Annotated in this window: 46 protein-coding genes (1 of these 46 only partly in view); 35 read left to right on the top strand and 11 right to left on the bottom strand. The window is 65.5% G+C overall.

What is annotated here, in order from left to right; genetic code table 11:
• A protein-coding gene (locus tag B5F79_RS06435) for a BMP family ABC transporter substrate-binding protein (protein ID WP_087219046.1) crosses the window boundary here: on the bottom strand, positions 1-704 show its start. It extends 1,258 nt beyond the left edge of the window; only the first 704 of its 1,962 coding nucleotides appear in the window; its start codon is at positions 702-704; its stop codon lies off the left edge, out of view.
• A gap of 290 nt (positions 705-994) precedes the next feature.
• On the opposite strand from B5F79_RS06435, the gene B5F79_RS06430 reads away from it, so the two are divergent.
• Positions 995-1,708 (top strand): response regulator transcription factor, encoded by a 714-nt coding sequence (locus B5F79_RS06430; RefSeq protein WP_087219042.1) that lies wholly within the window; start codon positions 995-997, stop codon positions 1,706-1,708.
• Positions 1,698-2,888 (top strand): sensor histidine kinase, encoded by a 1,191-nt coding sequence (locus B5F79_RS06425; RefSeq protein WP_206391058.1) that lies wholly within the window; start codon positions 1,698-1,700, stop codon positions 2,886-2,888. Before B5F79_RS06430 ends, B5F79_RS06425 begins: the two co-directional genes overlap by 11 nt.
• A 109-nt stretch (positions 2,889-2,997) precedes the next feature.
• On the opposite strand, the gene B5F79_RS06420 is transcribed toward B5F79_RS06425, so the two are convergent.
• Positions 2,998-3,669 carry a C39 family peptidase gene (locus tag B5F79_RS06420; RefSeq protein WP_241147265.1) on the bottom strand — a complete coding sequence of 224 codons (672 nt, stop codon included), beginning with the start codon at positions 3,667-3,669 and terminating at the stop codon, positions 2,998-3,000.
• Between the two features lie 195 nt (positions 3,670-3,864).
• On the opposite strand from B5F79_RS06420, the gene B5F79_RS06415 reads away from it, so the two are divergent.
• Entirely contained in the window at positions 3,865-4,092 is a 228-nt protein-coding gene (locus B5F79_RS06415) for a hypothetical protein (RefSeq protein WP_087219039.1), read from the top strand.
• Positions 4,093-4,223: 131 nt separating this feature from the next.
• On the opposite strand, the gene B5F79_RS06410 is transcribed toward B5F79_RS06415, so the two are convergent.
• Positions 4,224-5,387 carry a M20/M25/M40 family metallo-hydrolase gene (locus B5F79_RS06410; protein ID WP_087219037.1) on the bottom strand — a complete coding sequence of 388 codons (1,164 nt, stop codon included), beginning with the start codon at positions 5,385-5,387 and terminating at the stop codon, positions 4,224-4,226.
• 571 nt (positions 5,388-5,958) lie between these two features.
• On the opposite strand from B5F79_RS06410, the gene fucO reads away from it, so the two are divergent.
• Together fucO and B5F79_RS06400 are read left to right on the top strand one after the other, a co-directional pair.
• Positions 5,959-7,122: a lactaldehyde reductase gene (fucO, locus tag B5F79_RS06405; protein WP_087219033.1), complete on the top strand. Its 1,164-nt coding sequence runs from the start codon at positions 5,959-5,961 to the stop codon at positions 7,120-7,122.
• 80 nt (positions 7,123-7,202) lie between these two features.
• Positions 7,203-8,384 carry an Mbeg1-like protein gene (locus B5F79_RS06400; RefSeq protein WP_087219028.1) on the top strand — a complete coding sequence of 394 codons (1,182 nt, stop codon included), beginning with the start codon at positions 7,203-7,205 and terminating at the stop codon, positions 8,382-8,384.
• Here B5F79_RS06400 and B5F79_RS06395 read toward each other — a convergent pair.
• Positions 8,381-8,746 carry a phage holin family protein gene (locus B5F79_RS06395; RefSeq protein WP_087219024.1) on the bottom strand — a complete coding sequence of 122 codons (366 nt, stop codon included), beginning with the start codon at positions 8,744-8,746 and terminating at the stop codon, positions 8,381-8,383. The genes B5F79_RS06400 and B5F79_RS06395 overlap by 4 nt on opposite strands.
• 110 nt (positions 8,747-8,856) lie before the next feature.
• Here B5F79_RS06395 and B5F79_RS06390 point away from each other — a divergent pair, with 110 nt between their 5' ends.
• The 11 genes from B5F79_RS06390 to B5F79_RS06340 all read left to right on the top strand — a co-directional run bounded on the left by B5F79_RS06390 (position 8,857) and on the right by B5F79_RS06340 (position 17,297).
• Positions 8,857-9,144 carry a YerC/YecD family TrpR-related protein gene (locus B5F79_RS06390; protein ID WP_087219021.1) on the top strand — a complete coding sequence of 96 codons (288 nt, stop codon included), beginning with the start codon at positions 8,857-8,859 and terminating at the stop codon, positions 9,142-9,144.
• Between the two features lie 123 nt (positions 9,145-9,267).
• A complete protein-coding gene (locus tag B5F79_RS06385) occupies positions 9,268-10,380 on the top strand; it encodes a glycosyltransferase (protein ID WP_158094858.1) in 1,113 nt (370 codons plus the stop codon).
• Between the two features lie 169 nt (positions 10,381-10,549).
• Entirely contained in the window at positions 10,550-10,753 is a 204-nt protein-coding gene (locus B5F79_RS06380; protein ID WP_072371401.1) for a cold-shock protein, read from the top strand.
• Between the two features lie 73 nt (positions 10,754-10,826).
• Complete coding sequence (locus B5F79_RS06375) at positions 10,827-11,225, top strand: GtrA family protein (RefSeq protein ID WP_087219014.1); 399 nt, start codon at positions 10,827-10,829, stop codon at positions 11,223-11,225.
• Between the two features lie 121 nt (positions 11,226-11,346).
• A complete protein-coding gene (rfbA, locus tag B5F79_RS06370; protein ID WP_087219011.1) occupies positions 11,347-12,249 on the top strand; it encodes a glucose-1-phosphate thymidylyltransferase RfbA in 903 nt (300 codons plus the stop codon).
• 164 nt (positions 12,250-12,413) lie between these two features.
• Positions 12,414-13,550: an acyltransferase family protein gene (locus tag B5F79_RS06365; RefSeq protein WP_342632979.1), complete on the top strand. Its 1,137-nt coding sequence runs from the start codon at positions 12,414-12,416 to the stop codon at positions 13,548-13,550.
• A 96-nt stretch (positions 13,551-13,646) separates the two neighbouring features.
• Positions 13,647-14,666 carry a dTDP-glucose 4,6-dehydratase gene (gene rfbB, locus B5F79_RS06360; protein WP_087219004.1) on the top strand — a complete coding sequence of 340 codons (1,020 nt, stop codon included), beginning with the start codon at positions 13,647-13,649 and terminating at the stop codon, positions 14,664-14,666.
• Between the two features lie 14 nt (positions 14,667-14,680).
• A complete protein-coding gene (locus B5F79_RS06355; protein WP_087219001.1) occupies positions 14,681-15,583 on the top strand; it encodes an SDR family oxidoreductase in 903 nt (300 codons plus the stop codon).
• Entirely contained in the window at positions 15,583-15,990 is a 408-nt protein-coding gene (locus B5F79_RS06350; RefSeq protein ID WP_087218998.1) for a transporter, read from the top strand. Before B5F79_RS06355 ends, B5F79_RS06350 begins: the two co-directional genes overlap by 1 nt.
• Positions 15,983-16,336: a multidrug ABC transporter gene (locus B5F79_RS06345; RefSeq protein WP_164484274.1), complete on the top strand. Its 354-nt coding sequence runs from the start codon at positions 15,983-15,985 to the stop codon at positions 16,334-16,336. The genes B5F79_RS06350 and B5F79_RS06345 overlap by 8 nt, the downstream gene beginning before the upstream one ends.
• A 31-nt stretch (positions 16,337-16,367) precedes the next feature.
• Complete coding sequence (locus B5F79_RS06340) at positions 16,368-17,297, top strand: glycosyltransferase family 2 protein (protein WP_087218995.1); 930 nt, start codon at positions 16,368-16,370, stop codon at positions 17,295-17,297.
• 88 nt (positions 17,298-17,385) lie between these two features.
• Here the strand turns inward: B5F79_RS06340 and B5F79_RS06335 are convergent, their stop codons facing one another.
• Positions 17,386-18,495 (bottom strand): acyltransferase family protein, encoded by a 1,110-nt coding sequence (locus B5F79_RS06335; RefSeq protein WP_087218992.1) that lies wholly within the window; start codon positions 18,493-18,495, stop codon positions 17,386-17,388.
• 17 nt (positions 18,496-18,512) lie between these two features.
• Positions 18,513-19,664 carry a sugar-transfer associated ATP-grasp domain-containing protein gene (locus B5F79_RS06330; RefSeq protein WP_087218989.1) on the bottom strand — a complete coding sequence of 384 codons (1,152 nt, stop codon included), beginning with the start codon at positions 19,662-19,664 and terminating at the stop codon, positions 18,513-18,515.
• A gap of 120 nt (positions 19,665-19,784) precedes the next feature.
• Between B5F79_RS06330 and B5F79_RS06325 the strand changes: the two genes are divergently transcribed.
• The 3 genes from B5F79_RS06325 to B5F79_RS06315 are packed head-to-tail and all read left to right on the top strand — an operon-like array spanning position 19,785 to position 23,365.
• A complete protein-coding gene (locus B5F79_RS06325; RefSeq protein ID WP_158094857.1) occupies positions 19,785-21,239 on the top strand; it encodes a lipopolysaccharide biosynthesis protein in 1,455 nt (484 codons plus the stop codon).
• 44 nt (positions 21,240-21,283) lie between these two features.
• Positions 21,284-22,399, top strand: coding sequence for a DegT/DnrJ/EryC1/StrS family aminotransferase (locus B5F79_RS06320; RefSeq protein ID WP_164484273.1), 1,116 nt, complete (start codon positions 21,284-21,286; stop codon positions 22,397-22,399).
• 3 nt (positions 22,400-22,402) lie between these two features.
• On the top strand, positions 22,403-23,365 hold the full coding sequence (locus tag B5F79_RS06315; protein ID WP_087218983.1) for a glycosyltransferase family 2 protein: 963 nt from the start codon (positions 22,403-22,405) through the stop codon (positions 23,363-23,365).
• Here B5F79_RS06315 and B5F79_RS06310 read toward each other — a convergent pair.
• From B5F79_RS06310 to B5F79_RS06300, 3 genes are read right to left on the bottom strand one after another with little or no spacing between them, the layout of a single operon-like run.
• A complete protein-coding gene (locus B5F79_RS06310; RefSeq protein ID WP_087219080.1) occupies positions 23,362-24,153 on the bottom strand; it encodes a glycosyltransferase family A protein in 792 nt (263 codons plus the stop codon). The two genes, B5F79_RS06315 and B5F79_RS06310, sit on opposite strands and share 4 nt — an antisense overlap.
• 8 nt (positions 24,154-24,161) lie before the next feature.
• Entirely contained in the window at positions 24,162-24,527 is a 366-nt protein-coding gene (locus B5F79_RS06305; RefSeq protein WP_241147264.1) for a DUF2304 domain-containing protein, read from the bottom strand.
• A 9-nt stretch (positions 24,528-24,536) separates the two neighbouring features.
• On the bottom strand, positions 24,537-25,220 hold the full coding sequence (locus tag B5F79_RS06300; protein WP_087218980.1) for a glycosyltransferase: 684 nt from the start codon (positions 25,218-25,220) through the stop codon (positions 24,537-24,539).
• Between the two features lie 127 nt (positions 25,221-25,347).
• Here B5F79_RS06300 and B5F79_RS06295 point away from each other — a divergent pair, with 127 nt between their 5' ends.
• Positions 25,348-27,819: a YfhO family protein gene (locus B5F79_RS06295; protein WP_158094856.1), complete on the top strand. Its 2,472-nt coding sequence runs from the start codon at positions 25,348-25,350 to the stop codon at positions 27,817-27,819.
• On the opposite strand, the gene B5F79_RS06290 is transcribed toward B5F79_RS06295, so the two are convergent.
• Entirely contained in the window at positions 27,761-29,857 is a 2,097-nt protein-coding gene (locus tag B5F79_RS06290; RefSeq protein ID WP_087218974.1) for a DUF6541 family protein, read from the bottom strand. The two genes, B5F79_RS06295 and B5F79_RS06290, sit on opposite strands and share 59 nt — an antisense overlap.
• Positions 29,858-29,995: 138 nt before the next feature.
• Here B5F79_RS06290 and B5F79_RS06285 point away from each other — a divergent pair, with 138 nt between their 5' ends.
• From B5F79_RS06285 to B5F79_RS06220, 14 genes are all read left to right on the top strand, one after another.
• Positions 29,996-31,807 (top strand): L,D-transpeptidase family protein, encoded by a 1,812-nt coding sequence (locus B5F79_RS06285; protein ID WP_158094855.1) that lies wholly within the window; start codon positions 29,996-29,998, stop codon positions 31,805-31,807.
• Positions 31,808-31,821: 14 nt separating this feature from the next.
• Positions 31,822-34,605, top strand: a complete 2,784-nt coding sequence (locus B5F79_RS06280; RefSeq protein WP_087218968.1) for a L,D-transpeptidase family protein — start codon at positions 31,822-31,824, stop codon at positions 34,603-34,605.
• A gap of 111 nt (positions 34,606-34,716) precedes the next feature.
• Entirely contained in the window at positions 34,717-34,950 is a 234-nt protein-coding gene (locus B5F79_RS06275; protein WP_087218965.1) for an acyl carrier protein, read from the top strand.
• Positions 34,943-36,421: a class I adenylate-forming enzyme family protein gene (locus B5F79_RS06270; protein ID WP_087218962.1), complete on the top strand. Its 1,479-nt coding sequence runs from the start codon at positions 34,943-34,945 to the stop codon at positions 36,419-36,421. The genes B5F79_RS06275 and B5F79_RS06270 overlap by 8 nt, the downstream gene beginning before the upstream one ends.
• Before the next feature lie 9 nt (positions 36,422-36,430).
• On the top strand, positions 36,431-37,090 hold the full coding sequence (locus B5F79_RS06265; protein WP_087218959.1) for a NeuD/PglB/VioB family sugar acetyltransferase: 660 nt from the start codon (positions 36,431-36,433) through the stop codon (positions 37,088-37,090).
• Between the two features lie 15 nt (positions 37,091-37,105).
• Positions 37,106-38,014 (top strand): malate dehydrogenase, encoded by a 909-nt coding sequence (locus tag B5F79_RS06260; RefSeq protein ID WP_087218956.1) that lies wholly within the window; start codon positions 37,106-37,108, stop codon positions 38,012-38,014.
• Between the two features lie 10 nt (positions 38,015-38,024).
• A complete protein-coding gene (locus B5F79_RS06255; protein WP_087218954.1) occupies positions 38,025-39,323 on the top strand; it encodes an ATP-grasp domain-containing protein in 1,299 nt (432 codons plus the stop codon).
• Positions 39,320-40,462 (top strand): dTDP-4-amino-4,6-dideoxygalactose transaminase, encoded by a 1,143-nt coding sequence (rffA, locus tag B5F79_RS06250; RefSeq protein WP_087218950.1) that lies wholly within the window; start codon positions 39,320-39,322, stop codon positions 40,460-40,462. The genes B5F79_RS06255 and rffA overlap by 4 nt, the downstream gene beginning before the upstream one ends.
• 91 nt (positions 40,463-40,553) lie before the next feature.
• Complete coding sequence (locus tag B5F79_RS06245; RefSeq protein WP_158094854.1) at positions 40,554-42,011, top strand: DUF2142 domain-containing protein; 1,458 nt, start codon at positions 40,554-40,556, stop codon at positions 42,009-42,011.
• Positions 42,012-42,086: 75 nt separating this feature from the next.
• Positions 42,087-43,016: a glycosyltransferase family 2 protein gene (locus B5F79_RS06240; protein ID WP_241147263.1), complete on the top strand. Its 930-nt coding sequence runs from the start codon at positions 42,087-42,089 to the stop codon at positions 43,014-43,016.
• 118 nt (positions 43,017-43,134) lie between these two features.
• Entirely contained in the window at positions 43,135-45,438 is a 2,304-nt protein-coding gene (locus B5F79_RS06235) for an S-layer homology domain-containing protein (RefSeq protein WP_087218942.1), read from the top strand.
• Between the two features lie 336 nt (positions 45,439-45,774).
• On the top strand, positions 45,775-46,359 hold the full coding sequence (rfbC, locus tag B5F79_RS06230) for a dTDP-4-dehydrorhamnose 3,5-epimerase (RefSeq protein WP_087218939.1): 585 nt from the start codon (positions 45,775-45,777) through the stop codon (positions 46,357-46,359).
• 21 nt (positions 46,360-46,380) lie between these two features.
• Entirely contained in the window at positions 46,381-48,351 is a 1,971-nt protein-coding gene (locus tag B5F79_RS06225; RefSeq protein WP_087218936.1) for a glycosyltransferase, read from the top strand.
• 47 nt (positions 48,352-48,398) lie between these two features.
• Positions 48,399-50,666: a glycosyltransferase gene (locus B5F79_RS06220; protein WP_087218933.1), complete on the top strand. Its 2,268-nt coding sequence runs from the start codon at positions 48,399-48,401 to the stop codon at positions 50,664-50,666.
• Positions 50,667-51,000: 334 nt separating this feature from the next.
• Here the strand turns inward: B5F79_RS06220 and B5F79_RS06215 are convergent, their stop codons facing one another.
• On the bottom strand, positions 51,001-55,788 hold the full coding sequence (locus B5F79_RS06215) for a glycosyltransferase (protein ID WP_158094853.1): 4,788 nt from the start codon (positions 55,786-55,788) through the stop codon (positions 51,001-51,003).
• A gap of 187 nt (positions 55,789-55,975) precedes the next feature.
• Here B5F79_RS06215 and B5F79_RS10845 point away from each other — a divergent pair, with 187 nt between their 5' ends.
• Positions 55,976-57,637, top strand: a complete 1,662-nt coding sequence (locus tag B5F79_RS10845; protein WP_143786256.1) for an S-layer homology domain-containing protein — start codon at positions 55,976-55,978, stop codon at positions 57,635-57,637.
• The last annotated feature ends 34 nt before the right edge of the window (positions 57,638-57,671 follow it).

Raw genomic sequence — 57,671 nt, 5'->3', positions numbered from 1 at the left:
TGCTCGAACCCGAAGATCGAGACGTAGTAGAGCAGGGCGTCGCCCACCTGGAGGTCCAGGCCGTCGCCCCCGTGGGCTCGGAAGGAGGCGGAGAAGCTGTCGAAGAGCGCGCGCAGGTCGCGGACCACGACGTCCGGCCAGGGGCTGTCGAGGTCCTGGCCGAGCAGCGCCGCCAGGCGGGCGTAGAACCCCTCCTCCGCGGAGGTGATGCCGTAGATGGGGCACACGCGATAGAAGCGCGTGAACTCGTGGTAGACGCGCAGGCCCTTCTCGTCCGAGGGCATGGGCGTCACGCGCGTGATGCTGGCGAGGATGGTGGGCATGCCCAGGTAGCGCGAGACCGAGACGCGCTTGTTGCCCTCCTGCACGTAGAAGCGCTGGAGGTACTCGTAGACCACGATGGGGTCGCGCAGGCCCTCGGCGCGCTGGGAGTCTATGAGGTCGCTCCACTTCATCGCGAACTCGGAGCCGGCCTCCGCTATGGGCATGAAGCCGCTCGAGAACATGTTCTGGCGGCCGCGCGTCTTGGTGCCGGCTATGAGCGAGAGGTCGATCTCCGCGAGGCCTATGGGGACCTCGCCCTGGTAGCCCTGGTTCTTGAGGATGTCGTCCAGCGCGGGCGGGTAGGGGTAGAGGCCGTGCGAGACGTCGTGGTCGACCTGCTTGAGGCCGAGCTTGCGGGCCTTGGCGTAGTCCTCGAGCATGGGGCAACCCCTCTCTGGTGCGGTCATGCCGCCCGGTGGTGTGGAATCGATTCCCCTCGTGTCAATGGTAGCGAATCGCCGTCGTGCGGCGGGCCTCGTCGGACGCTTCACAAAACCGGGTCACGGCGGGAGCGGGATGACGGGCTCGCGCCCTTCTCGGCTTTCGCACGCGCCCTTCTCGCCGCCCCCCCGTCCGACCGCTCTTCTAAAGGAAATCTTAATCTCTGGCGCGTTCGCGCGGGTATCCTTTGACATGGCAACGTGACGGGCTTGGCGGGGAGGGGCGGCGCATGCGGGAGCGCATTTTGGTCGTGGACGACGAGCGGGAGATTTGTGAGCTCGTTGCCGTCTACCTCGAGGCGGAGGGCTTCGTCGTGGAGTGCCTGGGCGACGGCGCCGCGGCGCTCGCGCGGGTGCGGGACGACGGCGTCCCTGCCATCGACCTCGCCGTTCTCGACGTCATGCTCCCCGGCGCGAGCGGCCTCGAGGTCTGCCGCGCGATCCGCGAGCGCCACGCCTACCCCGTCATCATGCTCACGGCCCGCGGCGAGCAGGCGGACAAGATAGCCGGGCTCTCCCTTGGCGCGGACGACTACGTGACCAAGCCCTTCCTGCCGCTCGAGCTCGTGGCGCGCGTGAAGGCCCAGCTCAGGCGCTACAAGACCTACAACGCCCCGACCGAGGCGCGCGAGGCCTCCAAAGACGTCATCACGTGCCGCGGCCTCGTGCTGGACGTGGCCCGTCATGCGGCCACGCTCAACGAGCGTCCGCTCGCGCTCACGCCCACGGAGTTCTCCCTCCTGCAGATCCTGCTGGAGGCCGAGGGCGCCGTCGTCTCCGCGCGCGAGCTCTACCAGGAGATCTTTGGTGACGCCTACTACGAGAGGGGCTCGGGCTCCATCACCGTGCACGTGCGCCACCTGCGAGAGAAGATGGGGGACTCCTTCGAGGACCCCAAGTACATCCGGACCGTGTGGGGGTGTGGCTACAAGATTGAGCGCTAGCGAGAAGAACGGGCTTCGCGCGGCCCTCGTGGTGGTCGTGGCGGCAGCGGCGATCCTGGTGGGCGCGGGTGCCTTCTACACCGTGTTCGGCTTCGTGGACAAGGCGTGGAACGGCTCGTTCATGGACTGGGTGAGCACGCAGCTCCTGGACCTGGGCAACCTGAACGAGCTGGGGGTCTGGCCGGAGCTCGTCCTGGATGTCACGGGCGTCAAGTTCTTCTTCTTCCAGCTGGGTGTCTGCGTCATCGTGGCGGTGGTGCTCGCCTGCTCCGGCGCCGCGGTGATCGCGGGCAGGCGAGCCGCGCGCGAGGAACGCGCCCGAGCGGCGGAGCTGCTGCGCCGCTACATGGCGCACGACGTCCCGGCGAGCGAGGTCTTCCCCGAGGGCTGGGAGGACCTCGCGCTGGTTGCGTCCGACGTCAGACGGGCAGGGGAGGACCAGGCGCGCAGGCTCGAGGACGAGGCCGCGCGCAGGAGCGACCTCGTGACGTACCTCGCGCACGACCTCAAGACGCCGCTCACCTCGGTGATCGGCTACCTCTCTCTCCTGGACGAGGTGTCCGACATGCCCCCCGAGCAGCGGGCGCGCTACACGGGCGTGGCGCTGGACAAGGCGCTGCGCCTCGAGCGGCTGGTGAACGAGTTCTTTGACATCACGCGCTACAGCCTCACGAACATCGAGCTCGAGCTCGCGCCCGTTGACCTGGCCTTCCTGCTCGTGCAGGTGGCGGACGAGTTCTACCCCGCGCTCTCCGCGCACGGCAACGTCGCGCGCGTGACGGTGGCGGGCGTCGAGCGCACGGCGGAGGACCCCGGCGAGCCCCTCATGGTCACGGCCGACGCCGCTCGGCTCGCCCGCGTCTTTGGGAACCTCGTCCGGAACGCCATCGCGTACAGCGACGAGGGGACGCCCATCGAGGTGCGCGCGGACGTCCGGGACGGCCGCGCGGTAGTTGAGGTGTCGGACACGGGCGTCACCATTCCCAGCCACAAGCTGCGCTCGATCTTCGACAAGTTCTTCCGCCTGGACGAGTCGCGCGCCTCCGCCACGGGCGGGGCGGGCCTCGGCCTTGCCATCGCTCGCGAGATCGTGGAGCTGCACGGCGGCAGCATCTCGGCCTCGAGCGAGGGCGGTCTCACCACGTTCACGGTTGAGCTGCCCGTCGTCGCAGGGGAGTGAGGCCCGTCGTTCTTCTCGGCACGCTTCCTTGGGTCCGGGCGGACGTTCTTCTTGTTCGAATCGTCCGATTGCGCCCAAGACCCGATGCCAGCTCTGAAGCCCCGCCGCGTCAGACCGAGAAGGACCATAGGTTGGCGCACTGCCCGAGCACCCGCCCCAGCTCCCACGTGTGCGCCGAGCGCTCTGCGCTGTTGGGGTCGCGCACGATAACGCTCCCGTCCTCGGCGACGCCGGCAAGCACGATGAAGTGACCGGTGGTGGTGAAGTCTCCCGGTCGCACGCTGCAGATCACGGGGCGGCCGGCCTCGAGCTCGGCGCGCACGGACGCCTCGTTCGCCGCGAGCTCCCGGGAGGAGAGCCCCAGCTGGGAGGCGCCCTCGCTCATGAGCGCCCATGCGGTCATGCCGTCGCTCACGTAGCCCCCGCGCTCGGAGAAGGCGGCCATCTCAACGGGCCCCATGTCCGTGGATCCGGTGAGCGCCACGTAGACCATGGCGAGGCACGTGGGGCCGCACCCGTTCTTCTCTATGGATCCGCCGGCATATGGCTCCTGCGACCATGCCGGATCGGTCTGGTAGAGGCACGGCACCTCGCCGAGGCGCCACTCGGAGCGGGGCGTGGAGGCGGCGGGCCGGGCGGGGGCGGACGTCGCGCCCGCCGCGTGCAGCACCAATGCGAGCGCGCCCATGATCGCGAGCGTGGTGACGAGAAGGACCGCGCGGGCGGACGTCCTTCTCGCTCTTCTGCGGCGGCTGTAGCGCGCTGGTGCCAAACGGCTCATGGGAACCTCCAAGGTGTCGGAAACGTGACGCCCTAAAGGTTCCTCCTGTCCTCCATAACACGTCCTGAACTGGGGACTAACGTTTTCTTAACGGTGTGTGTAGGACTTGTAACGGTTTTGTCAAGGTACTTTCGGCAAAAGGTTGGATTGGGTATAAAAGCGGAGGTCAGATAAACAGGTGAAAGGAGGGAAGGCATGACCAAGATCAAGGAGATGAGCAAGCGAGAGCGCAAGGTTCTCGACGCCTGTCACAACGGCTGGTTCATGAGCGGCGAGTACCGCGCACTCGTGGACGGTCACGAGCGTCACTTCTGGGCAGACAGCAAGGGCATTCTGTTCAGGGACGTTGACGAGTGGTTCTCCTCCCACGAGCAGAACCACGCGGACTCGCACCTGCTCGTCAAGTGCGTGTGCGCGGCGTAACAATGCGCGACACCCCACACGGGGGAGGAGCCTACGGGCTCCTTTTTTATTGCCTTGACAGATTGCTCAGGTCCAGCTGTCAAGCGCTACGCGTACTTGACAGCTGGACCTGAGCAATCTGTCAAGCTGGGCTACGGGCGCGCGTGCTCCAGCATAAGGGCGAGGATGACGGCGAGTCCGCGGCGAAGGCTCTCCTTCTCGATCCACTCCTCGCGCGTGTGGAGGAGGTCCCCCTCCACGGCTCCCACGGTGTGGGCCGGGATCCCCAGCGAGAAGGGGATGTTGGCGTCGGTCGAGGACTCCTGGTGTATGATCCTGTCAACCCCGCCGAGCTCGCGCAGGATCTCGTCCGTGCGGGCGATGAGGCCGGCCTGGCCCTCCGGAACGCGCTCACCCGAGGCGGGGCGCCGCCCGATGAGCCGCACGTCGATGCGCGTCTTCTCCTTGAGGTGCTCCTCAACGAGCACGACGAACTTCCCGTACATCTGCTCGAGGCACTCCTCCGAGGCGGATCGGTACTCCACGAGGACGCTCGCCTCCTCGGCGATGGAGTTCACCGTGGTTCCTCCCACGAAGCGTCCCACGTTGATGGTGGTCTTTGCCTCTTTGGGCAGGTCGAGCGCATAGAGGTCCTCGATGAAGGAGCAGAGCGCCTCGATGGCGTTGTCCCGACCGAAGTCCTCCCAGGAGTGGCCTCCCTGGGTGTGACAGGTGACCTTCCAGCGGTGCGAGCCCACGGCAGAGACCACGTGCATGCCGAGGTAGAGGTCGAACGAGGTGAACTCCTTCACGCGGCCGGCATAGTGGGAGAAGAGCTCCCGCGTTCCGGCGAGGTTGCCGAGGCCCTCCTCGCACGAGTTGGCGACCACGAGCATGGGACGGTCGAGGGGCACGTGGTGCCGCAGCAGGTAGCGGCCGGCGAGCATGACGCCCACGAGGTTGGCGGTGTCGTCTCCCACGCCCGGTGCCAGGAGGCGCGTCTCGCTCTCTGCGAGCGGCAGCGGCTCGGTGTCGGGGAAGACCACGTCCGTGTGGGCGGCAAAGACGACGATGCCGTCGTCAGACTCGGCGTGCGGCCCCGCGGGGAGCGAGAGGATGACGTTCTTGGCGTCGTCCACGCGCACGGCGCCGACGGGCGCCCCCTGCGTGAGCCACCAGTCGCGGATGAACTCGGCGCGCCGCTCCTCGTGTCCGGACGGCGCGGGGATTCGTGCGAGCGTGCGCAGGAGCTCGAGCTCCTCCTCGTAGCACTCTTCGGCGTAGGCGCTGACAAGTGCTCTGGTTTTCTGGTTCACGGACTTCTCCAAGGGGCACGGTCGGGTGACGTGACGAGCTTACCCCATAGACTGCGTGACTAAGGCGCGGTTTCCGGGGCGCGGTGACAAAGAGGCGCCGCGCGGCTTCCGCTGAGCCGCGGCATGATGACGCGCCCTGGTTCAAATGTATCGGTGACGGGTTTCGTCTTCTGCACATAACGGACTCGGGCCGGCACATCCACCCTCTGGATGCAAAACTTCCCTTCGGGTCAGTGGAATTGCGGTGCGGAAGAGGCCCCTCAATTGCGAATGCCCAGTTGACGACATCATGAACTCAATTAAATACGCTCCAAGGCGAGTATTTGAGGAGAAAACCACTGACCCGAAGGCACGTTTTGCATCGAGGGCGGCAAGCTACTGACCCGAAGGCGATTTCTGATGGCCTGAGGGGTCGGCGCCTGACGCCTGGCGCGCTCCCGCTCGTGCCGCCCGTGCTCGCCGAGAAGTACGCGCCGTCCGCGGAGCGGGATGCTCGGAGAACGGTCAAAGGGTGCATACTACCGGGCGGAACGCCGGTATGTCGGCACGCAACGACCCAAGGGGGAATAGCATGGCTGTCAATCGCTTCGTCCTCAACAACATCTCCTACCACGGCTCCGGTGCCATCAAGGAGATCCCCGGCGAGCTCGAGCGCCGCGGCTACAAGAAGGCCTTCGTCTGCTCCGACCCCGACCTCGTGAAGTTCGGCGTCGTGTCCAAGGTGACCGACCTGCTCGACGAGGCGGGCATCGCCTGGGAGCTCTATTCCGAGATCAAGCCCAACCCCACGATCAAGAACGTCCAGGACGGCGTCGAGGCGTACAAGGCCTCCGGGGCAGACTGCATCGTCACCATCGGCGGCGGCTCCTCCATGGACACCGCCAAGGGCATCGGCATCATCGTCGCCAACCCCGAGTTCGCCGACGTTGTGTCCCTCGAGGGCGTGGCCCCCACCAAGAAGCACGCCGTCTTCACCATCGCCGTGCCCACCACCGCCGGCACCGCTGCCGAGGTCACGATTAACTACGTGATCACCGACCCCGAGAAGGTCCGCAAGTTCGTCTGCGTCGACGTCAACGACATCCCTGACGTCGCCGTGGTCGACCCCGACATGATGGCCTCCATGCCCGCAGGCCTCACCGCCGCCACCGGCATGGACGCGCTCACCCACGCCATCGAGGGGTACACCACCCAGGGTGCCTGGGAGCTATCCGACATGTTCCACTACAAGGCCATCCAGCTCATCTCCCAGCACCTGCGCGACGCCGTGGCCGAGGCCAAGAGCGGCGTCCCCGGCTCCGGTCGCGAGGGCATGGCGCTCGCCCAGTACATCGCCGGCATGGGCTTCTCCAACGTGGGCCTGGGCATCGACCACGCCATGGCGCACACGCTCTCCGCGCACTACGACACTCCGCACGGCGTCGCCTGCGCCATGCTGCTGCCGGTTGCCATGGAGTACAACAAGCCCGTCGTGACCAAGCGCCTCGCCGAGGTGGCCGTGGCCATGGGCGTGGACACCACCGGCATGAGCGACGACGAGGCCGCCGACGCCGCGATCGCCGCCGTGCGCCAGCTCTCCGCCGACGTCAACATCAAGCCCACCTGCGACGGCCTCGTTGAGGCAGACCTCGACCAGCTGGCTGACGACGCCATCGCGGACGCCTGCTTCCCGGGCAACCCGCGCGAGGCGGACCATGCCGCCGTCGTGGAGCTGTTCCGCAAGGTGATGGCGTAGCGTCCTCTCCGACGGGGCGCCGTCATATCGGGGCTCCTTGACCGGGATAAGGGCCGGGAGGGCGAGAAGGGCGGTGAGGTATGGCTGACATCAGGGACTACCTGGAGCTGCGCGGGGACATCACGCTCGACGAGCGTCCGTTCAACGACGTTGACAACCTCGTCCTCGCGACGCTTTCCTACCTTGACCTCACGGGCATCGCGGGCGGGCCGGGGGAGCCGGGCGTTCGCGTCACGGACGCGTGCGGCGAGCTCCTCGCCCGCGCCGGCGGGGACCTCGCCTCCCGCGTGCGCTCGCTCGCCACGATCGACGAGCGCTTCGTGGTGGCGCTCGGGGGCTCGGCTCGCCTGGGCGACGCCGTCCTGAGGAGCTACGTCGACGTGCGCGACGACGAGCGCGTCATGCAGTTCTCCACCGTGACCGTTGACCTTACGAACGGGGAGTCGTACGTCGCGTTTCGCGGGACCGACACCACCCTCGTGGGGTGGCGCGAGAACTTCATCCTCAGCTTCGCGGTCACGCAGGCGCAGCGCGCGTCTGCGGAGTACCTTGCGCGCGAGCTCGAGCTCGCGGTCGCCGAGGGCCGCCGCGTCCGCGTGGGCGGTCACTCCAAGGGAGGCAACCTCGCCGCGTACGCCGCCGCGTGCTGCCCGGTGGCGCTGTCGGCCGCGGTCGAGCGGGTCTACAGCAACGACGGTCCGGGCATGGACCGCACCGTCCTGCCGGTGAGCTGCCACGACGTGATGGGGGAGCGCTACGTGCGCATCGTTCCCGCATACAGCGTGGTGGGGAGGCTCTTCTCGGACGACGCCCCGTGCCAGGTCGTGCGGAGCTCTGCCGCCCGCTCCCTCCAGCACGACCCGCTCACCTGGCAGGTGGGTCCCGCGGGGTTCCTGGAGGCGGAAGGGCCCGACCCCGAGTGCCTGGTCGTGGACCGGGCCTTCGCGGCATGGCTCGGCCGGCTCGCGCCGGATGACCGCCGCAAGCTCACGGAGGAGCTCTTCGACGCGCTCGCCGCGGGCGGCGCGGAGACCTTCGAGGACCTCTTCTCCAGCGCGTCTGCCGCGCAGAAGGTGCTCGCCGCGCTGCGCGACGTGGACTCCCGCACGTACGACATGATGTGGGGCCTCGTGGGCGAGCTGCTCGGGGCGGGGGCCGCCGCAACGCGCGAGGCGGTGGTCAGGGGAGCGAGCGCCGCGGCGGCGGACGTCGCCCGGCGCGTGACGGAGAGGTTCGGCGCCCCCGGCCCGGACGCCCCCTAATCCTCTACGCCCACGACTCCGCTCACGAGCGCGCTCACGATCGAGATCACGACGGCGCCCAGGATGGCCGAGAAGAGCGAGTCGATGGCTATCCCCGCATGGAAGATGTTGCGCGAGAGCCAGCTCGCGAGCTCGAGCACGAAGGCGTTCACCACCACGTAGAAGATGCCCAGCGTGGCTATGGTGACCGGTATGGCGAGCGCCTGGAGCACGGGCTTCACCGTCACGTTGAGCAGCGCGAGCACAAGGGCGCAGAACACGGCGCCCACCCACGTTCCCCCTATGGGCACGATGCCCGGAACGAGCCAGATGGCGACGGTGCAGGCGATGGTGGTGACGACCCAGCGGGCGATGAAGCTCATGTGACCTCCTTGATAGCCTGAGGGTAGCGTACCCCATGGTGCGGCCGTCGAGTCTGGCGCCGGGCACTTTAATCGGCTAAAGTATGTCCGGACGCACGCGAGGAGGTGCCATGGAACGAGAAGTCAAGAGGGAAGACGAGCTTGAGCCCCTGCTGAGGGCGTTCTGCTCGCTCGGCACCCCCGAGGAAGCCCGCGCCCTCCTGACGGACCTCTGCACCCCGCGCGAGCTCGAGGACCTCTCGCAGCGCCTGGCGGTGGCGCGTATGCTCGCGGACGGGCACTCCTACGTCGACGTCTCCCGCGCCACGGGCGCCTCGTCCACCACGGTGTCCCGCGTCTCCAAGTGCCTCAACGGCCCTGCCGGCGGGTACCGCCTGGTCCTCTCGCGCCTGGGCTGACCCGCGCGCCGCGGCCCGGCGCGGTCCACGACCCGTGGAGGCATCCTGCAGGTTATCCGCCGCAGGCAGGATAACGGCTATTATGGGGTAGCAAGATCGGCAACCCCCATGGAGGAGCATCGCATGCGCGACGACACAAAGGCGCTCGTCTCGGTCATTGTGCCCATATACAACGTGGAGAAGTACCTCGACCAGTGCCTCGACAGCATCGAGGCGCAGACGCACAGGAACATCGAGGTCCTCTGCATCAACGATGGCAGCACGGACGGCTCGCGCGACATCATCTGCGCCCACGCAAAGAAGGACCCCCGCGTTCGCTTGGTGGACAAGAAGAACGGCGGCTACGGAGAGGGATGCAACATGGGCCTCGACCTCGCCAAGGGCGAGTGGGTCTCCGTCATCGAGCCGGACGACTGGATCGAGCCCGGCATGTACGAGGACATGCTCTCCTTCGCCGCCTCCTTTGACGAGGTCATCGATATCGTCAAGACTCCCTGGACGGACATCTGCGACTGGAACGACCCCAAGAAGCAGCGCCCCCGCGCCAGCACCATGACGGGACACGTCAAGACCTCGGAGCGCCCCTTCACCATTGCCGAGGAGACGGCGCTCATCGAGATGCACCCCTCCATCTGGTCCGCCATCTACCGGCGTGACTTCCTCAACGAGAAGAACGTCCGCTTCATCCCCTTCCCGGGCGCGGGCTGGGCGGACAACCCCTTCCTCATTGAGACCATGTGCCAGGCGAGCGCCATCGTGTACCTGGACAAGCCGTACTACAACTACCGCTGCGACCTGCCGGGCTCCACGAAGAACCACAAGACCGATGACGCCGTCACCCGCCCGTTCGACCGCTGGATCGACATGATGGGCGTCATCGCGCGCCTGGGCATCACCGACGAGCGCATCCTCAAGGCTCATTACCTGCGCGGCTTCAACTACACCTTCGGGGCCATCAACGACGACGGCTGGGACAACCCCCTCGTCAAGGAGGGGGCGTACAGGGTCTTCTCCATGATGCGGCCCGAGCTCGTGGCGCAGATCGACAACCTGGCGCCCCACCGCAAGAAGTTCTTCTATGACGTCATGGGGCTCCCCGTGCCCAAGTTCTCCCGCGCCCCGTGGCGCCGGCACCTCCTCGAGCAGGTGGGCGGCACCGTGAGGCGCGAGGGGCCCGTCGCCCTTGTCCACAAGGTGAAGCGCGCGCTCATCCCCGAGGAGCGCTCCCGCGCCTGAGCGGCCGCTCCTCCTTTGGGGACCGGGCGGCCGGTTCCTATTTGACCCCCAGCGGATTGTCGAGTAATCCGGTGGGGATTCGGGGTAAGATGTTCCTCGTGGCTACGGCCACGGGTATCGCGCGCGAGCGCAGCTTTTGCCCCGCGGGGCAGAGAAAGAAAGGCACGACATGGCACAGGGTACTGTCAAGTGGTTCAACCCGGACAAGGGCTACGGCTTCATCTCTCGTGAGGATGGGGACGACCTGTTCGTTCACTACTCCGAGATCCAGATGGACGGCTTCAAGACGCTGGACGAGGGCCAGGCCGTCGAGTTCGACATCACGACCGGCCAGAACGGCAAGCTCCAGGCTTCCAACGTTCGCAAGCTCTAGTCCGCATAGTTAGAGCGACTTGGGAGGGGCTCGTCTCGGCGAGCCCCTCCTTGCTGTCTGACAGGGAGACAAGATGAACCTCAGGGCTCTGGTGGGGCAGTTCCTCAAGTTCGGAATGGTGGGGGCGCTCGCCTTCGTCATCGACTATGGCGTGCTCATGCTGCTCTCGCAGGTGGTGGGCTGGGATCCGGTGATCTCGTCGGTCTTCTCGTTCGTCATCTCGCTCGTGTTCAACTACGTGGCGTCCATGCGCTTCGTGTTCGAGCGCAGGGAGGACCTCTCCCGCCGCAGGGAGTTCACCATCTTCGTTGTGCTCTCCGTCATCGGCCTTCTCATCAACTCCGCCTGCATGTGGGCGGGCACGGCCGCGTTCGGCGACGGCGCCCTCTCGGTCACGGTGACCAAGGTGGCCGCGACCGCGGTCGTGGCGATCTGGAACTTCGTCAGCCGCAAGCGCTGGCTCGAGGCATAGCCGTAACGAGTGCCATCCGTCTTCGCTCGTCCCTTGAGCTCCAGCTTTATCGTATGATGGTTCGGAGGCACGCCTCGACGTTCTTCTCGGCACGCACGCAGCACATCCTGGGAGGCAACCCATGAAGGGCATCATCCTCGCCGGCGGGTCCGGCACCCGTCTCTACCCGCTGACCACGGTCACGAGCAAGCAGCTCCTGCCCGTCTACGACAAGCCCATGGTCTACTACCCGCTCTCCACCCTCATGCTCGCGGGCATCCGGGACATCCTGATCATCTCCACCCCGGCGGACCTGCCCAACTTCGAGAGGCTCCTCGGTGACGGGTCGGACTTCGGCGTCTCGCTCTCCTACGCCGAGCAGCCCGTGCCCAACGGCCTGGCGCAGGCCTTCGTCATCGGGCGCGAGTTCGTGGGCGGAGACGCCTGCGCGCTCGTCCTGGGGGACAACATCTTCTACGGCAACGGGCTCTCCCGCCACCTGCGCCGCGCCGCCGCCAACGCCGGGGCCGGCCGCGCCACCGTCTTTGGCTACCGCGTTGACGACCCGGAGCGCTTCGGCGTGGTGGAGTTCGACGAGAACTACAACGCCGTCTCCATCGAGGAGAAGCCGGCCAACCCCAAGAGCAACTACGCCGTGACGGGCCTCTACTTCTACGACTCCCGCGTGACGGAGTACGCCGCCCGCGTCGAGCCCTCGGCTCGCGGCGAGTACGAGATCACCGACCTCAACCGCATGTACCTTGAGGACGGCTCGCTCGACGTGGTGACGCTCGGCCGCGGCTACGCGTGGCTGGACACCGGCACCATGGAGAGCCTCTTCGAGGCCTCGCAGTTCGTCCGCACGGTGGAGACCGCCCAGGACCTGCCCGTGTCCGTGCCCGAGGAGATCGCCTACGAGAACGGCTGGGTCTCCCGCGAGCGCCTGCTCGAGTGCGCGGAGCGCTACGGGAAGAGCAACTACGGTGCCCACCTGCGCACCGTCGCCGAGGGCAAGATCGCGCCGGATCGCCCGTACAAGGACTAGGTGCGGAAAGTCGCATCATTCCACTTCTTCCTGCTCTCATCTGCGCGACCGCAAGACTCGAGCCATCTTCGTCCCGGTGGGGAAGCTTGAATTGGATTTCGGTTTTGCGGTCGCACGACTTGATGAGGTGCATGGCAAGCGTATGGTCGCAATAGATTGAGTTGATGAGGCAGTCCATGGTGGTTCGCGCAGAGCGACAGAGCAATCTAGAGCTCATGAGAATCGTGCTTATGCTGCTCATCATCGCGCATCATTATGTTGTCAATTCAGGGGCATTGGCCCTCCTTCCCGAAGGAGCTAGGTCCAATGCTCTCTTCTTGCTGGTGTTTGGGATGTGGGGCAAGGCCGCCATCAACGCGTTTGTTCTTGTTACCGGCTACTTCATGTGCACCTCTCGGCTGACATGGGTCAAGGTTCTCAGGTTGTGGCTTCAGACAAAGTTCTATCGCCTGACTATCTTTTTGATATTCGCCGCTGTTGGATATGAGATTCTGTCCATAAGCGGACTGTTGCACGTACTCTTTAACCTTGCGGAAAACGTAGGTAACGGATTCACCTCATCGTTCTTCGTCTTCTACCTATTCATACCATTTTTAAATAAACTCATTTCTGCATTGGATAGACTGGAGCTCGACAGACTGCTCGCACTCCTTCTGGCGGTGTTCGTTGGAACGGTCACCCTGTTCGAGAGCCGTGCGTTCAATGAGGTCTGCTGGTATGTTGTTCTCTATCTGCTTGCCGCTCGGATCCGCCTGTATCCCAGCCGCCTAACCGAGAGTCGTTTTGCCACGAAAGTATTCTTTTGGGCATCTGTTGCCCTGAGCGTGTTGAGCGTCATCTTTTTGGGGCTGGAGGGGCTGGACCGCGCCGATCCAGTGCTCGCCTACTACTTCATAATCGATTCGAGCAAGCTCATGGCCTTTCTTTCTGGTCTGTCGTGTTTTCTGTTCTTCAAAAACCTCTCGATGCCTCGCAATGCCTTCGTCAACTCAGTCGCTTCGACGACCTATGGCGTTCTACTCATCCATGCCTCTTCGAGCGCCATGCGACAGTTTCTCTGGGGTGACCTGCTTGACGTTACGGGAGCGTTCTCGCTTCCCCTACCCGCGCTTGTGCTGCATGCGCTCTGTTCTGTTGTGGGGGTCTTTGCGGTTTGCTCATTGATTGACTATGTTCGACTGACGCTCCTCGAGAGGCCCCTGTTCGCTTGGATAGGGGCACACCGCGTCGATATTGAATCGAGCTGCCTGAGAGCAGGGGAGCGACTCGGCGGACTGCTTGGTCGATTGGCTCGCTTTTGAAGCGCCGCCCCATGACGGTCTCGTGTGAGGCAAGCGCGTAGGATAGAATCGTAGTGTCTGAGAGACATATCGACTCCTTCGAAAGGGGAGGTCCACATGGCCGAGACCTTCGAGCCCAAGAACATCATCGTCACCGGCGGCTGCGGCTTCATCGGCAGCAACTTCGTGCACCACGTCGTGCGCGAGCACCCCGAGGTCCACGTGACCGTCCTCGACAAGCTCACCTACGCCGGCAACCCCGAGAACATCGCCGGCCTCCCCGTAGACCGCGTGGAACTCGTGGTGGGGGACATCTGCGACGCCGAGCTGCTCGACCGCATCGTGCCCGGCCACGACGCCATCGTCCACTACGCGGCGGAGTCGCACAACGACAACTCCATCGCCGACCCCGAGCCCTTCGTCCAGACCAACGTGGTGGGCACCTTCCGCCTGCTCGAGGCCTGCCGCAAGTACGACGTGCGCTACCACCACGTCTCCACGGACGAGGTCTACGGCGATCTCGCCATTGACGACCCGGCGCGCTTCACGGAGGAGACCCCGTACAAGCCCAGCTCGCCGTACTCCTCCTCCAAGGCGAGCTCGGACATGCTCGTCCGTGCCTGGACGCGCACTTACGGCATCCGCTCCACGATCTCCAACTGCTCCAACAACTACGGACCCTACCAGCACGTGGAGAAGTTCATCCCGCGCCAGATCACCAACATCATCGACGGCATCCGCCCCAAGCTCTACGGCGACGGCAAGAACGTCCGCGACTGGATCCACACCGAGGACCACTCCAGCGCGGTCTGGACCATCCTCACCAAGGGCCGCATCGGCGAGACCTACCTCATAGGTGCCGACGGCGAGAAGGACAACATCACCGTGCTCCGCGCCATCCTCAAGGCCATGGGCAAGCCGGAGGACGACTTCGACTGGGTGCGCGACCGCCCCGGCCATGACCGCCGCTATGCGATCGACTCCACCAAGCTGAGGACCGAGCTTGGCTGGCAGCCCCAGCACACCGACTTCGAGAGCGGCCTTGAGGCCACGATCGCCTGGTACCGCGAGCACGAGGACTGGTGGCGCCCCGCCAAGGCGGCGACCGAGGCCAAGTACGCCAAGCAGGGCCAGTAGGAAGGCGGGCGAACATGGGCTCCAAGAGGACGCTCGTCACCGGCTGCTACGGCCAGCTCGGCCGTGCGGTCCGTGCGCTTGTGGAGACGCGCGGCGAGGCGGAGAGCTTCGACTTCTGCGACATCGACACCTTTGACATGGGTGATCCGGACGCATATGGCCAGCTCGACTGGGATGCCTACGGCACCGTCATCAACTGCGGCGCCTACACCGCCGTCGACGCCGCGGAGACCCCCGAGGGCCGCGTCGCCTGCTGGCGCGCCAACGCAACGGGACCGTCTCTTCTCGCCCGCACCTGCGCGGCGCACGGCGCCACGCTCGTGCACATCTCCTCGGACTACGTCTTCGACGGCACGCGCGAGCTGCACACGGAGGACGAGCCTCTCTCGCCGCTGGGCGTCTACGGGCAGTCCAAGGCGGCGGGCGACCTTGCCGTCATGGGGTGCCCCGCCCACTACATCCTGCGCTCGAGCTGGGTCATCGGCGACGGCAAGAACTTCGTCAAGACGATGTGGAGCCTCTCGGACCGCGTCGCCTCCGGCGAGCTCTCGCAGGTGACGGTGGTGGACGACCAGGAGGGCCGCCTCACCTTCACGGACCAGATGGCGGCCGCGATCTTCCACCTCCTGGACTGCGGCGCCCCCTTTGGGCTCTACGACATGACGGGCTCCGGCGCCGTGCGCAGCTGGGCGGACATCGCCCGCGCCACATTCGAGGCGGCGAACGGCAACGGCGACAAGGTCGTGCCCGTGACCACGGCGCAGTACTACGCCAGCGCCAAGGGCCCGGTCGCGCCGCGTCCGGAGCACTCCGCCCTGGACCTCTCCAAGCTCGAGGCGACTGGCTTCTCGCCGCGCGACTGGGAGGACGAGCTCGCGGAGTACCTGGAGAGCCTGAGGGTCGAGCTCCGCGCGTGATGGGGAAGAGTTCCAGCGGGAGGGGCTCTCGTGCCCGAGCCCTTCTCGCTCTTCACGCCATGCTCGCGCTCTACTCGCTCTCGAGCGTCTGCGCCAAGCTCGCCGCGGGGTTTGACTTTATGAGCGTTGGGTTCGTGGGCTGCTACGCAGGCATGATCGCGCTTCTCGGTATCTATGCCATTGGCTGGCAGCAGGTCATCAAGCGCCTGCCGCTCACCTTTGCCTACGCCAACAAGGCGGTGACCGTCGCCTGGGGCATCGTGTGGGGGATGCTGCTCTTTAACGAGCGGGTCTCTCCTCTCAAGCTGCTCGGGGCACTGATCGTGCTCGCCGGCGTCGTGCTCTTCTCGCTTGCCGAAAAGGACGAGGGGGAGGATGCGACCATAGGGAGGGACGCCGATGAGTAGCACCGTCCTGACCTTTGCAGCGCTCAACCTCCTCGGCGTCTTCATCAGCGCCGTCTCCCAGGTCATGCTCAAGAAGAGCGCCTCGCGGGAGCACGAATCGGTGGCGAGGGAGTATCTCAACCCCCTCGTCATCTTTGCCTACATCCTCTTTGTGGGGGCTACGCTGCTCTCCGTGCTCTCGTATCGTGGCATACCCCTCTCCATGGGGCCCATCCTGGACGCAACGGGGTACCTCTGGGTTACCCTGTTTGGCGTTACCGTCTTTCACGAGCGAATGAACGGCAAAAGGCTCGTCGCCCTTGCCCTGATCATCCTCGGCATCGTCGTGTATGCTTTGGGGGCGTGACCCCAGATTATCCTCGAAAGGTCGTCCGACCATGCTCGTCTCCATTGTCATCCCTTGCTATAACTCCGAGCACTCGATTCGTCAGGTGGTCGACCTCACGCTTGCAGAGTTCTCTCGGCTTGACGGCTACGACTGCGAGTTCGTGCTCGTCGACGACTGCTCGCCCGACGGCACCTATGCGGAGATTCGCCGCCTCGCAGACGAGCACCCCTGCGTCCACGGAATCACGCTCATGCGCAACTTTGGCCAGCACAACGGCATCATGTGCGGTCTCAACCATGCCTCTGGCGACCTCGTCATGGGCATGGACGACGACCTTCAGACCCACCCCTCTCAGATTCCCGCCCTCATCCACAAGATGGAGGAGGGCTTCGACGTTGTCTATGGCGTCTATCGAGAGTCCGCGAACGGAGCGATCAAGAACTTTACGAGCTGGCTCAACCGCGTGACCGCGCAGAAGCTCCTCGACCGTCCTAAGGACATCGAGACGAGCAACTTCTGGCTCATAACCCGTGCCGTGCGCGATCAGGTCATACGCTACCGCAACTACAACCCCTACGTGGAGGCGCTCTTTGGACGCATGACCAACCGCATCGGCAACGTCCAGATTGAGCATCATGCACGGGAGCAGGGGAGCTCAAACTACACCCTCGGCAAGCTTGTGAGACTGTGGCTCTCGTATTTCAACTACACGGTGCTCCCGCTGCGCATGATCTCGTGCGTGGGCGCGGTTTCTGCTGCGGCGGGCTTCCTTTACGCCATCTTCGTGCTTGTGCGCAGGATAGTGGTGCCAGACATGCAGGCGGGCTGGTCCTCGATTATCTGCATCCTGCTCTTCTTCTTTGGACTCATCCTGCTTACGCTCGGCATCATCGGCGAGTACGTGGGCAACCTTGTGCTCCCGGCCAACGGGACGCCGCAGTTCATCGTGAGGGAGACCACGGACGACCTTGTCGGATAATTGGGGGCGTCCAAAGCCACGGGCGTTGGTGCGGCACATGAGACGCCGGGCGAAGCCTGCTGACGGACTTGCCCGAGTATGAACGCTTCTAGTTGCCGACGCGCCCAACCAGGCGCTTGCCGACCTTGCTCATCATCGTGTTGTAGCCGCTGGTCCGCTTTGCCCATTCAATCACGATGGAGAGCGCCAGCGTGGTTATGGTGAGAGCGGCAAGCACCGCAAAGGGGAAGCGCAGCGAGTAGTAGAAGCCGAGGAAGTAGTACGAGTAGAGCAGCGTGTGAGTAAAGAAGATGTTGGAGGAGTGCCTTCCGAGAAGGCTCAAGGCGGGGGATATGAGGGGGATTCTTCGCAGGCAGGCCATGACGAGCATGCACAGGAGCGTGGCGAGGAGAGCGTCGATGACGCCATAGTGATCGAAGCTGTTCCTGTACGACAGGAGAACGAGGAAGAGTCCCAGGCTTAGGAGGGCTTTGAGAGCGCGACCACCCTTACGCCCCGAGAGCCAGTTCTCCCAGCTGTCCAGAATCCCGTTCTCATGACAGAAGATGCCCATGAGGTAGCTCGCTGCATACATGAAGACGGCATCCGTTCCCACTGCGAACAGTGCGATTCCAAGGATGCCCGCCACGAGCACGGGCAGGGATCCATACTTTCTGACGGCGGACATGACAAAGGGCGTTGCGATGATGAGGAGAATCGCAAGCGAGAGATACCACCACGTTGGGTTGAGCGTGGGCGTGCCAAAGGCCTTGGAGAGCCCCAGAAAGTCAATGACGGCGTTTGAGGTGATCGCGCGCATTCCGGGACCGTACACCTCGACGGGGCTTCTCCCAAACGGGCCACAGAGAAATGCGAGTAAGTAAATGGGCCAAAACTTGGTGGAGAGTTTCCACCAGCGCACGAGGGAGAAGCTGGCCAGCTCTCCGCGAGATGGGGCTCGGCCGGAGAACTCCCTATCGAAGGACGCGGCGAGCCCGTAGCCGGTGATGAAGACGAACACCGCAACGCAGAGCTTGCAGAGAAGGGCGATGAGCGTAACCTGGTCGCCGGTGAGAGGAAAGTAGTCGATGGCGTAGCCGGCATACTCCTCGTAGTCGTTGAAGAGATGGTGGAACATCATCATGAGAACGGCGATACCCTTGCAGATGTTGGAGTCTGTCAGGGTGAAGGCGCTGCCTTTCGGGGCGAGATCCGTCATGCCTCTCACGGGCCCTCCTATCGGACGATGGCGTTTCTCCGGAGGCGGGCCGCCTCGTCCAGGCCGTCGATCGCGTCAAGCTTTTCGCGGTAGTATGCCGCGAGCGTCTCGTCCTCCCAGATGGGGTGGAAGAGCTGGAGGTACTTCACGCCGGTGTGGGAGTTGATCTCCATGATCATGGGGCCCTTGTCCGTGATGCAGGCGTCGAAGCCCAGATACTCGCAGGCGCCCACCTTGAGCGAGAGCCTGCGCATCATCTCGAGAGCTTCGTCCCACTGGGGGATGGTGCCCTCTGCCGGAATACCGCTCACGGGGTGGCGGGGCGCGTCCTCCACCCGATTGGCGTAGACGAGCCTGCCGTTGCCGTATCGGCCCGTGGCGAGGTCAATCTCTACGTTGTAGGAGCAGATGTCGGCCGTCGTGGGCGCCACGTAGTTGGCGCCGGTGCCGGTGGAGCCGTCGCCCATGCCAAAGCGAAGATAGGCAATCGTGGGGGTCGGTGAGGTCCCGGTGGGGTTGATCACCAGGGCCCGCAGCGTGTGAATAAGCGGGTTGATCTTGGCAAGGCTCTCCTCGGGTCTTATGAACTCAGTGAACACGTAGTTGGGGTGTCCCGCTACAAACTCCTCGATGCCCGCGGAGGTGATCTCCTCGCCGTCCACGATGAACGCTCCCGCCCTGCACTCGAGGTGATGGAATCCGGCGGAGGTCGATCCGTTGCAGGGCTTGCACGCGAAGGAGCCCTCACTGCGCAGGCAGTCGAGAAGACCCTCGGTCCCGGGAGCGTACCCGGAACCGGCAAGGGGCAGGAGCCCTCCCTCGGGCTTGCTGTAATAGAAGTAGGCGGGGACGTATCGGGCAAGATCAGACCCCTCAACCAGTGCGTTCAGCGTGAGCTTGTCGTTGATCCAGATGCGCTGCCATCCGTTGAGAGGCCAGAGCCTCCAGTAGTCGTAGTCGGAGAGGTAGCTCCCCACGTTCTTCTCGGTGAGGCCGTAGGCGCACGCGGACTCCGCGCAGAAGCCCTGTGCGTGCGACCACTCCAGGTACTCCGGGTCAAAGAGCCCGCTCTTGGCCTCCCACGAGAGTATGTCCAGATACTCCTGTGCCCGGCGTCGGGTGAATCCGTCCGCGAGAAGGGAATCAAGGGTGACGGGTTCGCTTTTCATGGTATCTCCCGTGGACGAGGGCCTGCGTGGGTGGGCTAAAACCCAGCTAGTATACAATATGCACCTGGCCGCCCGGGAGCCCGCCCGTCGCGGCGGGACGTCGGACGAAGGAGGCGGCGCTTGCCGGACAGCAGCTTCAAGCTCTCGACAATTAAGTCTCTGTTCTGGAAGCTCTTCGAGCAGGGCGGCACTGCCGTGGTCACCCTGCTCATACAGGTGGTCCTGGCGCGCTTGCTCTCTCCGGACGAGTTCGGCATGCTCGCAATCATGCTCGTCTTTGTGAACGTGGGCAACGTCATCGTCCAGAGCGGCCTCAACACCGCCATCATCCAGGCGCCGGACGCCACCGAGCGCGACTACTCCACGGTCTTCTGGATGAGCCTCACCGTCTCGGCGATTCTCTATGTCGCCGTCTTCCTCGCGTCTCCCGCGGTCGCCGACTTCTACGGCATGCCCGCTGCCGTCATCCCGCTTCGAGTTCTGGTGCTTGTGCTCGTGGTCAACGCCTACAACTCGATCCAGGAGGCCATCGTCGCGCGCAACCTGGAGTTTCAGAAGACCTTCCGGGCCACCATCACGGCAGGCGTCGTCTCGGGGGCAACCGGCGTGTGCGTGGCGCTCGCGGGCGGGGGCATCTGGGCGCTCGTGCTCCAGCAGCTCGTGCAGCAGGCCTGCAAGTGCCTTGTGCTCGCGCTCCAGGTTCCCTGGAAGCCGAGCCTCGTGTTCGACCCCGGGCGTGCCGTCACGCTCTTTAGGTTTGGTTGGAAGCTCCTTGCCTCCGGCATCCTCGAGCAGGGCTACCAGAGCCTCTCCGACCTCATGATCGGCAAGGTCTTTACCAGTGCGGACCTGGGGTACGTCTCCCAGGGAAAGAAGTACCCCTACTCGCTGGGCTGCCTGCTCGACGGCGCCATTCAGCCCGTCATGCTCTCCGCCGTCTCGCGCGTGCAGGACGACCTCGCCTACGTCAAGCGCCTCGCCCGCCGGGCCCTCAAGACGAGCACCTTCATCGTCATGCCCGCGATGGCGCTCTTTGCCGTGGCGGCAGAGCCCATCGTGCGCCTGGTCCTTGGGGAGGCATGGATGCCGAGCGTGCCCTTCCTCCAGATGTACTGCTTCGTCTATGCACTGCTGCCCATCCACACCACCAACCTCCAGGTGCTCAACGGCATGGGCAGGAGCGACCTGTTCCTCAGGCTCGAGGTGGCCAAGAAGGCCATCGGCGTCGCGGTGCTCGCGTTCACGGTCTTCGTCCTGCGCGACCTGCACCTCATCGTGGCTGGGTACATGCTCGTGGGCATCGTCAGCACCTTCGTCAACGCCTCTCCCAACAGGCGTGTCATCGGCTACGCCTACCACGAGCAGGTGCGCGACATCCTGCCCGCAATTGCGCTCTCTGCCGTGGCGGCGGGAATGGCGTGGACGGTGTCACTGCTCGGCCTCTCCGACCTTGTGACCATCTTGCTGCAGGTGCTGGTCATGGCGGCGGCCTACCTTGGGATCGCGGCTCTGCTGCGGGTCGAGGAGCTCTCGTACCTGCTCGGTACGGCCCGAGAGCTTAGAATGGGACGGTAGCCCTCATAGTTCCGGTGGCACGTCCGCCGCTAAGGAGTTCTTCGATGATGGACAACGAGAAGATTCTGGTTACCCGCTCCTCCATGCCCCCCTTCGAGGAGTACTGCGCCGAGATCGCCCCGCTCTGGGAGTCCCACTGGCTCACCAACATGGGCGAGAAGCACCAGGCGCTCGAGGAGGCCCTCGAGACCTACCTCGAGGTGGGCGACATCGCCCTCTTCACGAACGGCCACAACGCCCTCGAGTGCGTCTTCGAGGCCATGGGGCTCAGGGGAAAGGTGATCACGACGCCCTTCACCTTTGCCTCCACGACGCACGCCATCGTGCGCAAGGGGCTCGAGCCCGTCTTCGCCGACATCAGGGAGGAGGACTTCACCATAGACCCCGCATCGGTGGAGCGCCTCATCGATGACGAGACCTGCGCCATCGTTCCCGTGCACGTCTACGGCAACCTCTGCGACGTCGATGCCATCCAGAGAATCGCGGACGAGCACGGCCTTAAGGTCATCTATGACGCCGCCCATGCGTTCGGCGTTTTCCGCGGGGGGGTCTCCGCCGCCACCTTCGGTGACGCCTCCATGTTCTCCTTCCATGCCACGAAGGTCTTCAACACCATCGAGGGAGGTGCCGTCTGCTTCCGAGACCCCTCACTCAAGGTTCTTCTCGACCAGTGGAAGAACTTTGGCATCACGGGGACGGAGTCGGTGGAGTACGTCGGCGGCAACGCCAAGATGAACGAGTTCTGCGCGGCCATGGGGCTCTGCAACCTGCGCCACGTGGACGAGGAGATCGAGAAGCGCCGCCACGTCGCGGAGCGCTACTGGGAGCGTCTCGAGGACGTGCCCGGGGTGCGCGTCTTCCGACCCGCGCAGGGGGTCCGACACAACTACGCCTACCTGCCCGTCACCTTCTCCGCCAACGAGTTCGGAGCCTCCCGGGACGATGTCTACGCCGCCCTCATGGCGCGCGACATCCACCCGAGGAAGTACTTCTACCCGCTCGTGAGCGACTACGAGTGCTACGCGGGACGCTTCGACTCCTCCGAGACTCCGGTCGCGCGCCGTGCCGCGGACGAGGTGCTCACGCTTCCCATGTACGCCGATCTCAGGGATGACCAGATCGACCTCATCTGCGACGTTGTCCTCTCCGCGAGGGGGTAGCGGATGGTCGCGCCCCTGCTCTCGGTCGTCGTTCCCGTCTACAACCACGCGCCCTACATCGAGGAGTGCCTGAGGAGCATCGCCGCCCAGTGCGTCGACTTTCCCATGGAGGTGCTCGTGGGGGAGGACGGCTCTACGGACGAGACACGCGCCGTCCTGCGCCGACTCGAGCCCGAGCTGCCCGACTGCTTCACCATCATCTATCGCGAGAAGAACCTCGGGGCCGTTGGCAACGGGGAGGACCTCTACGCCCGCGCGCGCGGGAGGTACCTCGCCGAGCTGGAGGGGGACGACTTCTACCTCGATCCCGGCAAGCTTCAGACGCAGGTCGACTTTCTCGAGTCCCATCCGGACTACGTCGCCTGTTACACCAACTGTCTGGTGGTGGGTGCGGACTCTCAGCCTAACGGCGAGCGCTACCCCGAGTGCAAGGACGAGGACTACTCCCTTCGCGAGTACTTCTATTGGTGCCTGCCCGGTCAGACCGGGACGGTCGTGTGCCGTCGCGAGGAGTACCTCTCCGCGAGGCAGAGGTTTCTCGACCTCAGGCAGTACCAGGCGTATGCCGGGGACCGCAGGAACTCCTTCGTGTTCCTCACCCTGGGGAAGGTCCGCTGCATCCAGCAGCAGATGAGCGCCTACCGTCATATACGGAAGGGTGGGTCGAGCCACTCCGCAACCATCAAGAAGAACCGTGCCTTCGCCGAGAACGAGGTCGGGTTTGGTCGCACGCTCGTTGCCTATGCGGAGCGCTACGGTGACGCCGAGGCTCTGCGAGTTGCCAAGATGACCTTCTACCGCATGCGCCTCAGGTGGTCGCACGGACCAAACAGGCTCGAGTCCGCCACGAGCGTCCTCAGGGACGCGCTCTCCGAGAAGGACTGTGCGCTCGCGTGTGCCACGGCGTCCCTGCGCTGGTACGCCGGGCTCCTCGGCCGCGTGCTGCGCGGCCGTGCCATCGTCTAGCCGTTGCTCCTCTGGCCGAGGGAGTACGCCACGTTGATGAGGCGCGCCACGGGGGCGGGCCAGAAGCGCTCGAGCATCTCGAGATCCTCTGCGGTGCGCGTGTTGTCGTGGATGAGGGCAGACGTCTCCGATCCGGCGTGAATGCGGTGGTGCATGAGAATGTCGGGGTCATAGACGAACTCGCCGTCGATGTGCGAGTAGCGCTCCCAGGTGTCCCAGTCGAGGTTGCTCTTCATCTTGGACTGAAAGGGGGGCGAGGGGAGTGCCGGGACGTTGAGGGTGACGGAGGGACAGCAGATGGAGGAGCCCATGGAGAGTATCCCCCTCTTCACGCGCTCGCTGTCCGATGAGCCGCGGCGCTCCATCGGCCTCAGCAGGAGGCGCTTCACGCGGAGGAGCCTGTTGTCGTCAACGGCGGCGCCGTCTCTCAGCTCGCCGTAGTTGGTGAAGAAGATGAGCGGCCTTCTCGCGCGGCCCATGCCCTCGAGCATGCGCTCGGCGTAGGCGGGCTCGTAGGTGTCGTCCTGGTGCGCGATGGTGACGAGGGGCGTGGAGGCCCGGCTCACGGCATGGTTCCAGTCCGCGCAGATTCCCGAGGGCCTTCCGCTCTCATAGAGGGGCAGACCGTACTCGCGCGCCACGCACTCGATCGATGCGTTGGGCGTGGACGTGGCCATGATCACGTTGGTCCGCACAGTCTGCGCCATGAGCGACTCCACGCAGCTGGCGAGATACGGGCTCTCCTTGTAGGCGCAGACGGCGAAGGTATGGTCCTGCGGTCCGAACACGTGCGCTCTCACCTGCTCTCGCGATCCGTCCGACCGTCCTTCTCGTCCATGTGCGCAAGGGCGATCTCCTGGGCGAGCTCGGTAACCTTTGCCTTGAGGCGGGAGATCTCGGCGGAGTTCGTGAACGCCTTCCAGAGGAGGAGCGCTATCACCACGAGATAGACGAAGTTGGCGGGCGACATGAAGCCGAGGAGCTGGGCAAGGGACGTGGCGATGCCCGGAAACACGGCAAGGACAACGAGCACGAAGGCGGTCACCATCCAGAAGATCGCGTCCTCAACGAGCATCTTGTTCTTGCGAATCTGTCGGGCAACTATCCAGACGGCGAGCAGGGCGCCTGCGACGAGGATGAGACGAAGCTGAAAGGGAATCACGCGTGCCCCCTAGCGAAGAAAGCGGAACATGAGGATGGACAGGCAGGTCCTGCTCATGTACTTGATGACATTGCCAAGATGGAAGTAGCTCTCGCCGCCCTGGCGCTCGCGCATCTTGGTCTGAATCTCGACGACGGTCCCGCCCCTGCTTGCGACATAGGCGAGCATGTCCGGCTCCGGCGCGATGTCGAAGCCGTGGGCGAAGAGGTCGATCATCTTGCGGCCGTACATGCGCATGCCGCTCGTGGGGTCCGTGATTTTGGTGCCCGTGGTGGCGCGGATGAGGAAGGATATCAGGCGGGAGCCCAGCCCTCGTGGACCTGAGAGCCGGTAGCTGCCGTCGAGGCAGCGCGACGCGATGACGATGTCGGCGGCGTGGTCCTCGAGGGCGCGCGCCATTTTGGGGATGTAGCTCGGAACGTGCTGGCCATCGGCGTCAAACTGCACCACCGCGTCGTATCCGTGGCGAGCCGCGTACTTCATCCCCGTGCGAAACCCGGAGGTGAGCCCCGTGTTGACAGGAAGGGAGACCGCCCTCATGTGCTCGCGGTCTATCACCGACTGGGTCCCGTCCTTCGAGCCGTCGTTCACCACGAGGTAGTCGACGTCGGGGCAGGTGCGAGAGAGTTCGTCGACCGTGTCGGCGAGACACTCCTCCTCGTTGTAGGCGGGTATGACGGCGAGAACTCTCATCGTCTTGCTCCTAGGATACGTACGTTTTAACTAAGGACAGAGTATAGCAGGCATCGGAGCGAGGCTTTTGTGGCCCATAGGGCGCTATAGTGGTTGCTGAGACCGTGTGAGACGCTTGGGAGTGAACGTGACCCGCTACCTTTATCTCGTGCCGTGCGCCGTCGCCGCGCTGCTCCTGCTCCTCTTTGTCCGCAGGAAACTCGACCGACTCACCACTCCCTCGCCTTGCGTCGGGGCCCTGGAGTCGGGGACCCTTCTCCTCGTTTTGGGAATCGGCTTTGTCACCATCTACGGCTCGTTCCTCTTGGGAATCACTCTCTTTGCCTATCGTGACACCGGGCTGGATACCGTCGACCTGTATGTCCCCTTTTACATCGACCTGCTCGACTCCATTCGCGATGGCACGTTCGGCACCTGGAACTTCGGCTACGGGCTCGGCGCGAGCGTCCTGAGCTATCAGTCCTGGATTCTCGACCCCTTTAACGTCGTGCTCGTTCCATTGGGGCTCCTTCTTGGAAACGAGAGCCTCCCCCTCGTGCTCGTGCTGGTCCAGGCCCTCAAGATCGCCCTTGCGGGGCTTCTGTTCCAGCGGCTGCTCACGCGCTTCTGCGAGACCCCGCTTGCGCGCATCATGGGCTCGGCGTGCTACGCGTTTTGTGGCTACACGCTTCTCTGGGGGCAGCACTACTGGCTCGGTGGGATGTGCGCCCTCTTTGCTCTCGTGCTCCTGCTGCTGGAGCGCCTCGCGGCGCGTTGGACCCCCGGGCGCTTTGCGGCCGTTGCAGCGGTGACGGCGGTGTGTCTGGGCTGGAGCCCCTATTGCGGCTTCATGATTATGGGCTGTGCCGCGATCTACATGCTCCTCAGGCTCTTCCATCTCGCCCCCGAGAGGGGGGTCCTGGGGTTCGTGGGCCGTCGCACCTTGAGGCTCTTCGCCCCCGTGCTTTGCGGGTGCCTCATGGCCTGCGTCACGCTGGTTCCCTATGCCCTCTACCTCTTTGGAGAGACATCTCGCACCTCGGCGGCATCTCAGGGGTCGCTTCTGTCCCGAGCCGCTGAGTTCGCGACCGAGTTCGTTCCGCTCGACTGGATTCCCCTGCTCGTCAGTCGCTTCCTCGGCAGCGGGCTCATCACGAGCGGGGACGCCATCCCGGACGGCATGCTGACGCTCACTGAGTCCTTTCCCCAGGCCAATGTCTACGAATTTGTCTGCATGGGCTTCGGCGGGCTCTCGATCGTTCTGCTGCTCCAGTTTGCTCACTGGGTGTGGACCGAGGCCTCCCGGAGGGACCGGGTGCTCATCGGGATCGCGGCGGTTCTCGTGCTCCTCTACTGTGTGAACAGCTTCCTGCCCGCTCTGCTCAACATCTTCGTGGCCCCTAGGTTCAGGAGCTCCTTCGCGCTTGCGGTTCCCGTCTGCATCGCGCTCGCGATTGCGTGGGAGCGCCGGGTCCAGGCGGGGCGAGTCGCTCTTGCGCCGCTCGTCGTCGGCATTGCAGCTACCATTGCGTCGCTGGTCTGGTCCGCTGCCAACACGGTCGACGGAATGGCGCTCTGCGTGGCACTTCTTGGTTTCGTGCTCGTCGGGTCCGGCCTTTTGGCGGCCCTCTCACGCGCGCGGCGCTGGGATGTGCCCCTTCTCGGCGTTGCATCGCTCGTCCTGGCGGCGGTGCTCGCTGACGGCTTCTTCGTGACGAACAACCGCGTCGTCTGCACGGTTGACGACTTTCCGGGTGCCACGCTCAAGTACTCGGGAGACACCGAGGACGCCCTCGCGTGGATTGCCCAACAGGATGACTCTCTCTACAGAGTCGAGAAGACCTACTGTGACTGGGGCCTCTACAACGACGCCCTCGTCCAGGGGTATCTTGGCGTCTCCTCGTACAACTCGACCCTTGACGGCGAGGTGGGGGAGCTCTTCAAGCTCTTCTGGCCCAGCTCCGTCGGCTCCGGCGGCTCCAGCATCAGCTACCTGGAGTCCGACGACCCGCGCTCGCTCGCCTCGCTCCTTGGCGTGCGCTACCTTCTCTCCAGGGAGCACCAGCCCGAGCCATACGAGCTCCTTGCCACCTTTGGGGACATAAACGTCTACAGAAATAACTCCGCGCGGGGGATTCTCTCCGGAAGCGCCAGCGTCGTGGGGGAGGGCGAGGTTCGCTCCCTTGACACCGCCGAGGAGCGCCGGGCGGTGATCGAAGGGGGCGTGGTCGTTCCCGACGAGGTCGCTACTGGCCTCGTCTCATCCTCGAATAACGATACCATCGTCGCCAACCTTACCCTCGAGGCCGGCCAGGTCGTGACCGGCACCTTCGAGGTGAGCGAGGGTTCGGTCGCATGCCTCTCCATTCCCCACACCGCGGGATGGCACGTCCTCGTTGACGGGAGGGAGGTCGACACGTACCGGGTCGACCTGGGTCTCATCGGCTTTACCGTCGAAGCTGGCTCCCACACAATCGAGGCGTACTACTCCATCCCCGGTCTCGAGATGGGCTGCGCTGCGCTCGGTATCGGGGCGCTCTCCGTTGGTGCGGTTGCCGCGGCTAGTCTATTGAGTCGATGCGGTAGAGGGACATCGTCCCGTAGCGAAGCACGCGGGTGAACCCGGGGGTGTCCGGCCCTATGGAGGAGATTCCCGAGAAGAGCTCCGGCTTGTAGTCTCCGCGCTGGTTGATGAGGGAGTACTCGGACTCGTCCTGTCGCATCACGATAACGTAGCGGGCGCCCACCGACTCGACCGCCTCGAGCACCTCGTCGTCCGTCGCTATGTCACAGAGACGCGTGCGGATGACCTCGCTCTCGGCCGTCTCCCTCGACCCGCCGTAGCCGGTGAAGTTCCTGTTGTAGACGCGCAGCCCGTTGTAGCCGTACGCCAGGAAGCTCCCGTCCATGGGGTCGTTCAGGACGAGGGCGTCACCACCGACGAGCTCCTTGACCTTCCCGAGGAAGATCTCCTCGCCGGAGTCGAGCGGGGTGTCGTAGGTGTACACGTCAACGATGACGTCCCGATAGTCTCCAAAGGTGGTGTGGACGCTCTTTGCCCAGTCCCGCGAGTCCTTGACGATGCGGTTGAACGCAATCTCGCTCTCCTTGTACTCGTAGTGCAGGCCCGGGAGGTTGAACTCGGGCATGAAGTTGACGAGCGCGAACCCGCAGGAGACCACCGCCGCCACGATGGCCGGGTGGGTCCTTCGCCCACGCTTCTCGTTGTATCCCCTCAGCGCGCCGACCGCGGTCTCGTAGACCCAGTTGAGCCCCATCGCGGCGAGCGCCATGGCGGCGATGCTCGCCATGGCGCCGAGTCGCATGGGGTCGGTGTACCAGAAGCCCGCAAAGAGGTGCTGGAGCTCGTCGTTTCTTGTTGCGCCCATGAAGCAGATGACGCAGGCGAGGGCGTAGGAGACGGTGATCCAGCGCCTGCCGGGCACGTAGAGGGCGCTCACGGCGCCAACGATGACAAGGGCGCCGAGCGCGAACTGCGCGGCAACCTCGGAGAAGAAGCCGAGGGAGTAGGTCTGCGTGAGGATGTTCACAACCTCCTGCCAGGGGCGCGCGAAGGAGTCCCACTGGTGCGTGACGATGTCCTGGAGGAGGGGGAGCTTGTAGCAGACGAGCCACACCGCGAGGCAGAACACGACGAAGGCGAGGCATGCGCCCGCGCGCTCGAACTTTCCCCTGCCCGTTAGGACCCTGGCGTTCCAGATGCGCGTCACGGCATAGGGCGCGAGAATGACCACGCAGGTGAAGACCGTGTTGGGGTGCAGCAGCGCCATGCCCGCCACCGTGGCCACGAGCACGACGGCGAGCCTTGCTCGCCCGGAGTGGGTGGCGTCCGGCCCAATTAGCTCGACGAAGAACGTCATCGCCGCGGGCATGCACGCAAATCCGGCGATGTTGGGGAACACGGGTCCAAACGCCAGGAGGAGCCACGGGAACGCGACGAAGGACACCGAGGCGATCGCGCCAAAGAGAACGGTGCGGCGGCTGTCGGGAAAAATGGAGCCGAGAAACGCCGCCATGGCGAGCGGGAAGACGATGCCCGTGTAGACGAACATGGACGAGTTGATGATGACGGGGGCGGTCACCCCGGTGATCTGCATGGCGAGCGCGCAGACCACGTGGTAGGCGGACGGATAGAAGGTGGAGTAGTCCACGGGGGCGATGGCCTCGTCTGCCGCCGTGAGGTACGGGCTCACGCCGAATGACGTGAACTTGCCCGATTCCGCCATCGCCTCGAGCGTGTTCAGGTGGTGCGTGAGGTCATAGGCCTGAAAGAGCTGGGTCGCGTCATCGAGGCGGGTCGAGAAGAGGCTATGGGAGAAGGCCATCCCCACGAGCAGGAAGACGAGCAGGACCCAGGCGCTGACGCGGGACGGCGCGAGCTGCGTCACGTGACGACGAGCAACGAGGGCGGCGACGGCGAGGGCGGCGACGAGCGGTGCCAGGAGCACCAAGGGAGAAGAGGGGATTCCCGCAAACGCGAGCAGCTGCCCCAGGACGCTCAGGAGCGTGATGCTCACGATGGGGGCGCAGCAGGCGGACGTGGGGCGCGCCATGCCAACGGCACGAAGGGCGAGGTAGCCGGGAGCCAGGAGGATGGCGGCGAGAACGACCGCAGAGACATAGAAGTCAGACCACATGTGGAGACCGCCTTGTGCAGAGAGTCCATAAGAGCGCGTTATGCTCTCAATTGGGGGTTGCCCAAATAATCCATACAGCGGAATAGTATTATGAACCAGCTAGGTCGACTTCGCCAACTAACGAAGGGAACCACAGATATGAAATCGTCCAGGAACAGAAGGCCCCTCGCTGTGACCGCCGGCCTCGCGTGCGCGCTCGGCATTGCCGCCGCGCTCACCGGGGTTCCCGTTGTCTCCCTTGCGGAGGGCTCCGCCCAGGCGGCGGCTCTCGCCTCCGAGACTCCCGTCTCCGAGGGCCACTGGCTCGTCACCGGGGAGTACACCGGCGGCGTCCTGCAGCGCTACTGGATCAATCCGGACGGAAGCATTGCAAGGGGCAAGCTCCTGCACGTCGTCGAGGGGACGAGCGACTACTATGCCTACGCCACCCCGGATGGGCCCGTGGTGAGGGGGAGGTGGGTCGACCCCTCGACCGGCTACATCTACTTCGCCAACAACGACGGTCGCCTCGAGAGCGCCGGATGGGTCGTCACCGGCGCCTACACCAACGGCGCGCTCCAGCGCTACTGGATAGACGAGGACGTCCACGCTGCGATTCCCGGATACTCCTCTGATGGCTGGGACCACTACACCATGGACGAGGGCTACGTCGCCCGCGGCGCATGGACCGACCCCTCGACCGGTTACGTCTACCTTGCCAACAACGACGGTCTTCTCGCGGGGACGGGCTGGGTCGTCGCCGACTCCTATGGCCACGGGCTCCAGCGTTACTGGGTCGACCCGGACAGCCATGCCTGTGAGCCGGGCTTCTCCGATGAGGGGTGGGCCCACTACACCACCGATGCCGGCTACGTGCTGCGTGGGAGCGTCAGGACCGAGCACGGCCTTCTTATTGCCAACAACGACGGTCTTCTCGCCGAGGGTGTGTGCTCCGAGGGCTTCTCGACAACCTCCGCGCTGAACGGCAGGGAGACGCTCTACTACTTCAAGCGGGTCAACGGCCATCTCTATGCCCAGACGGGCTTCTTCGAGGCCTCCGGGGCATGGCGCTACGCCGGGGACGACGGCAGCGTGCTGCGCGGCAAGCTCTCCACCTCAAACGGCGTGCTCCTTGCGGACGGCTCCGGCAGGCTGGCGGACAGCCTCGCCCAGTCCGAGGGCATGCTCGTGACCGACGCCTTTGACGGCGTTCTTCAGCGTTACTACCTCGTCCGCGCAGAGGACGGGCACCTCTATGCAAGGACCGGCCTGTTCGAGTTTGACGGCGACCTGTACTTCGGCCTCTCGGACCAGGGGTATCTCGCAAGGAACTGCACCATCACCGCAGAGGGCGGAAGATACGAGGCAGACAACGACGCCAAGCTCACGCTCGTGCATGCGATTGCCCAGCGCGTTCCGGACGCCACGATCGGAACCGTCACCTGGGGAAACGACCACGACTACCTGAATGCCCTCGTTCGCCTTGCGGAGCGCGAGGGCAGCAAGACCGACTGGTTCGTCACATTTGACAACGAGCTGTTCCGCGTCGTCGTCCTTCACAGGGGCGATGGCGGCTGGCAGGTCGAGAAGACCTGGAACTGCGTCGGGGCCACCGCAACCTACTCGGGCAAGTGGGAGGTTCTCCACAAGCGCGAGAGCAACTGGTACAGCGAGACCTACGACTGGTTCCAGAACGGCAACGGTCCCAACGCCTGGTCAACTGACTATATCTGGGGCATCCGCTCCGAGTGGAGCCAGAACCACGAGCGCTGGGTTGACTCTCCGTACGGCAGCGGGTACGAGGACTGTGCAGCAATTCACGGAACCGGCTGGGCTGCCGACCACGCTCCCGGCAAGGGTAACCGCGGCTGCTGCGGCCTTCTGAACGCCAATGCTAAGTGGGTCTACGATAACGTTGATATTGGTTCTACGGTCTACGAGTTTGAGTACAGCCAGGTGAATTTCTTCTAGGAGGTTGACGGGTTTTGCAGCTTTTCAAGGACAAGAAGCCCAGCGTCGTGGCGGGTCTCGTTGCGGCGCTCACGTTCGGAGGCGCTCTCGTCGCGACGCCGTCGGTCGCGCTTGCCCAGGGTGCGGAGACGGATGGCGCCATCGTCGAGCAGACGAGTGAGTCTGGCGCAGAGACGCCGGAGACTGACGCGACGGTGACGACCGCCGCCCTTTCGGTTAAGGACGATTCCGCGGGCACCGTTGTGCAGCCGAGCTCCTCCTCCGCCGTCGACGACGTCACGTCGGATGTGGTGGACGTTGTGGTTGACGACGATGCCACAGACGTCATCCCCTCGGGAGACGCCTCTGCTCCCTCGCAGGGTGGCGCTGATGCAGACGCCGGGACGACTCCCGTCATCGACGAGGATGCCGCCAGCGAGACGGTGGACCGCTCGGACGAGATTTCCTCTGAGACGGATGGCGCGAAGACCGCGCCCGAGCCGGGTTCCGACATTGAACCCGAGGTCGCCGAGGAGCCTTCGGACCCTGAGGCCGATGAGGTCGTCGAGGGTGACGACGCAGTCGGGGGTGACGACGCAGTCGTCTCTGAGACTGCGGAGTCCTCTGACGCTGTAGACTCCGCCGCAGAGCTCCAGGGCGACGCCGAGCTTGCCGCTGAGGACGAGGCCGATGCCGAGGCGGTCCACGTGAACACGTGGGTCAGCGACGGCAAGGGCTCCTATGTCTGGTACGGCTCTGACGGGGCGATCCAGTCCGGGTGGCTCGTTACCGACGTCGCGGTTGACAACTCCAAGGGCGGCCTCCAGCGCTACTGGCTCAGCGATGCCGGATCTGCCGTCATGGGCCTCTTCGAGGCCGCCATCGACGGCGTGACGAGCTGGTTCTTCGGAACCCAGGACGGTTACGTCGCCCGTGGCGCCTACACCGACTCCGAGACCGGCTACGTGTACCTTGCGGACAACGAGGGTCGCCTCGCCGACACCGGCTGGGTCTGCACGGATGCCTACGGACACGGCTTCCAGCGCTACTGGGTGGACGAGGAGGCGCATGCGTGCATCCCCGGAGTCTCCGAGGACGGCTGGGCTCACTACACCACCGAGAAGGGCTACGTCCTGAGGGGCAACGCCGTTACCTCTGATGGCGCGATGCGATCCGCCAACAACGATGGCCTCCTCCAGAAGTCCGGCTGGCTCGTCACCAGCGCCTTCGGCCAGGGACTCCAGCGCTACTGGGTCGATGACTACGAGGTCGCCAAGGACCGCCTCATCACCTCGGACGAGGCTGGCTGGAACGCCTACGCAACGAGTGAGGGCTACGTCGTTCGCGGCGGCTCCATCGCCTCGGACGGCACCATGCGCTATGCGGACAACGACGGCCGGCTCCAGGAGTCCGGCTGGCTCGTCACGAGCGCCTTCGGTCAGGGCCTCCAGCGCTACTGGCTCGAGGCGTTCCAGGTCGTGAAGGACCGCTTCATCAGCGCGGCACAAGCCGGCTGGGAGGCCTATGCCACCGACAAGGGCTACGTCCTGCGTGGTTCCCTCAAGTACGGTGACGGCGTCCTTCTCGCCAACAACGACGGTGCCCTCGAGTCTGGCACCGGCTGGATCGTCACCGACGCCTATGGCAACGGTATCCAGCGCTACTACCTGAGCCGCTCCAAGGACGGCAGCTACTCCTATGCGACTACCGGGTACTTCCAGGCCGATCTCGGCTCGTACCGCGACGCCTGGTTCTACGGCGACACCAGCCGCGGCTACGTCGTGCGCGGAAAGACCAAGGTCTCTGGCGGGCTCGTCCTCTCCAACAACGAGGGCATCCTCGTCGAGACGCTCCTTGGCTCGAGCGAGGGCTTCAGGACCACTGACCTGTTCGACAGCACCAACCAGGTCTACTACCTCGACAGGGTCAACGGCCACCTCATCGCTCGCACGGGCGTCTTCAGCGTCGGCTCCAAGAAGTACTTCGGCCGTCCCAACGAGGGCTACATCGTCCGCGGCAAGACCACCTATGGCGGCGGCATGATCATCGCCGCCTCCGACGGTGCGCTCTACTTCCAGGACGTCAACGGCTTCGTCGTCACCGCCGAGGTCGACGGCGAGCTCCAGCGCTACTACATCGTCGATCTTGGCGACGGCGTGCGCGGCGCCAAGCTCGGCCTCTTCACCGTGGGCAACGACCAGTATTACGGTCGCGAGGACCAGGGCTACGTCGTCCGCGGCCAGTACACCACTCCCGACGGCATGCTCATCCAGGGTGACGGAGACGGCAAGATCACCTACTCCTTCCTCACTCGCGCCGGCTGGGCCGCTTGGGACAAGGTCAAGAACTTCTCCGGCGGCATGTACAGCCTCACGCAGTACCTGCTGACCGTCGACACCACCAACAACAGGGTCGTGGTCTTCCAGGGCACCTATATTCCCTCGCTCGGCTGGTACGGCAACTGGACCCCGCTCTATGACTGGTCCTGCTCGACCGGCAACAAGATCTATCACGGCGGCGACGGCACGCCTACGGGCATCTACCGCATCGGCGGCAACGCGGACTACAACTGGAACGAGTCCGGCAACTACACCCCCGGCGGCTACAGGACCACGTACTGGGCGATCAACGACGTCACGTACTTTACCGGCTTCCTGCTCAACCTCGGTTTCCACTCCACCGTTGGGTACCAGGGCGGCTACAGCGACGCCAACCAGCTTGGCAAGCACATCACCCATGGCTGCATTCGCCTTGCCGAGGACTGCGCCAAGTGGATCTACTACAACGCGCTCCCCGGCACGAAGGTCTACGTCTTCTAGTTCGAGGACAATCTTGGTCCTTCTGGGCACCCGTCACATGGCGGGTGCCCTTTGTCTTAAAATGAAGCGGATTGAGCATCGTCACCTCTTGTCTTCCAAAGGAGAGCAGACATGAAGCTTGCCCAGCTCGTTGCCACCACCCTTGGCATCCCCGAGGATCGCGTGAGCGACGACCTCACCATCGACGACTGCGACGAGTGGACCTCCATGAAGCAGGTTGCCCTCGTCTCCGCTCTTGAGAGTGCCTACGCCGTGGAGTTCGATATCATGGAGTCGATCGAGATGGACTCGGTGGGCGCCATTCGCGAGGTCCTTCGCGACAAGGGGATTGACGTCGATGCCTAGGCTGCTTCCCGGGGAGTCCGTCGTCGAGTGCGTCTCCCGTCATGCCGCATCAAAGCCCGAGAGCGTTGCCCTCGTGGTCGAGGATCGCGAGGTCACCTACGGTGAGCTGTGGGAGCGCACGCTCGTTTCCGCGCGCCGGCTCTTGGACGCAGGCGTCCGTTCGGGCGACAGGGTCGTTCTTCGCGCGACGCACACGCTCCTCTATGTCGCAAGTTATCTCTCGACCACGCTTCTCGGCGCCGTCGCCGTGCCCTACGAGGAGAGCCTGCCCGAGGAGGGGGTCGCGGACCTCGTCTCGCGTGTGGGGGCGAGCGTGGTCATCGCCCCGAGTCCGATTGAGGGGGCGTCGCTGACGATTCTTGAGGAGGAGAACGCCTGCGAGCGGGCCGCTTCCGGCGACATCGACCTTCCCTCGTCGTCTGACCTCGCCGAGCTTCTGCTCACGACCGGCACGACCGGGCGCTCGAAGGTCGTGTCGCTCACGCATGGCGCGGTCATGGCGGTCATCGAGAACATCGTCACCGCCACGGGGATAGAGGAGGACAACGTCTCCCTCGTTCCCATGCCGCTCAACCACGTCTTCGCTCTCAGGCGTCTTCAGACGGGCCTCGTCATGGGGGCGACCGTGGTGCTCATCAATGGCGTCGCCTCCCTCAAGCGCTTCTACCGCGCCCTCTCCGAGCGCCACGTCACCTCGCTCTCCCTCGTTCCCTCCGCGCTCGCCTACGTCGAGCGGGCGACGAAGGACTTCATCGGCAAGTTTGACGGGCAGATTCGCTTCGTCGAGTCAAGCTCAGCGCCGCTTCCCGCGTCCACGCGCGCCTGGCTGCGCTCGGTGCTGCCGTCCGCTCGCCTCTACAACTCCTATGGCTGCACCGAGTCCACTGCCTGCTGCATGCTCGAGTACAGCCATCGCTCCGACGACGGGGCCTGCGTGGGCACTCCCTGCGTCACGGCGAGCATCAAGATTATTGATCCTTCCACGGGGGCCGAGCTCCCCGAGGGCGCGGGTCGCATCGCCATAGGTGGCGGGGCGGTCATGAGCGGCTACTGGGGGGATGACGAGGCCACGGCCTCCACCCTGCACGACGGCCTCGTCTACACCAACGACCTCGGCTTCTTCCGCGATGGTGAGCTCTACGTGCAGGGGCGCATTGACGACGTCGCAATCATCGGCGGGCATAACGTCTCTCCCGTCGAGGTTGAGGACGTCATCTCCGGATGCCCGCTCGTCGCGGACTGCGCCTGCGTCAAGGGCTCCGACCCCATCACCGGGGACTGCCTCGTGCTCTTTGTCGTGTGGGAGACGGGGGGCAGTGATGAGGATGGGCTCTCCTCCTATATGGGCGAGCATCTCGAACCGTTCAAGGTGCCCGCGTACGTGCGCACCCTCGAGGAGATTCCGCGCACGTACAACGGAAAGGTCGACAGGAAGCCTCTCGCCTCGCTCGCACGAGAGCTTACCGCCTAGGGGGACCGCGTGATTCTAGCTATCTACGGCACGGGCGGGTCTGGCCGCGAGGTCTACGAGATCGCCTCTGCCATCGATCCGGAGCACGAGCGCTGGGATCGCATCGTCTTCGTCGACGACGTAACGGACGCCCGCGAGCTCTATGGCTCCGAGATCATGCCCTTCGAGGAGCTTGCCTCGCGCTTCTCTCCGGAGGAGGCCGAGTTCTTGGTTGCCGTCGGCGAGCCCAGCTCGCGAGAGCTGCTCTTCAACCGCGCCTCCGAGCGAGGCTACGGCTTTGCCACGATAGTGCACCCGAGCGCCTTCGTCTCGCCGAGCGCGCGGCTCGGGCGTGGCGTCTTCGTGAAGATGCAGAGCATCATCTCCACCGAGGCGGTCCTCGAGGACAACGTCTTCGTCCAGTCCAACGCGCTCATCGGACATGACGTCCGCGTGGGGAGACACACGCAGGTCTCCGCCTACACGCACATCGCCGGTCACGCCACGCTGGGGGAGCGCTGCTACCTTGGCGTGCGCGCCTCGGTGCGGGAGGAGTGCCTGATGGGGGACGACGTCGTCCTTGCCATGGGCGCCGTCGTAATGGAAAAGCGCGTGCCCTCAAGGGTGCTCGCCATGGGAAACCCCGCCAAGTACGTTCGTCGCAAGGCCGGGAGCAAGGTGTTCTCGTAGGGTACGGAGGTCGCTTTGAGCAAGGTTGTCATTGTCGGGTCGGGCAACGTGGGATCCTGCACGGCGCAGACGCTCGCCCTTAGGGGCCAGTTCGGCGACGTCGTGCTCGTCGACAAGCGCGCCGCTCGCGCACACGCCGAGGCAGACGACCTCATGTGCGCGCTGCCTCGCATGGGCTCGCACGGCGTGGTCAGGGCAGGTGCGTACGAGGACTGCGCCGACGCCGACGCCGTCGTGATATGCGCCGCTGCACCCGCGCGCCTCGGTCAGACGAGAAATGACATGTTTCTCAAGAACGCCCAGATCGTGAGGGACGTGGTCGATTCCGTTGAGCAAGTCGGCTTTGCGGGACTCTATGTCATGGTGAGCAACCCCGTCGACCTTCTCGCCCATTTGGTCACGCACGAGCTGGGCATTCCCGCCGATCGCGTCGTGGGCACGGGAACGGTCCTCGACACCCTGCGGCTCGAGGACTGCGCGCGCGGTCGCTTTGGGACGGAGCGCGACGTCATCGCCCTCGCCCTCGGTGAACACGGGGAGGGCCTCGTCGTCGACTGGGGTTCGACCCTCGTTGACGGTCGCCCCGTTCCGGATGAGGATCGAGAGCCCCTTCGCCGCGCCGCCATCGACTCTGCCTACGACATCATGAAGGGCAAGGGCAGCACGAGCTACGGCATCGCATACGCCGTTTCGCTCATTCTGGAGTCGTGGTCTTCTCGCGACGGACGCCTCCTGCCCCTCTCCGTTCCCGCCGGAGGGGAGTTTGGCATCGGCGACATGACGCTCTCCCTGCCCGCATCGTTCGATTGCGACGGCGTCCCCCGCATCGCGCGGGTCTCCCTGGACGCGAGCACCGTCGAGCGCCTGGGAGAGGTCGCCGGCGAGATGGCGGAGTTCTATCGCTGCGCCACTTCGGACGAGTAGGGGGGAAGACATGCAGCTCCATGACCGACCCTCCTTGATGATTCTTGGCTCGATGGACGAGTTCGTCGAGCTCGTTGAGCACGCGCGCGCTCGCGGCGTTAGGACCGTCGTCTGCGACGGGTACCCCGACGGACCCGCCAAGCGCGCTGCCGACGTCAGCTACGACATCGACATCAGGGACGCCCGCGCCGTTGCCGACGTGTGCCGCAGGGAGCAGGTGGCCGGCATCGTCACCGCCTACTCGGACCTGCTGGCGGAGTGCGCCGCCGCCATCGCGCGCGAGGCGGAGCTCCCGTTCTACCTCTCGCCTGAGCGCCTTGCCACTCTGCGCGACAAGACCCTGATGAAGCGCATGTTCGACGAGCTCGGGGTTCCCTATCCCAAAACCGCCCTCGTGAGGCGGGATTCGCTCGAGTGGGACCTGGCCCCGCTCTCGTTCCCCGTTGTCACCAAGCCCCGGAACGCCTGGGGATCGCATGGTGTCTTCCTGCTGGACTCCGCCGGAGAGGTCTTCGAGCGCTTCGACGACGTTGCTGCCTACTCCGAGGGCGACTCCATCCTCGTGGAGGAGTACAACGACGGCTATGAGTTCAACATGATGACCTGGGTGGTCGACGGTGGCCCAGTGGTGCTCGAGATCGCCGACCGAGAGAAGAGCCGTGAGCTCCCCAACGTCACGCCCCACGTGAGCCGCATCGTCTACCCGAGCGTCCTCACGGACCTCGTGATCGGCGAGGCGCGAGACATCGTGTCCCGCGTTGCCGGCTACGTAGGCATGGAGGCGGGGCCGCTCTGCATGCAGTTCTTCTGGTCGCCCGAGCGCGGCATCCAGGTGTGCGAGTGCGCCGGTCGCGTCTTTGGGTACGAGCACGAGCTGCTCGAACTCGCCACCAACGGAACGCTGTGCGTCGAGGACCTCCTGCTCGACACCGCCCTCGAACCGGACCTCCTCGCCTCACGCCTTGAGGGTCACGACCCTCATCTCGCGCGGTGCGCCGCCGGCCTCTACTTCCACGGGTACGAAGGCACCGTAGCCTCCGTCGAGGGGGTTCCCGTGCCGGGCGTCACCGAGGGTGTGGAGCAGGTCATCAGGTACTATGAGCCGGGGGACGTCATCTCGCACGCGGTCGGGGCAAAGCCCTATGTGGTCCGCGCGTACCTTGCGGCGGAGAGCCGCGAGCGACTGGACGCCCTCACGGACGAGGTCTTCTCTGCCGTGTCCGTGACGGACGAGAGCGGTCACGAAATGCTCTATCACAGCGAGCGCGCTGACTACGGGCGAGCGCTTGCACGGGGAGGTGTCAGATGATCGACTTCAACGTTCCGCCCTACGTGGGTACAGAGATGGAGTACGTCCGCGAGGCGGCCGAGGTCAACCACAAGATCTGCGGCGACGGGCCTTTCTCACGCCGCTGCCACGCCTGGATGGAGGAGCGCTTTGGGGCGGAGAAAGTCCTGCTCACCACGAGCGGGACCGCGGCGCTCGAGATGGCCGCCGTCCTCTGCGACCTGAAGCCGGGCGACGAGGTGATCCTCCCCAGCTTCACGTTCTCCTCCACGGCCACCGCCTTCCAGGCGATGGGGGCCGAGCTCGTCTTCGTCGACGTGCGCCCGGACACCATGAACATGGACGAGACCAAGATCGAGGCCGCCATCACCGAGCGCACGCGCGTCATCGTTCCCGTGCACTACGCAGGCGTTGCCTGCGAGATGGACGAGATCGTCCGTATAGCGCGTCGGCACGATCTCCTTGTGGTGGAGGACGCCGCACAGGGCGTCATGAGCACCTATCACGGGCGAGCGCTCGGGACCATCGGGACCTTCGGCTGCTACTCCTTCCACGAGACCAAGAACTACTCGATGGGGGAGGGCGGCGCCCTCGTCATCAACGACCCTGCCTACATTCAGCGCGCGGAGATCATTCGGGAGAAGGGCACCAACCGCTCTCTCTTCCGCCTTGGGCAGGTGGACAAGTACACCTGGGTCGACCGCGGCAGCTCCTATCTCCAGAGCGATCTCAATGCGGCCTACCTCTGGGGCCAGCTCGAGCAGGCGGACAGGATCAACAACGACCGACTCGCCACCTGGCACGCCTACTACGAGGCGCTCCGGCCCCTCGCAGAGGCCGGACGGGTCGACCTGCCGGTGGTGCCGGAGGGATGCGTCCACAACGCGCACATGTTCTATCTCAAGGCTGCGGACCTGAACGAGAGGACCGCGCTCATCGAGCATCTCAAGAGGCGTGGCGTGATGGCGGTCTTCCACTACGTGCCGCTCCACAGCTCTCCGGCGGGCCTGCGCTTCGGGCGCTTTGCCGGCGAGGACGTCTACACCACGCGCGAGAGCGATCGTCTGCTGCGCCTGCCCATGTACTACGGGCTCTCCGAGAAGGACCGCGAGGCCGTGATTCGCGCGGTTCTGGAGTTCTTCGAGGGGTCTGTCGAATGATCCGTCCGATGCTTTTGGGCGGCGGAGCAAATGGGGGTGCACGATAAAGCGGTTTGATCGGCAGACACTTGCGCTGGCTCTTGCCGCGTTCGTGCTCACGCTCATATGTGGCTCCGTCATCGCGTTCTCCCTTCCGGCGGGGGCGGGGCTGGACGAGCCCATGCACGTTGCTCGGGTCGAGCAGATCTCAGAGGGGATGTTTCTGCCGGTGAGGGTATCGTCGGAGGGGCTGGACACCACGCTCGTCTCGCCATCCTCCGACGAGTACGACCTGTATGGGGGAGAGACCGATGCTGCCCTCTATGAGCTTATGGTCACTGGCAACCTGTCGTTCTACGATGAGGACGGGCATCAGCTCTATGACTTCCCGACGTGGGATGACCCCGCCCTTGCCTCCGATGGTGTGATGGGGGAGGCCTCAGTAACCTGGCTGTTTCCCAACACGGCGGTGAACTCCCCGTTGAGCTATCTTCCGCAGGTTGTGGGCTACCTGCTCGCCACGCTCTTCTCGGCAGACCCATTGATTGTCATCTTGACGATGAGACTCTGTGGGGTGCTCGCATATGCTGTGGGGTCGCTCCTCTGCATTCTCCTTCTGCCCGTTGGGCGACGCCTCTTTGGTCTCGTAGCCGTGCTCCCCCAGTCCGTTGCCGCCTCTGCGGTGGTGAGCGCGGATTCCATGTCCTTTGTTTTCGCATCCATCCTCGTGGCCAGTATCGTGCGGATGCTCTGGTGCGAGAGCGTGGGGCGCGGCACGTGGGTCGCTCTTGCGATCTCGACGCTTTGCCTCTGCCTCGCCAAGACGACGTACGTTCCCTTTGGCCTCCTCCTCCCGATGCTGCCGCTTCTGAGGAGGGATTTCAGGACTCCGCGCAGGCTCGTCGTCGTTGGGGTGATAGGGACCGTGTCCCTGCTTGCGTTCGTTCTTTGGTACCTCCGGGTTGCCGGCGTCAACACCGGGGTCATGTGGTCTAGCAAGATTGAACCAGACGAGCAGCTCAGGCTTGTGCTTCAGGACCCGTGTGCGTTTCTCGGTGCCGCCCTCTCGACTCTGCTCAAGACCGATGTTCTGGCCCTGAGCTCCGCGACCCCCTATAGCGGAAATGTCTCCAGCGCGAGCTGGATTGTCGTCATTGCTCTCCTGCTCGCCTTCGCTCCAGAGGTTCTCGAGCTCGAGAGGAGACGGGTGGACGGTAGGGTGTCCGTCGGTCTCGCCGCAGGTCTTGCGGCTCTGTCAGCGCTCATCGTCCTCCTGATATACCTCGCAATGTATCTCCAGTTCACGCCGCTTGGGAACGAGGTGGTAAAGGGCGTGCAGACCCGATACTTCACCCCCCTCGTCTTCCCGATGCTCCTTGCGCTGGCACTGCTTCTGCGACCCCGTCACCCCGAGGGGACGAATCTCGCCCCGGCTCGCCTTGACGGGGGAGACCCGAGCGACGGAAATCGGACTTTCGTGTCCTATCCGCTTCTGCCCACAATTCTCGGCCTGGTCCTTGTTGCGGCGCTTACGACCACAACCTGTCTCCTTGCCGTCCATGTGATGTAACCTTGTTGGGCACGTATGCGGGAGGAGGATTGTACCGTGTCAATGAGTAATGAATGTGACTATTCCGGGGTCGCAGTGCTTCTGCCCTGCTACAACGAGGCGCTCACCATCGGCAAGGTGATCGATGACTTTGCCCGCGAGCTGCCTGGTGCCACGATCTACGTCTACGACAACAATTCTTCGGATGACACCTCTGCCATCGCCCGCGAGCACGGGGCCGTGGTGCGCTTCGAGCCGCGCCAGGGCAAGGGCAACGTGGTGCGTCAGATGCTGCGCGACATCGACGCTGACTACTACATCATGGCGGACGGCGACGACACCTACCCGGCTGAGTTCGCGCCCGCGCTGCTGGCCCCGCTCATGGCCGACGAGGCCGACACCGTGGTGGGGGACCGCCTCTCCAACGGCACCTACGGCGAGGAGAACAAGCGCGCCTTCCACGGGTTTGGCAACGACCTCGTGCGCTGGCTCATCAACCGCCTCTACGGCTACCAGTACACGGATATCATGACGGGCTACCGCTCGTTCAGCCGCGTCTTCGCCGAGACCCTGCCTGTGCTCTCCCCGGGGTTCCAGATTGAGACCGAGCTCTCCATCCACGCCGCTGACAAGCGCTGGCGCATCCAGCAGGTGCCCATCGAGTACCGCGACCGTCCCGAGGGCTCCGTCTCCAAGCTCAACACCTTCTCGGACGGACTCAAGGTCCTGGGCATGATCTTCTCGCTCTTCAAGGACTACAAGCCGCTGCCGTTCTTCTCGCTTCTCGCTGCTTTCTTCTTTGCGGTTGGTCTGGTGCTGGGGATTCCGGTGATTCTTGAGTTTGTCGAGACGGGCCTCGTCGAGCGACTTCCCACCGCCGTGGCAGCCGTTGCTTTCTGCGGTCTGGGAGCGCTGCTTTTGGTCTGCGGGCTCATTCTGGACACCGTGGTCAAGGGCCACAGAAGAGACTGGGAGCTTCGAGTGACGGAGGCCTACAGGCGCGAACGGGGACGACGCGAGGGCTAGGACCCCCGTCCGCCGACGCGTCCTTCTCGCCCACCGAAGCAAACGCTCCGCTTGCATCGGCCTCAAGAATCTCCTCTATGGTTGCCTGCAGCGTCTAGTAGAAACGAGGACAAACTCCATGACTCGAAGAGCCGCTCTATCGCCCGCCGCGGTCCTTTCGGCACTTGTGCTTGCCGCTGGCCTTGTTGCTGCCGCACCCGCTCCGGCGCAGGCTGCCTACATCGGTTTTCCCGACGTCCCCGAGACCGACTGGTATGTGACCGACGGCTACCTCGACTACGTGGAGGACCACGACCTCATCTCCGGCTACGCCGACGGAACTTTTGGTCCCGCGCAGCCCGTTACTCGCGCCGAGGCCGTGACCATACTCTGGCGGATGGCCGGCGAGCCCGCCTCGCAGGGTGCCCCCGTCTCCTTTCCCGACTGCGACTACTCCGAGGCGTCCTTCTATGCCGACGCCGTGACCTGGGCGTGTTCCGAGGGAGTCGTGTCCGGCTACGAGAACGGTCTCTTTGGCCCCGCCGACCCGGTTACCCGCGAGCAGCTTGCCAAGATGTTGGCGAGCTATGCGGGGGAGGTCGCAGGGCTCGAAGTCTCCAGTGACGGCGAGGCTCTTTCGGGGATGGGAGACGCCGCGGCCGTCTCAGACTTCGCCCTCGAGGCGGTGAGCTGGGCTGCGGACGAGGGCATCCTCACGGGCGACCTCTCTACGGGCGCGCCCCTCATCATGCCCCAGAGGACTGCGCAACGCGCCCATGCTGCGAAGATGCTCACCGTGTTCCATCGCGACGTGGTGGCGCCCACCGTGGAGGCCCGCGTGGCGTGCGGGGACGGTCTGGGGACCACGGTGCTCTCCGCGGCTGAGGGCGGGGAGAGTTACCTGTTCCTCCCCTCCAATGCCGACCTCTCCGCGGTGGAGCTGAGCTTTCCCGACTGGTTCGGCGAGGTCCGCGTCTCGCTCGACGGCTCCGACAGTCTCTCTTCCGTCGTGGGCGGGGGCTCCCTCGACCTGAGCGCGCTCCCGGTCGGAATCGACGGCTCTCGCGTGCTTCGCTACGGGACCTCTGCCCACGCGACCGAGCAGTCGCTCACCATCATGGTCTCTTCCAGCGTGAGCTCGCTGTACCTCACGAGCGAGGACCCGCAGAACGAGGGGCGCCACTTCGTCGAGGCCAGTCCCGATCACTCTGCCAAGTCAAAGGGGTCGATGACGCTCGTGACGTCGGAGGGCGGCATCGTCTACGACGGTGAGCTCACCCAGATCAAGGGGCGCGGCAACTCCACCTGGCAGGCGGACAAGAAGCCCTATCAGATCAAGCTCGACAAGAAGTGCGACCTGCTCCAGACCGGCAACGAGGACAACGAGAACAAGACATGGGTCCTTCTCGCGGAAGCCATCGACGTGACGCTCGCCCACAACTCCGTCGCGTTTGAGATCGCCTCCGCGCTCGGTCTCGAGGGAACGCCCGAGTGCGAGCCCGTGGACCTCTACTACGACGGGGAGTACCGCGGCACGTACCTGCTCTCAGAGAAGGTTGAGGTTAACGACGGTCGCGTGGACATCCACAAGCTCGAGGATGACATCGAGGAGGCAAACGAGGGGGTGGACGTCGAGGAGCTTCCCGTTGCCCAGACGACAAACAGGTACGGTTTCTCGGTACAGTACGTCGAGGGCGTCGCGGATCCCGCCGACATCTCCGGAGGCTACCTCATCGAGCTCGACAACGCCTACTACCAGGGAGAGCGCTGCTGGTTCGAGACCTCGGAGGGCTACTTCGTGGTCAAGGAGCCGGAGAACCTCTCCCAGGCCCAGATGCTCTATGTGAGCGAGCTTATGCAGGAGGCGATAGACAGCTGCAGCGCCGAGGGCGTGAATCCCGCGACGGGCCTCCCGTGTTCCGACTATCTTGACGTCGACTCGCTCGTCAGGGCGCATCTGATCAACGAGTTCTCCAAGAACGTCGACTGGATGTCCTCATCCACCTACTTCTATCTCCCCTCTGCCAGCGACGAGGGCATGAGGCACGTGTTCTACGCCGGTCCCGTCTGGGACTTCGACTCCGCGTTCGGCGTCAGGGTTAACGACCCGTCGATGAACTCTTCGGTGGGCTACTACTTCTCCGGGGAGCGGGAGCCCTGGTTCATGGCAAGTCCCATCGTCTCGCAGCGTTTCGAGGAGGTTCTCGACGACGAGCTCCTGCCAGTCCTGAGGGAGTTCCTGTCCGAGGACTCGGATGCGCTCAAGACCTTTGGGGATATCGAGAATCAGCTTGTTGGCACGCAGCGGATGAACCAGGTGCTCTGGGGTCTCACATCCTACAGCGACTGGATCGAGCCTGCGCCCACCTACGCAGGGAACATGGACTACCTCGAGGGCTGGCTTCGCGCTCGCACCAGCTGGCTTGAGGGGCAGGCGAGGTAGGGACGGGCTCCCGTTCCTCCCCTTCGACGGGTGTGAGAATGGGGCTCAACTCCAGATAAAGAGGACTTTTGGAACGGTTCCTACACTCTTGGGGGTGTAGGAACCGTTTTTCTTGGCAGGTCAGGGAAACCGTAACCTGTCGTTCTCCTCTTCTGGGTGTAGGGATTGAGCCGGGGTGTGGGTTCAGGCCCTCTTTGGTTCGATGATTCGCCTCCGGAGGGCGTAACGACGCTGTGGTTCACGACTGGCCCAGCGCGCGCGTCCCCTCGCCCGGCCACGTCTCCGGCCAAGCGCGTTATCATAGAGGCCGTAGAACCCGCCCGACGAGAGGACGCCATGGCCACCATCACTTCCGGCAACTTCACCTTCACCGACACCTCCATCGAGGGCGTGAAGATCGTCGACGTCAAGAGCTTCGGTGACCGCCGCGGCTACTTCATGGAGACCTACAAGCGCCCGGACTTCGTGGCCGGCGGCATCGACGCCGAGTTCGTCCAGGACAACCAGTCCTCCAGCACGCGCGGCGTCCTGCGCGGCCTGCACTTCCAGATCAACCACCCGCAGGCCAAGCTCGTGCGCGTGGTGCGCGGCACGGTCTTCGACGTTGCCGTGGACCTGCGCTCCGGCAGCGCCACCTACGGCAAGTGGGAGGGCGTCGTCCTCTCCGCCGAGAACCGCCGCCAGTTCTTTGTCCCGCGCGGCTTTGCCCACGGCTTCCTGGTGCTCTCGGACGAGGCCGAGTTCTGCTACAAGTGCGACGACGTCTATCACCCCAATGACGAGGGCGGCCTCATGTGGGACGACCCCGCCATCGGCGTCGAGTGGCCCGCGCTTGAGGGGGACGACGCCTTCGACCCCGCCAAGCTCGTGCTCTCGGACAAGGACAAGGCCCACCCGTCGCTCTCCTCGCTCCGGGGCTAGTGCCCCTCTCGGACGGCCCCCATGCGGGACTTCAGCCTCAGGACCTACTTCGAGAGCTACCCCCTCGTCCCCGAGGAGCTCTCACGGGGACGCGCCCTGCGCGTCGCCGGCTGTGTCCGCAGCGACGAGGGCTCGTTCGAGGACGGTCCGGTCTCCCATCTGTGGGTCGTCCTGTCGTGCGCGAGGGAGGGGAGGAGGCCCCCGCGCCCGAGCTGCGTCACGTTTGAGGAGGAGTCCGGCATCCGCGGCGTGAGGAACGAGAAGACCGTCCTTCTCGCCACTCACGTCATCGAGGCCGGCGGCGCGCGCTGGCGCGTGGACGAGTACGCCGCGCGCGTGCGGGACGACCGTCCCAGGATCCTCTTTCTCGCGGGGCGGCTGCGGGAGGCCGTGGGCAAGACGGTCAGGCCGGGTCACCTGCGCTTCTACGGGGAGCGCATCGCGAACGCCTCCGTGGACCCGCGCTACCCCGAGTGGCTGGAGCGCCGCCGCGCGGAGCGACTCGCCCTTCCCGCACCCGAGCCCGGACCGCTCATGAGCATCGTCACCCCGGCGTACCGCACGCCGCCCGCCCTCCTGCGCGAGATGCTGGGGAGCGTGCTGGCACAGACGTACCACCGCTGGGAGCTCGTGCTCGTGAACGCGAGCCCCGATGACGAGGGCATGCGCGCCGTGCTCTCCGAACTCGCGGACCCGCGCATACGCGTGGTCGAGCTTGCGGAGAACTGCGGTATCGTGGGCAACACCAACCACGGGATCGCCCACTGCACGGGCGACTACGTGAGCTTCTTCGACCATGACGACGTGGTGGAGCCGTACGCGCTGGCGGAGCTCGTCCGCGCGATTGGCGAGAAGAACGGCGAGGTCGGCCTGCTCTACTGCGACGAGGACAACATCGACGAGCTCGGCCGTCCCTCGCTGCCGCTCATCAAGCCCGGCCCCAACCCGGACTTCCTGCTCTCCAACAACTACGTGATTCACTGGCTCACGGTGAGGCGCGGCCTGCTCGCGCGCGTGGGCCTCTCCGGCCCGGAGGTGGAGGGCGCGCAGGACTACGACCTCACCCTCAAGGTGTCCGAGCTTGCCGTGCCCGTGGTCCGCGTGCCCCAGGTGCTCTACCACTGGCGCATCTGCGCGGGCTCCTCTGCGGGGGACCCGGCGAGCAAGTCCTACGCCCAGGACGCGGGCACGCGCGCGATAGAGAGGCACCTCGCGCGCACGGGCTCCGACGGTCGGGTTGAGCACGGCTGGGCCTACTTCACCTACCGGACCACCTTCCCGGTGCCGAGCCCCGCGCCGAGCGTCCGCGTTGCGTGCGCGGGGGAGGCGTGTCCCGAGACCCGCGCCGCGCTCGACGCGTACGCGCGCGCCCACGGCGCCTCGGTCACGATTGGCGGGCCCGAGGGGGTCGCCTGCGGGCCGGACGCGGACCTCGTGCTCCACGTGTCTCCGGACCACGCGCTCGACCTCGAGTCCCTCGAGCTCATGGTGGGTCAGGCATGCCAGCCCGGGGTCTTCGCCGTCGCGCCGCGCGTGGTGCGCGCGGACGGCCTTCTGGACTACGCCGGCATGGTGGTGCGGCCGGACGGCTCGCTCGGGCACCTGCTGCGCTACCTCCCGCAGGACGACGGCGGCTACGTCGGGCGCGCGCAGCGCCCGTACGACGCGCTCGTGGTGAACCCCGAGTGCTGCCTCGTCCGCGAGCCCGAGCTCGCCGGGCTCTCGCTCGCGGGCGGGTTCGAGACCGCGGGCTACTCGCTTGCCGAGGCGTTCTGCCGAGCTCGCGGCCACGGGCTTCGCAACGTCTTTCTGCCCTACGCCACCGCCACGCTCCTCTCGCCCCGCTCCCTCATGGGTGACGACCCCACGCCCGCCGAGGAGCGCGACGCCGCTCGGCTGCTCGGGCTGTTCCCGGAGCTCTCCGGGGGCGACCCCTCGCACAGTCCGAGCTTCGACCCCTGGAGCGGGTACTATCGACTTAACTGGGCGTGACGCCGGGACGACCGCGTCTCCGCGCGCCACGGGAAAGGAGGGCGGCTATGAGCCGTCTGGACGAGCTCAAGGCCAACTTCAGGTACGTCCTTTGCGAGGAGGGGCCGCAGGCCGCCGCCGAGCGCTTCAAGGTGCACGCGAGGAACTACCTCGGCCGCATCAAGAAGCAGCCCGCCCCGCGGGACGACATGAACGACTACGTCGACGTGCTCTTCATCAACGGCTGCGACTACTCCGTCCCGCACCCCGTGCGCTACCGCGTGGACCACCAGATGGAGCAGCTCGAGTCCGCGGGCATGACCACGCGCAAGGTCGACGCCTGGAACCTCACGGAGGACCACGTGCGCCTGGCGCGGACCTTCGTGATCTTCCGCTGCCCGTACTGGGACTTCATCGAGCACTTCGTGAACCTCGCGCACCAGCTCAACAAGCGCGTGCTCTACGACATCGACGACCTGGTGATAGACACCGTCTACACGGACCAGATCAAGTACCTCAACACCATGACGCCCGAGGAGCGCGCCGGTTACGACGACGGCGTGCGCCGCATGGGTCAGACCATGCGCCTGTGCGACGGCGTGATCACCACCACTGACGAACTCGCCCGCGAGTTGCGCCGCTACATGGGGACGGTCTTCGTCAACAGGAACGTGGCCTCCGAGGAGATGCTCGCCCTCTCCGAGCGCGCCGCCTACGAGCGCGACGTCCTTCCGGTGCTCCCCGAGTCTCAGGTTCCGCAGGAGGACCGTCACCGCTGGGAGGTTGCATGCCGGCGCCGCGCCGAGCGCACGGGCTTCTCCATGGGCTACTTCAGCGGATCGATCACCCACAACGACGACTTCCAGATGATCCTCCCCGCGGTGGTGCGCTTCATGGGGGACTACCCTGACGCCACCCTGCACGTGGTGGGCGAGCTCGACCTCCCCGAGGAGCTCAGGCCCTTTGAGGGCCGCGTGGTGCGCATGCCCTTCTCGCCCTGGAGGCGCCTCCCGCAGATGCTCTCCTTCGTGGACGTCAACCTGGTGCCGCTGGAGGACACGCTCTTCAACCGCGCCAAGTCCGAGAACAAGTGGGTCGAGGCGGCGCTCGTGAAGGTCCCCTCGGTGGCGAGTGCCGTGGGCGCGCTCCGGGACTCCATCACGGACGGCGTGGACGGCGTGCTCTGCCGCACGGCGGACGAGTGGTACGACGCCCTCGTGCGCCTCCACGACAGCGCGGACCTGCGCTCGCGCCTTGCCCGCGCCGCCTACGACGAGTGCGTGGCGCACCACGTGACCTGCGGCACCGGCGTCCCCCTCGCGAACTTCATCCGCGGGCAGGAGCGTCCCAACCTCGCTATCGTGTTCCCGGGGCTCGACGTCTCCGGCGGCGTGATCGTGGCCAAGAAGCACGCCGCTATCCTCCAGGGTCGCGGCGTTGACGTGACGCTGGTGGCGCCGGACACCTCGCTCGGGCGCTGGGAGGAGGTCGACGGAGCGCGCCTACCCGTCATTGGGTGCGCGGGTGCCGTGATGCGCGGCCGCCTGGACAAGATGGTTGCCACCATGTGGACCACGCTCGACACGGTGAAGTACTACCCCAACGTCGGGCGCCGCTTCTACCTGGTGCAGAACCAGGAGAACAACTTCTACGCCGCCGGCGACCCGCAGCGCGCGGCCGCGTGCAGGACCTACGGCCTCAACCCGGACGTCACCTACTGCACCATCTCACCGTGGTGCCGCGACTGGCTCGAGGCGGACTACGGGCACTCGGTGCGCTATGCCCCCAACGGAATCGACCTCTCGCTCTTCTCGCCCTGCGAGCGCGACTGGTCCGGGAAGATCCGCATCCTCATAGAGGGCGACTCCCAGAGCGAGTACAAGAACGTGGACGAGAGCTTTGCCATCGTGGACCTCCTCGACCCGGAGCGCTATGAGATCTGGTACCTCTCCTACCGAGGCGAGCCCAAGCCCACCTACCGCGTGGACCGCTTTCTGCAGGCCGTTCCCCACGAGGAGGTGGGGGAGATCTACCGTCAGTGCCACATCCTCCTCAAGACGAGCGTGCTGGAGAGCTTCTCGTACCCGCCGCTCGAGATGATGGCCACCGGCGGGGCGGCGGTGGTGCTTGCGAACGAGGGCAACGCCGCCTACCTGGTGGACGGTGAGAACTGCCTGCTCTTCTCCCGCGGTGAGGATGATCTTGCGGCCAGCTACGTCGAGCGCCTTGTGGCCGACGCCGACCTGCGCGAGTGCCTGCGCGCCGGCGGACTCAAGACGGCGCGCGACCTGAGCTGGGAGAGTCTCACGGACAGAATCTGCTCCCTCTACGACTAGGCTGGGCTCGACCCCGAGGTTGACGCTTTGCCCCGGGCCATCTGTCAACCCAGTTGCAGCGTTGCGATTTCGGCGGTCGGGGCACGGATTCAATGTCGGGCGTTGTGCGTTTTGGACCCGAGGTACGCCGGACGTCACTGGGGCGGCCGCTCTTCTCGCTGTAACATCATGCGGCATGAAGTAATTCACGCTTTAGAATATACGCCGAAGTAAAGGCCGAGAAGAACGGGCCGGTCGGCGGCAACGGCTGTGCCACGGCCCCAGATTCCGCAGCGCAGGGGCCTCCCACGCGTGCCCTGGTCCGAAGGGCCGCAACGTGGGGGGCCGGGGGCGCCTACGCGAAGGCGGGGCTCGCCTCGAAGGGGTCGTCCCAGTTGGTGACGCCGCTCGCCGAAACCGCGCGACCCACCTCGTCCGGAACGGGGAGCGAGGGGACGGCGAGGAGCTCAGCGAGCACCTGCTCGGCCTGCGCGCGCACCGCGTCCCCGTAGTAGCGCTCGAGCGCGTAGACGCGCGCGGCGTCTCCCATCCGGCGGCAGGCGTCGCGGTCGGAGCGGAGCGCCTCGAGGGCGCGCTCCCAGTCCGCGGTGGTCTCGCAGACGTAGCCGGTTACGCCCTCCTCGATGGCCTCGCGGTAGGCGAAGGCGGGGGAGGCGCAGGCCGGCGTGCCCACGATGGCCGCCTCGAAGACCTTGAGGCCGCTCTTGCAGTTGGTGAACTCGTCCACCACCAGGGGAGCGAGGACCACGTCCACGGACGCCTGGAGGTACTGCAGGGTCACGTAGTCCACGCGCGGCACGGCGATCACACGGCCGCGCGCCATGAGGGCGACCAGGCGCTCGGAGAGCTCGAGGGAGCCGCCCAGGACCAGGGCAGCGTCATCGTGGCGCTCGAGGAAGGAGCAGAGGGCGTCCTCAACGAGGGCGAAGTCCTCCCGGTGGCTGGAGGTCCCGCTGAAGTAGCCTACGAGGAAGCGCCCGTCGCGCACCTCGCCGCGGTCGCGGACGATTCGCTCGGCTATCGCCACCTGCTCGTCGTTCACGGAGGAGCGGAGCACGAGCACGGGCTTGCCCGCGCGCTCGCGAAGGAGGCCGGCGAAGAAATCCCCGGGGACCACGAGGGCGTCCGCGAGCTCGGACGCCAGGCGGAAGCGCTCGGTGGTGCCTCGCCAGAAGCGCTGCTCGAAGTCGTTGGTGGGGTCCGTGGCCATGAGCTGGATGATGTGCTCGGAGGTCTGGGCGCCAAGGGCGTTGTCGTCGATCGTGTAGGCCACCCGCACGCCGCGCGCCTTGGCCTCGCGGGCGAGGGTCACGAGCTCGGGTCGCACGCGGCAGCGCACGAGGGAGAGGGCGTTGGCCAGGGAGAGGAGCGCGCGCCCCTCCTCGGAGCCGAGCTCGTCCACAAAGAGGTACGTTGCGAACGCGCGCTCGGAGCTCCCGAGCCGCTGGGCCACGTTGTAGCCAAAGTAGCGGAACGTGGCGGCGTCCCCGCACTCACGCTCGTAGACGAGGAGAAGGACGTCCCTTCCCGCCTTTGCCGCGTTACGGGCGGAGGCGAGCCGGTCCGCGATTGCGGAGTCGCGCCAGGGCTCGGCCTCGAACTCGCCGCGCGCACGCTCGAGCCCGCGCGACTCCAGGTGCTCGCGCACGAGGCGGGCGCGTGCGGCCTCGTCTGCGGGAACGGCGTGCTCGAGGTCGGCAGGCGCCCCCACGAGCAGGCGCGCGAGCGAGAAGCCCGTTCGCTCGGTCACACAGCGCGAGCGCACGTGCGCGAGCGCGTTCTGGCCGATCTTACGGCGGAGGTCGGCGTCTTCCACGAGGCGCAGCAGGGCGGACTCCCAGTCCTCGCGCGTGGAGCAGAGGAGGCCCGTCCGGCCGTCCTCGATGGCGCTCGCGAAGGCGCCGAAGTCGCTCGCGACGGTGGGCACGCCCACGAGGGCGGCCTCGGTCCACTTGTTCTCGGACTTGGCCTCGTTGAAGAGCGTGGGCTCGAGGGGAGCGAGGTTGACGTCCGCGGTGGCGATGAGGGAGGGAAGCTCCTGCCAGGAGACCTTCTGGGCGTGGATGACGCGCTCGGAGAGGGGCTCGAGCTCCTCGGGGAGCTCGAGGTCGCCCACGACCTCGAGGAAGACCTCGGGGCGACGCTCCATGACGTAGACGATGGCGGGCAGCGCCTCGGCGAAGTCCGCGTTGTGCGTCATCGAGCCGCTGAAGTACCCCAGCACCACGCGCCCGGGGTCACGGCGCACCGTGCGCATGGCGCGCTCGGAGTGGGCGGCCATCTCGCGCGAGGCGACGTTCCTGTTGACGAGCACGGTGGGCGTCACCCCGGTGAGCTCCTCCGCGAGCCTGTCCGTGGTGACGATGGCGCCGTCGCAGAGCTCGAGCGTGAGGCCCGTGCGCCTGACGCCGTCCTGGAATACCTCGCGGTCCTCGGGCGACATGGCGGCAACTACGGGCAGACCCTCCGTGTAGCGCGTGTCCACCACGAGGTCGTCGACGTCGAAGTAGACCCTCTTGCCCAGCTCGTGCGCGCGACGGACGAACTCCTCGACCCGCTCGCTCACGGGGCAGCGGTAGATCACGAAGACGTCCGCGCGATCGGCGTCGCGCGCGGACACGGCAAGATGGTTGACCTCACCAGTGGTGACGCCCCAGAGCTCGAGCTGCTCGCGCTGGTGCTCGACGCGATAGCGCCGCAGCGTGGGGAGGTCCGTACCGTTGATAAAGAGGACCTGGCAGTGCTCGGGGGGCTCCTGCGCGCGAAGCCCGGTGCGGACTTCCTCCAGCACGCCGTCGAAGAAGCGGAAGTGGTCGGCGGACCTATCGGCGAGGGGCGCGGCGTCCAGGGGCTTGGTTTCGAGGAGCCACTTCACCAGGTCCTCCGCGCTCGCGGAGTCCAGCGCGGAGACGTCGACGGAGAGCGGGTAGGAGAGGTCGTCCAGTACCTTGCGGGTCTTCTGGTCGTAGACCACGGGCAGGACGCGGCAGCCGTGCGCGAACCCAAGGACCATGGCGTGGAAGCGTGTCGCCACCACGCACTCGGCGACCTCGAGCTCGCGGACCACTTCGTCCGGGTGGCGGCGGTAGCAGGAGACGCTCACGCGTGCGCGCTCCTCGTCGGAGAGCTCGGCCACTACGGAGGCGATCTCCTCCTCGTCCCCCTGCGCCTCGCAGAACGAGACGAGGCTGACCTCGTAGCCGCGAGCCAGGAGCGCCCTCACGGAGCTCACGGTGAAGCGACGGTACGCCTCCGCGTGCTGGGAGATGGCGAAGGCGCCGTCCCTCCCCGCGAGGGAGATGGGCGCCACCACGGCCCTTCTCTGCTTCTCTGCCCTGCGCGCGGGGAAGCCAAAGAGGATGTCCGGCGCGTAGAGGACGTTGGGGTAGCCCTCGAAGAGTCCCGCCGAGTAGCGGTCGCGGAAGGAGAGGCCGTCGTATCCGCGGAAGAGGTCGCGGTAGGCATCGAGATAGGAGTCGTCCTGGTAGGGACCGAAGTTGCCCCCCATGAAGACCAGGTGGCGGGCGTTCTTGGCGAGGTACTCGTCCGTCTGGAAGAAGGGCGAGAAGTCCTTCTCGTGCTGGACGAAGCAGCATCCGCCGATGTGCGCCACGGCGTCCGCGGTCTTGACGAGCCCGCCGAACTCCGCGGGCGGGCGGATCTCGAGGTTGGCCACGTCAGAGAAGCGCCCCTCGTAGTCGCCGGGCGCGCACGCGAGGAAGCGCACGTCGGGATAGCGGTCGCAGAGCGTGCGCACGAAGAGGTCGTCACCCAGGTTGCCCGCGAGGAAGGCGTGGACGAGCACGGTGGGCGGGGCGGGCGGCAGGGCCGGCGCGCTCGGCGCCGCGGGGATGGGGGCCGGGTGCGCGATGCCGCGCACGATCCGGCTCGCGGCGCGAAGGGGCCTCGTGAGGCGCCAGCTGATGGAGCCCTCGAGCGCGCCGATCTTCTCGCCAAGGCGGCGGTTCTCGTCCTGCAGACGGGATATCTCCCCCTCGAGCTCGAGCTTCTTGGCCTGGAGGCCGAGGGACTCGTCTATGAGGTGGTCCACCTGGGCCTCGTAGCTGCGCTGCGTGTTGAGGGTGTAGAGCTGCAGGGGAACGTCGTTGTAGAAGTGGCCGCCCGTGAGCTCGTAGAAGCTGTGCACGGTGAAGCCGTAGCGCCGCTCAAGGAGCTCGCGCGCGTCCGGCCGGTTGAGCAGCTCTCGCAGGGCGCGCAGCCCGGCGGGGTTGACCTTGGCGATCCAGTTGCTCTGCGGGCGGCAGAGCAGGAGCGCCCGCTCGCAGGAGAGCTCGTCTTTGGTGGAGGAGTCCGGGCAGACGAAGTCCTCCGAGAAGGCGTCCACGAAGACCTCGTCCGACATGCCCTCGAAGAAGTGTGAGCGGATGTCCACGTACTCGTTGAAGGTGCGGGTGTCGTTCTCCTCCGTTGCCTCGCTCGAGTTCCTGCCCTGCTGGGTGAAGTGGCGCATGGCGATGAGCCGCTCGGGCACCACGAGGATGTTGCGGCTCTTTGCCACGCGCACCCAGTAGTCGAAGTCGTGGAGCATGCGGTAGGCGAGGTCGAAGTCGCCCACCTCGCGCCTGAGGGACATGCGCATGAGGACGGAGGAGTGCAGCAGGCAGTTGCCCTCGAAGTAGAAGCGGCGGAGCCACTCGCGCTGCGTGGGGTATGTGACGTCCGTGACGCCCTCGAGCTCGGGGACGGGGTCGCCGTTCTCGTCTATCCAGTCCGCCCACGTGAAGCAGATGTCAAACTCCGGGTGCGCCGCGAGCTCCTCCATCTGCCGCTCAAGGCGGGTGGGGTACCAGACGTCGTCGGAGTCTATGCGCGCGAGCCACTCGCCGGAGACGAGCGTGAAGCCTCTGTTGGTGGCAGCACAGATGTGCTCGTTCCTGGGCAGGCGGTGCAGGCGGACGCGGGGGTCCTTGCGCGCGATGCCCTCCACCACGGAGACCGAGTCATCCGTGGAGCCGTCGTCCACCACCACGAGCTCGAGGTTGCTCCAGGTCTGCGAGAGGACGCTGGTGATCGCCTCCCCGATGGTGTCCGCGTGGTTGCGGTTCACCATGAGGACGCTGATGAGGGGCTCGCTCGGGCTGCTGCTCACGGTTGTGCTCACGGGGCGCTCCGTTCTTCTCGTGCGATACGGTCCCATTATAGGTGGGGAAGCGCCGGCGGAGCGCTGCGGGGCGCGGGCCGGTCGCATTGGTTTGCTGCAGAGTTGATGCGTTTGCGGGCCCGGCGCCCGCGGCTGGCCCCTGTGGGGTACCATCTGTCCCCATGCTTGTCTCTCAGAAAGGTGGCAGATGAACCGAAACGCAACCGCACCCTCCGTGCGCCTTGCCCTCGCCGGCGCCGCGGCAGCTCTTGCCCTCGCCCTTGCCCCCGTACCCGCGCTTGCGCTCTCGGCGTCGGGGGAGCAGTCCCTGCCCGCCTCCATCGACGCGTCCATCCCGGACGACGCCACGCTCATCTCAAGCGAGCGCGCGATTCTGGAGAGCGGCGAGGTCGTGAACGTGGCCGACGGCTCGCTCGTGGACGATCCCGACTTCCTCGGCACGCCGGACGCACCGCCCGACCCGTTCGACGTCACGGGCGGTGAGCGCTTTGCCCAGATGTCCGTGGGCGAGGCCCGCGATGAGATCGCGGACTCCGGCGCCCAGCTCCTGGGCATCGAGAGCAACTTCGGCTCCTACTGGGGCTCCTACCAGGGAGAGCCGGCGTTCTTCATGTCCAACGGGAGCATGTTCGCCTGCCAGGCCATGGCCGTGGTGGACGTCTCCGAGCACAACGGCACCATCGACTGGGAGGCCGCCAAGGCCGACGGCGTCCAGGGCGCAATCATCAGGATCGGCTTTGGATACGACCGCCAGGACTACACCGTCGCCCAGAACGTGCGCGAGTGCGAGCGCCTGGGGATTCCCTACGGCATCTACCTCTACTCCTATGCCGAGAACGCCGAGGACGCGCGTGGCGAGGGCAGCAACCTCGTGTCCTGGCTGCGACAGCTTGGCATCGAGCCGGGTGACCTTGACTTCCCCGTCTACTACGACCTGGAGAAGTGGGAGTGGACGGGCCACCAGCCGCCCACCGACCCCGCCGTGTACGAGCAGATCGTGCGTGCGTGGATGAAGGAGGTCCAGGGCGCGGGCTACACCAACGCGAGCGTCTACTCCTACCGTAGCTACCTCTACGGGCCGCTCAACTCCAGCTACATCCATCAGAACACCTCCTGGGCGGCCGAGTACGGCCCCAACCTGGGCTTCTCTGACTTCAGCGGCAACTTCCGCGGCTGGCAGTACACGAGCGACGGTCGCGTGGCGGGCTTCTCCGGAAAGGTCGACCTCAACGCCTTTGGCAATGCCACGTGGGTGAACCAGGGTGGCAGCGGTGGGGACACCGTGGTCCCGCCCGCGTCAGACGGCATCTTCCCCGACGTGCCCTCCGACCTCTGGTGCGCCGACGCCGTCGAGTGGGCGCAGGGCGCCGGCCTCATGAGCGGCTATGAGGACGGAAGCTTTGGCCCCAGCAAGTCGCTCGCTCGCGCGGAGCTCGCGCAGATGCTCTACAACCGCGCTGGCAATCCCGCCACGAACCCCTCTGACGTCGAGAAGTACTTCTCGGACTGCGACTCCGAGCTGTTCTACGCGAAGGCCGTGGCATGGTGCGCGAAGAACGGCTACATGCGAGGCTACGACAACGGCAAGTTTGGCCCCACGGACGTCATGACACGCGAGCAGCTTGCCATGGTGCTCTGGCGCATGGACGGCTCGCCCAAGGTGACCCAGGACCTCTCCTCCTACCCGGACGCCTCCTCGATCTCGAGCAACATGGTCGATGCGATGAAATGGGCCGTCAAGAAGGGTGCGATCAAGGGCGTCGAGAGCAACGGCGCTAAGAAGCTTGACCCCCAGGGCAAGCTCGAGCGCTCCCAGGCGGCAACGATCTTTATGAGGCTCTACGCATAGCGTCCCCATTTTGGAAGCGCGCTTTCGGTGGCCC

The organism is Olsenella sp. An285 (assembly GCF_002159625.1).
Classification (GTDB): Bacteria; Actinomycetota; Coriobacteriia; order Coriobacteriales; family Atopobiaceae; genus Thermophilibacter; species Thermophilibacter avicola.
The sequence above is the reverse complement of the archived record's forward strand: the minus strand, read 5'-3'. Positions and strand labels throughout refer to the sequence as shown.

Coding starts and splice junctions, on each gene's coding strand:
- B5F79_RS06430 (WP_087219042.1), top strand. CDS start 995: ATGCGGGAGCGCATTTTGGTCGTGGACGACGAGCGGGAGATTTGTGAG.
- B5F79_RS06420 (WP_241147265.1), bottom strand. CDS start 3,669: ATGAGCCGTTTGGCACCAGCGCGCTACAGCCGCCGCAGAAGAGCGAGA.
- B5F79_RS06415 (WP_087219039.1), top strand. CDS start 3,865: ATGACCAAGATCAAGGAGATGAGCAAGCGAGAGCGCAAGGTTCTCGAC.
- fucO (WP_087219033.1), top strand. CDS start 5,959: ATGGCTGTCAATCGCTTCGTCCTCAACAACATCTCCTACCACGGCTCC.
- B5F79_RS06400 (WP_087219028.1), top strand. CDS start 7,203: ATGGCTGACATCAGGGACTACCTGGAGCTGCGCGGGGACATCACGCTC.
- B5F79_RS06395 (WP_087219024.1), bottom strand. CDS start 8,746: ATGAGCTTCATCGCCCGCTGGGTCGTCACCACCATCGCCTGCACCGTC.
- B5F79_RS06390 (WP_087219021.1), top strand. CDS start 8,857: ATGGAACGAGAAGTCAAGAGGGAAGACGAGCTTGAGCCCCTGCTGAGG.
- B5F79_RS06385 (WP_158094858.1), top strand. CDS start 9,268: ATGCGCGACGACACAAAGGCGCTCGTCTCGGTCATTGTGCCCATATAC.
- B5F79_RS06380 (WP_072371401.1), top strand. CDS start 10,550: ATGGCACAGGGTACTGTCAAGTGGTTCAACCCGGACAAGGGCTACGGC.
- B5F79_RS06375 (WP_087219014.1), top strand. CDS start 10,827: ATGAACCTCAGGGCTCTGGTGGGGCAGTTCCTCAAGTTCGGAATGGTG.
- rfbA (WP_087219011.1), top strand. CDS start 11,347: ATGAAGGGCATCATCCTCGCCGGCGGGTCCGGCACCCGTCTCTACCCG.
- B5F79_RS06365 (WP_342632979.1), top strand. CDS start 12,414: ATGAGGCAGTCCATGGTGGTTCGCGCAGAGCGACAGAGCAATCTAGAG.
- rfbB (WP_087219004.1), top strand. CDS start 13,647: ATGGCCGAGACCTTCGAGCCCAAGAACATCATCGTCACCGGCGGCTGC.
- B5F79_RS06355 (WP_087219001.1), top strand. CDS start 14,681: ATGGGCTCCAAGAGGACGCTCGTCACCGGCTGCTACGGCCAGCTCGGC.
- B5F79_RS06350 (WP_087218998.1), top strand. CDS start 15,583: ATGGGGAAGAGTTCCAGCGGGAGGGGCTCTCGTGCCCGAGCCCTTCTC.
- B5F79_RS06345 (WP_164484274.1), top strand. CDS start 15,983: ATGAGTAGCACCGTCCTGACCTTTGCAGCGCTCAACCTCCTCGGCGTC.
- B5F79_RS06340 (WP_087218995.1), top strand. CDS start 16,368: ATGCTCGTCTCCATTGTCATCCCTTGCTATAACTCCGAGCACTCGATT.
- B5F79_RS06335 (WP_087218992.1), bottom strand. CDS start 18,495: ATGACGGATCTCGCCCCGAAAGGCAGCGCCTTCACCCTGACAGACTCC.
- B5F79_RS06330 (WP_087218989.1), bottom strand. CDS start 19,664: ATGAAAAGCGAACCCGTCACCCTTGATTCCCTTCTCGCGGACGGATTC.
- B5F79_RS06320 (WP_164484273.1), top strand. CDS start 21,284: ATGATGGACAACGAGAAGATTCTGGTTACCCGCTCCTCCATGCCCCCC.
- B5F79_RS06315 (WP_087218983.1), top strand. CDS start 22,403: ATGGTCGCGCCCCTGCTCTCGGTCGTCGTTCCCGTCTACAACCACGCG.
- B5F79_RS06300 (WP_087218980.1), bottom strand. CDS start 25,220: ATGAGAGTTCTCGCCGTCATACCCGCCTACAACGAGGAGGAGTGTCTC.
- B5F79_RS06290 (WP_087218974.1), bottom strand. CDS start 29,857: ATGTGGTCTGACTTCTATGTCTCTGCGGTCGTTCTCGCCGCCATCCTC.
- B5F79_RS06285 (WP_158094855.1), top strand. CDS start 29,996: ATGAAATCGTCCAGGAACAGAAGGCCCCTCGCTGTGACCGCCGGCCTC.
- B5F79_RS06275 (WP_087218965.1), top strand. CDS start 34,717: ATGAAGCTTGCCCAGCTCGTTGCCACCACCCTTGGCATCCCCGAGGAT.
- B5F79_RS06270 (WP_087218962.1), top strand. CDS start 34,943: ATGCCTAGGCTGCTTCCCGGGGAGTCCGTCGTCGAGTGCGTCTCCCGT.
- B5F79_RS06255 (WP_087218954.1), top strand. CDS start 38,025: ATGCAGCTCCATGACCGACCCTCCTTGATGATTCTTGGCTCGATGGAC.
- rffA (WP_087218950.1), top strand. CDS start 39,320: ATGATCGACTTCAACGTTCCGCCCTACGTGGGTACAGAGATGGAGTAC.
- B5F79_RS06235 (WP_087218942.1), top strand. CDS start 43,135: ATGACTCGAAGAGCCGCTCTATCGCCCGCCGCGGTCCTTTCGGCACTT.
- rfbC (WP_087218939.1), top strand. CDS start 45,775: ATGGCCACCATCACTTCCGGCAACTTCACCTTCACCGACACCTCCATC.
- B5F79_RS06225 (WP_087218936.1), top strand. CDS start 46,381: ATGCGGGACTTCAGCCTCAGGACCTACTTCGAGAGCTACCCCCTCGTC.
- B5F79_RS06220 (WP_087218933.1), top strand. CDS start 48,399: ATGAGCCGTCTGGACGAGCTCAAGGCCAACTTCAGGTACGTCCTTTGC.
- B5F79_RS10845 (WP_143786256.1), top strand. CDS start 55,976: ATGAACCGAAACGCAACCGCACCCTCCGTGCGCCTTGCCCTCGCCGGC.